The organism is Nocardia arizonensis (genome assembly GCF_001310275.1).
GTDB classification, from domain to species: domain Bacteria; phylum Actinomycetota; class Actinomycetes; order Mycobacteriales; family Mycobacteriaceae; genus Nocardia; species Nocardia arizonensis.
The window spans coordinates 115,344-156,223 of sequence record NZ_LGYZ01000050.1; the positions used below are offsets into that span (position 1 = coordinate 115,344).

The window sequence follows — 40,880 nt, forward strand, 5'->3', positions numbered from 1 at the left end:
CACCGCGGCCGTCGGATCCGACGAACGGGCCTGGCAGGAGGTGCTGGCCCAAGCGGCCGATGCCGAAACTCCAGGAATGCGTGACCAATTCGTCTGTCACTGGGAGTGGGCGCGGCTGGTGGCGCCGAACAAGCCGAGTTGGAATCTCGAGCCGTGGCGTCCCGATGTCGGGTATCAGGCCACGGTCGCGGCCTCCTGCAATCCGGGTGGTCCCGAACGCTGAATTCCGATCGCGCCAACGACAGAAAGGATCGATGGGTGCATATCGTCATAGCAGGCGGCCACGGCAAGATCGCGCTGCTGCTCGCGGAGGCGGCCACTCGACGCGGTGACACCGTCGACAGTCGGGCCAACCGCCCGCCGCGGCGACCGACGAGGTGTGGGCGGCCTACATCGATGCCAAGTCCCAGGCCGAGGAAGATCTGCGCGGGCGCGACCTCGACTGGACCATCCTGCGGCCCGGGCGCCTGGTCGACACCCCCGGCACCGGGGCGGTGACGCTGTCCCGGCCACCGGTCGCCCGCGGGGCGGTCCCGCGTGCGGATGTGGCCGCGGTCGTGGCCGAACTTCTGCACACTCCCGCGACCGCGGGCGCCACCCTCGAACTCGTCGGCGGCGGCGCACCGCTGGTCGACGCGGTGGCCCAGATTGTTAGCTAATAGATTGCCAATGACGGTGTCGCGCGATGCGAATCCCTTGCGCGACATCGCATGGAGCACAACGGCCGTCACGGTCGCGCTGATGCGCAATCAGCACCCCGAACGAGCCGGTAGCCGCCGACACGCCGGTTCGACCGGGCCAACTCCTCAGCGAGTCGCGTCTGGTCACCCCGGGATGCCTCGCCGGTCGCCCACCGGACCGCACGACCGACGACGATCGCTTCGCCGGGAAATCAACAGCTCACGGGCGTATTCGCAATCAACGCACGAATGGCGGGCCGATATGGCGACTCGACGCTGCCACATCGTTGCCCGTACCGCGCCGTGCGGCGACCGGGTACGCACCTGAGCGAACCGCCCGGTCGGAACACTGCGCGGAGCGGCTCCGATGCGTGAAAAATGGTCCGTGCGAATGCAAATCGATCGCACAGATGTACTTGCATCTGAAAGGGCGGCGGACCTAGACTCAGTCGCGCAGCGCTAGACAGGGGATAACCAGGGGAGGCCGCGTGGGCAAGCCGACGGCCATGTCGCCAAGGGTTTGCTGCCGTTACATGTCAGGGGAGTTCCAATGGATCAATCACTGTCCGGCGGCCGGCTCGGGTACGCCGATGCCGCACTGGCCCACCAGCCACGGAACGGTATGACAACTATGAGTGCAACATCGGCCTTCAACGGCCACCGGAATATCGCGTACTCGCGGGAGACCGCGGTCGCCTTCGTCATCGATGCGGTCGAATCCACCGGCGCCGCAACCAGGAACGACTTCGACATCGACCGGATCGTCACCACCGCGCACGCGATGGCCGACGACTGGGATATGAAGGCGCTGCAACCTGCCACCTTCTGGCGCATCGCATCCAGTTTCATCAAGCAGTAGCGGCGCACGCCGACAACCTCCCGCCGCCGCGCGGCGGATCGGGGTGGGCGGATGACATTCGGCCGGGCGCCGCCTCGCTGTCATGGACCGGTACGGGAATTCGCGGCGGCCCGTTTCCGATCATGCGGATCCGCGCTGTTCCTTCGACACCCCTGTCGGATCCGAATGCGCGACATGCTCGCGCCATCACGGACCTATCACACGAATATCGGGTGCGCGCCGACATCCTCGGCACGCACCCGATATTCGTTGTGTGGTTTCTACAGCCCGGCCGCGTAATCGGCCAGCATATCGACCGACTTCTCCGGCGGAAGCGCCTGGACGCTGAGGCGGTCCATCACCGAGAGATACTGGGCGAGATCCTGTCTGCGATCCAGGTACAGCGCGCTCGTCAGATGCTCGAGGTAGACGATGTCCGGCAGCTCGGGCTCGGCGAAACGCAGAATGCTGAAAGAACTGCCCGCCGCGGCGTGTTCGCCCGCGGAGTAGGGCAGCACCTGGATGGTGACTCTCGGAATATCGGCCAGCTCGATGAGATGTTCCATCTGCTCACGGTGCACTTTCGCGCCGCCGACCGGACGGTGCAGTGCCGCTTCGTCGATCACGGCCCAAACGACCGGACCGTCCTCGCGATGCAGCAGTTCCTGTCGCCGCTGGCGCACGGCGACGCGCCGATCGGTGTCGGCGTCACTCGTGCCGAGTGAGAGTACGGCCTTGGAATAGTCGGCCGTCTGCAACAGGCCGGGCACCAGATGCGCTTCATAGGTGCGGATCTTGCGCGCGGCCTGTTCCAGCCCGAGGTAGGTGCCGAACCAGGAGGGCAGCAAATCGCTGTAGCGATACCACCATCCGGGCTCGTTCGCTCGACGTGCCAAGTCGAGGAACGCCTCTTGCTCCTTGACATCGGACACGCCGTACAAGGTCAGCAGATCGCGGATGTCGCGTTCCTTGAAGCCGGTGCGACCCAACTCGAGGCGGCTGATCTTGGCGTGGGAACCACGAATCGCCTCACCCGCGGCCTCCCGGGTGATATTCCTGCTCTCTCGGAGTATTCGTAGCTGGCCACCGAGAGCGATCCGAAGCACGGTCGGACCACGTTCCGCGACAACCGATTTCTCACGACCGTCGTCATCGGGTTCTGCGATCATGGAGTTCGTCTCCGATACTCGAAGTTACCCACCAGTGTGTCACACGACTACGACCGTGAGACACACCGCGTCGACGGCAATGTTACCTTTCAGCTAGTCAAATCGTCGAATTCCCCGGCTTTCGCTCCGCGAACGAAGGCATCGATCTCCGGCCGGGTGTAGAAAAGGACTCCTCCTTCTGGATTCTTCGAGTCGCGCACGGCGATCAGACCGCCGGACGCCTCGGCGACCTCGACGCAGTTACCACCGTTCGGACCGCTGAACGAGCTCTTGCGCCAGGCGCTTTCGATCTTGTGCAGGGATGTATCGGACATTTGCCACTCCTCGGTCACACCAATGTCAGAGAGGGAGAGTGTGTTCGCCGGTTTTGCAGATGCACGCTCAAACGTTCTTGCATTTGCACCGACGCGAGGACGATAGCACGAAGTTCACCACCGCGTGCGTTTTAATTCGTACCTACCGGTCTGGTTTCGTCCGAAACCGGAACCGCGCCCGGGATTCCCGAGTTCAGGTCATGATCCCCCCGGATTCGTCCCCCCGAATCTTGTACTGTCACAGTGCACATCGGATGTGTACCGGCCATTCGCGACACCCCGCCCGGCGTGCCGCCGAACACGCTTGCTGAGGAGCTCACCCCATGCCCGAAGACAACGCACCACTGATCCGAACCGACATTCCGCATTCGGCCCGCATCTGGAACTACTGGATGGGCGGCAAGGATTACTACGAAATCGATCGCATCGCGGGCGATGCGGGTATCGAGGTCGATCCCGAGATCACCACGATGGCGGTGCAGTCACGGCAGTTCCTCATCCGCGCGGTGCGCTACCTGACCGCAGAGGTCGGCCTGCGCCAGTTCCTCGACATCGGCACGGGTCTGCCGACCATGCAGAACACCCACGAGGTCGCACAGGCCATCGCACCGGAGTCGAAGATCGTCTATGTCGACAACGACCCGCTGGTGCTCACCCACGCCAGAGCGCTGCTGACCAGCACGACGCCGGAAGGCGTTACCACTTACGTGGATTCGGACTACCACGACCCCGAACAGATCATCGCCGACGCCAAGAACGTCCTGAACTTCAACCTGCCCATCGGCGTGATGTTCATGGGCGTGCTCGGCCACGCGAAGTCCTACGAGGATCTGCGGCGCATCGTCGACACGGTGCTCGACGCGGTGCCATCGGGCAGCCACCTTGTGATGTGGGACGGCACCGACGACAGCCAGGACTACGTGACCCTGTGCGAGAACTACACCGGAACCGGTGGCACGCCTTATGTTCCACGGCCGCAGGACCAGATCCGGGCGGTCTTCGACGGTTTGGAACTGGTCGACCCCGGCTTCGTCTCGATCACCCAGTGGCGCACCGCCGCCGCCGATGTCGGGGAGATCCGCCCGATCTCGGCCTATGGCGCGGTGGCGCGCAAACCCTGATACGTCACGTCTGCGAATTCCGAGCGGCACACGGCGATTTCCGACCGGTAGGTCGGAAATCGCCATTTCCGTACCTGATGGTTTTTTTCGAAAACTGTTGGTCGTTCGTGCAGATGTACTTGCATCTGCAAGCTACGGAGTCATAAACTCGGTGCAGTAAAACCGGGGAGGTGACGCGAGGAGTGCCCTCCGGCGTCGCCACACTTCTGCCTCCCCAGAGCCACACTCGAGGGGCGGTCGACATGAATCAGGCATATCGCACTTCCCGTCTGACCGTTTTCGCGGGCACCGGCAGTGATACGGCACGATCGCGCACCACATCCGATCGATGCGCCACCGACTGCGGCAGCGAACCGGGCGGACTCACGTATCGTCGCGCCCGCGAGATACTGCATCTCCACGAGGTCCACGGACCGCAGTGCCGCCAGTGGCTCGCCGCGGCCGCCTACCTCTCCGCCGGACTCGACGACGAGTAACGGCGACGGCGGGCGAACCCGATCAGCGCGCCGCCCTCGTCGTGGACGCACCGTATGTCGTGGACCACTGTTGTGGACCACTGTCATGAACCACCGAGTGTTCGTACGAATGTTCTTGCATCTGTAGCGTACACGCCCCTAGACTCGTCGGTGTTAGATCACGGGAGTACGCACCCGGGAGCCGTGTCAGCGTCGCCAAGCGGATTTCGGTGCGCCAGAGTCCAGAGGCACCACGTGGACCGACCACCATATCGATCACGCCGACTAGGCATCGCCGATATCGCCGCCGTATACGGCACCGAGGCGCTGCACAACCGCATCGCTCAGTTGCGCGCCAGCGGGCAGCATTACGCGGCCGTCGCCATCGAGCACGAGATCCGCACCGTCGGTTTCGGGGACCGCAATCCCGGCTAGCGCAATGCCTTTCACGCACACCCGGCACACGCGGACGCCGACGCGCACCACGAGCCGCTGACCGCGCTCTCCGGGGCCGCCCGTTACACCTGGTCGCTGGCGCCTACCGTTCTGCCGAGGTGCGCCACCCGGCCCGGCGCGATCCGGCCACCCGCCGCATCGCCATCCCGGGACCCGCCCGGAACTTAACCGAGACCCGCGCCCACCTCGGCGACGGCGGCCGACCGCGCGGGCGCTACGCGCATCCCGATCCCCTCGACTACCCGCTGCCCACAGCCCGCATTCTCCGGCCACTCGGTCGGGCTCGGCGGCATCCGTCCCGCGATCTCGACCGGACGTACGCGGACGCTCTGACCTGGCGATTCGGAATCGATACTGGTCATCGCGGCCGAAACGAGAGATCCTTGAACCCCGTGTCCTGGATGGTGACCTATGCGAATCGCAGAGATTTTACGGCGAAAGGGTAGCGACGTCACGACCGTCACACCCGAGACGACGGTACGCGGTCTGCTCGCAACCCTCGCCGAACGCAATATCGGCGCCGTCGTCGTCTCCCCCGACGGCGTCGCCATCGTCGGAATCGTCTCCGAACGGGATGTGGTGCGTCACCTGCACCGGCGCGGTGCCGCGCTGCTCGACGCCGCGGTATCGACGATCATGACCACAGACGTGCGCGTGTGCGCACCGGAGGATCGGGTCGAGGGGCTGCGGCACATCATGACCGAGCATCGCATCCGGCATCTGCCGGTGGTCTCCGGCGGCCGACTCGTCGGCATCGTCAGCATCGGCGACGTGGTCAAGAGCGCGCTGTCGGAGTTGACCACCGAACGTCAGCAGCTGGTCGACTACGTGCAGGGTCGCTACTGAGCCTGCCGCTCCCGCGCGTGTCCGGTTGCGCGGCGCGCGCGCGTGAAAGACGTTGTCTGCCTGAAAACTTCGCTGAGCGCGCGGACAAGTGCGTATCGTGGATGTGGTCCAGCGCGTCCTGCGAAGGGAGCGTCACGTTGCGGTCGTCCGCGTCCGGGCCGCGCGCCGTCGTGCGCGAGATGTTTCCCGCACTGGCCGGGTCGAGGGAGGTCTACCTCGACAGCGCCGCCACCACCCAGAAGCCGGGGGCGGTGATCGAGGCGGTGCACGAGTACCACAGCTCGCGCACCGCCAACGCCGATCGCGGCGCCTATCCGTGGGCCACCGGTCTGAGCGCCCGGCTGGCGGGCATCCGCGCCGAGACCGCCCGGTTCATCGGCGCGTCCGGCCCCGACGAGGTGGTCTTCACCTCGGGGGCGACCGCCGCGCTCAATGCCGTCGCGCTGTCCTGGGGGCTGGCCGAACTCGCCGACGGCGACCAAATCCTCTACAACCCGCGCGACCACGCCTCCACCGTGTATCCGTGGCATCATCTGCGCGCGCTGCTGGCCCGCTTCGGCCGCACTCTCGAACTGGTCCCCTATCGCACGACCGCGCTCGGCGAGGCCGACACCGACGACATCGCGGCGAAGGTGACCCCGCGCACCCGGCTCATCGTCACCGAACACGTCCACCACGTCTTCGGCGGGCGCACCACCCTCGAGCAATTGCGCGGCCGTATCGACCCGGCCATTCTGCTGTGCTTCGATTGCAGTCAGAGCGGCGGACACCAGCCGGTGGACGTGAGCGAACTCGGCGCCGACTTCGCGATCTTCGCCGCGCACAAGATGTTCGGCGTTCCTGGTACCGGAATACTGTACTGCCGCCGCCGGATTCACGACCGGCTGCTGCCGTTCCTGCCCGGCGGCAATACCGGCGTGCGCTTGGACGAGTCGGGTCTGCGGCCAACCCGCATGCCCGATCTGCTCGAGGGCGGCACCCACAACATCCCCGGCATCCTCGCGCTCGGGGCGGCGCTGGAGGTGCTCGAGTCCTTCGGTCTCGACGTCATCGCCGCGCACGATCGCGATCTCACGACCCGTCTCGTGGCCGGACTGCGCGGCGTGCCGGGTCTGGATTTCCTGCCCGGCCCCGCGTACGCGCCGCACGGGACAGGGCACGGCATCGTGTCGTTCACGATCTACGGAATCTCCTCCGCCGATGTGGGATTCGTCTCGAGCGAACTCGGATTCCTGGTACGCACCGGACTGCACTGCACCGCCGTCGACGACGACGCGCGGGCGCTGGACTCGGTGCGGGTCAGTACCCATATCTACAACACCGTCGACGAGATCGACCGGTTCGTCCGGTGCCTCACGACGATTGCCGAGGAGGTTTCGTGACCGAGCGCAGCGACAACCCGCGCTACGACCGGCGGGCCGCGTCCCGCGTCCTCGCCGAACTTGCCCGTCCCGGGCTGTTCGGGCGGGTCGACACCGCACCCGGCCCGCGGCGCGTGGAATACACCAGTACCGCGCTGCGAACCGAGCCCAACAGCCATCTGACCTACTCGCAGCGGCTCTACCTCGACCGTTTCATGCGGCCCTGTCAGCCACACCAGGTCACCAGCGCCAGCCACCGCATCAGCTGGGTCGACAGCGACGGCATTCCGAACGCGGGGCACTATCGCGCCGACGGACTCGGGCCGATCGTGCCCATCGCCGCACGCGAGGCGGTGCTCGCGCTGTGGCACGCGCTCACCGCCGACACCGCCTTCACCGCGCGGGTCGCCGCGCTCGGTCCACGCGAGCACACGGTCCTGACCGGGACCACCACCGATCACGACCCGCTCGAGATCTTCCGGGTCGGCATCGAGGCGACCGGCCGGGCGCTGGCGCAGCACGCGCTGCTCGCGCGCCAGACCCCGTATCGCGGTCCGGCCGAATTCGCCGCGGGCATCAACGATTCCGGTATCTTCGCCGCCGTCGCCACCCGCTGGTACTGGGAATTGCAGGCTTCGACCTATCGGCGCGGCATGATCCCGGTGACCCTGGCCGCCCAACCGGACGGCACCGTGCGCTACACCGCGGACACGGTGGCGACGCTGCGCGCCATGAAGGACGCCACCATCACCGAAGCGCACACCGTCATGCGCCGCGCCACCCGGGTCGAGGGGCTCGGAGTCGCCGAGGCCATCGCCAAATACCACGACGAACTCGACCTCATCTCCCGCCAGTACGCGCTGCTGCCCTCCGGCACCCGCCCCGCCTGCCTCGCGGCCATGCCGCATCAGCTCGACGGCGCGCACTACAGCGTGCTGCCGGTGGTGGCGACGCGCTTCGTCGAGGTCTTCGACGATCTCGCGGCCCGCTGCGAGATCGTTGAAGTCGGAACCGCCATCGACGACGAAATCGACGATCTGCCCGCCACCGCGGAGGACCGGGTGTTCTACGTCCCCGATATGAACTGCAAACACTGCGTGCGCACCATCACCGGCGTGCTCGAGTCGATGGATATCGCCGTGGCGGAGATCGATCTGCTCAGCAAGCGCGTGGTGGCCGAATTCCGCAGCCCGCGCAACCGGCTGCGGGCCTTCGAGGCGATCCGCGACGGCGGCTACAATCCGGTGCCCCAGCGGCCGCCCGCCGCACGGACCTCCGAGCCCGCGATATGAGCGCCGCCCATCCGGGGCTGCCCGCGCTGTCGCATCCGCTGGTGCGTGCCTTCCTCGACAGCCGCGCCGACCTCGAGCACGCCGTCACGCGCTTCGGCGCGCCGCTGCACCTGCTGTTCCCGCAGGTCTACGCCCGGAACCTCGCGCGGCTGCGCGCGGTGGCACGGTCGCGCGCGGTCGCCCACCGAATCTGCTACGCGCACAAGGTGAATCGGTCCACCGCCTTCGTGCGCACCGCCGAACGGGCGGGGATCGGCATCGATGTCGCCTCGCCGTGGGAACTGTCGCACGCCGAGCGGGCAGGCTTCGACCCGACCCGGATCGAGGTGACCGGCCCGAAGGGCGAACCCTTCCTGCGTAGGCTGGTCGGGCACGGCGCGACGATCAATGTCGACAATCTGTGGGAGCTGGGGCGCCTCATCGAACTGGCCGCCGACGGGTCACGGGTACCGGTCCTGCTGCGGGTCGCGGATTTCCCGGGCGCGCCCGCGAGCCGATTCGGCATCGCCCTGGCACAGGCCGACCGCGCCTTCTCGCTGCTGTCGGAGCATCACGATCGCATCGACCTGCGCGGATTCGCCTTCCACCTCGATTCCGGCGAGCTCGCCGAACGCGTGCGTGCGGTCGAGGCGTGTCTGGATCTGGTCGAACGGGCTTACGGTCACGGGCACGCGCCCTCGGTGCTGAATATCGGCGGCGGATTCCGGCAGGTCTTCACCGCCGACGCAGGCCGCTTCGACGGATACGTGCGCGCGCTGCGGGCATCGCTGCTCGGGCGCGGGCAGTCGATGAGCTGGGGCGCCAATACCTTCGGTTATCACGTCGACGGCGGCGCGGTGCACGGCGTCCCGGTGTTCCACAAGTACGCCAATACCGTCTCCGCGGCGGACATGCTCGACGGCCTGCTCACCGCGCCACTGGAACGCCACGGCGGGCGCACGGTCGCCGAGGTCGCAGGCGACAATCTGCTCACCCTCTGGCTGGAACCGGGCAAGGCGCTGGTCGACCACGCCGGGATCACGGTGGCCGCGGTGATGTTCACCAAGGAACTCACCGACGACACGGTTCTGGTCACGGTCGACCTGAGCCGCGACGCGGTGACGCCCGCCGATCAGGAGGTCATGGTGGATCCTCTGCTGCTGCCCGGTCCGGCCGCGCCGCCGGAACGCGCGGAACCGATCGGGGTGTACCTCGCGGGCAGGCTGTGTCTGGAGCGGGACATGATCGCCAACCACAAGGTGTGGCTGCCGTGGCGACCGCGGCCCGGCGATCTGCTCGTCTTCCCGAATACCGCCGCCTACCACACGGATCTGTCCGCGGCCTCGGCCTCCATGCATCCGGCGCCCGTCAAGGCGGCGGTGACACGTGACGACGACGGATTCCATATCGTCGCCGATCACGAGCTCGTCCCCGACGATTGCATTCTCGACGAGGTCGGCGACGGCGTGGAGGCCCGCTGATGCGTTACGACGACATCACCGAGCTGATCGGGAATACGCCGCTGCTGCGGCTCGACCCCGCGGTGCACGGACTGCGACGGGTCCAGCTGTACGCGAAACTCGAGTTCTACAACCCGTTCGGTTCGGTCAAGGACCGGGTCGCGTTGGCCATGGTCGGCGAGCAGATCGCGGCGCTCGGCGCGGCCGGGCGCTCGCTCATCGAGGCGTCGAGCGGCAATACCGCCAAAGCGCTGCGGGTGCTCGGGGCGCGGCACGGCGTCGGCCTGCGCGCGGTGACCAACCGGATCAAGGTCGCCGAGGTGCGCGATCTGCTCCGGCTGCTCGACACCGATATCGTCGAACTGCCCGGCCTGTCCGAATGCCCCGATCCCACCACACCCAACGACGTGTACTCGGTTATCGAGTCGACCCTGACCAAGGAGCCCGGCGCGTACCACCATCCGTCGCAGTACACCAACGAGAAGAATATCGATGCCCACTATCGGGGCACCGGTCGCGAGATCCACGAGGATCTGTGCGCCGACGGCGGACCCGGCCGGGTGGACTATCTCATCGGCGGGCTCGGCACCACCGGCTCGACCCGCGGCGCGGCCACCTACCTGCGCGAACACCATCCCGGCCTGCGCACCGTCGCCGTGGTCTCCGAACGTTCCGACTTCATCCCCGGCATCCGCTCGGAGACCGAGATGTGGGACGTCGGCCTGTTCCGCCCCGAATTCTACGACCGCATCGTGAGCGTGGACTCCGCCGCGGCCATCAGGGCGACCCTGCGACTGGCCGCGGGCTACGGCGTCCTGGCCGGTCCGACCAGCGGCGCGGCGTATGCCGCCGCATTGGAAACGCTCGGCGCGGTGCACGTTTCGGACCGCGATGACGACATCGTCGCGGTCGTCATCGTCTGTGACCGGCTGGAACCGTATCTGTCCTACATCCGCAAGCGCCGACCCGACCTGTTCGGCCGCGCCGATCGCCGTCGCGACCCGTCCGCGGCGGAGCTGGCCGCCGTCCCGGAGCTCTCCCCCGCCGCCCTGGCCGAACTCGACCGCGACGCCGACCCGGTGATCGTGGACACCCGCGGCGCGATGGCATACCGCATCGGACATGTGCCGGGTGCCGTCAATATCCGCGACGACCTGCTCGAGGACATGTTCGCCCATGGCATCCCGTTCTCGCGCTCGCGTCCGGTCGTGTTCGTCTGTCCCGTCGGCGAGATCTCCCGCCGTTTCACCGCGCTCGCCCGCGCCGAGGGCTACGACGCGGCCGGTCTGGCGGGCGGGATCATCGCCTGGCGAGACGCGGGTCTGGCACTGGAAAGCGGCGCCTGAGCGGGGTCCCGTCCGCGCCGGCGCCGACCGTGACCGGTCTCGGGCCGTCGCGGGCCATTACTGTGGGACGGTGCGGACAGATCAGGACTCAGACGACGGCCCCCGCATCTGGGGCGGGACCACGCTCACCGAACGGCGCGAAGCGCGTCGCGTCGCGCTGCTCGATGCCGCGCTGAACCTGATCGGGGAAGCCGGCGCCGCAGGCGTCACGATGCGCGCGGTGTGCCGCCGGGCCAACCTCACCGACCGCTACTTCTACGAGAGCTTCACCAGTCGCGACGAACTGCTCGATGTGCTGTATCGGCAGGTCGCCGAGGAATTCCTGGAGCCGATGACCGCCTTCGCCGTCGCCGACGATCCGAGCCGCGACCGCGCGCTGTCGGAGATCCTGGTCGACAAGGTGCTCAAGGACCCGCGCAAATCACGGCTGTTCCTGGTCGAACCGTATTCGAGCACGGGGCTGGGCCAGACCACGATCGCGGTGATGCCCGCCTTCACCCGGCTGATCCAGGACCACCTGTTCTCCCACATCGAGGATCCGGTGCGCAGGCGTCTGGCCGCGGTCACCATGGCCAGCGGCAATGCGGGCATGTTCTCGGCCTGGCTGAGCGGCTCGCTGCGGGCCACCCGCGACCAGATCGTCGACCACTGCGTGGCGACCATCACCGCCTACCGCACGCTCTACCGGTAGGCGCCGTGCGCGCGCACGGCCGGGTCGCCGCGGGCCGCCCGTGCCCTCGCACCGGTGTTCCCGGAGCCGGGCGGCTCAGCGCCCGATTCAGCGCGCCTCGCGCCAGTGGGCGAGAATCTCTCGGGTGAATTCGGCGTCGGGATCGTCGGTTCCGAACGCGCGGATCTGGTCGGCGAGCACCGCCTCCCATTCGGTGACCGCCGCCGCCACCGCGCCGCTCGCCGCCCGCACGTGCGCCAGATTGTTGCGGGCCCGCAAGGTGGTCCGGTGCATCGGTCCGAGGACGAGTGCCAGTCCCGCGCACAGGGTTTCGAATTCGGTGAGCGCGCCCTCGAGGTCGCCGCTCTCGGCCCGCCGTCGCGCGAGCTCGTTGCGGGTGGTCAGCGTGACGGGATGGTCGGGACCGAACAGCCGCAGCCAGGCGGCGAGCAGGATCTCGTATTCGCGTGCCGCGCCTGTCGCGTCGCCGGTCCGGCCGCGGATGCGCGCGAGTTGGTAGCGGGTGTCGAGGGTGGCCGGATGGTCCGGTCCGAGGATGCGCAGCCGGTCGGCGAGCAGGAGTTCGTAATCGGCGAGCGCGGATTCGCCCTTGCGGGTCAGATGGTCGAGCAGCAGCGAGCGGGTGATGAGCACCCCGGGATGGTCCTTGCCGAGCACCTGCTGCTTCTCGGCGATCAGATGCGACAGCCGGTCGGTGATGTCACTCAGGTCGCGGTTGCGCAGTCCGAAGGCGAGCAGATTGTGGCGCGCCTCGAGCACACTGGGATGGACGGGTCCGAGCACCCGGAGCATGTCGACGACCAGGTACTCGAGTTCCCTGATGGCCTCCGCCAGATCGCCGCTCTCTCCGCGATAGAGCGCGACGTTGTTGCGGGTGCTCAGGGTGTTGGGGTGGTCGGGTCCGAGCACACGCAACTGGTCGGCGAGCAGCCGCTCGAATTCTGCGGTGGCGCCGCGCAGGTCGCCGCTGTGCGCGCGGCAGTAGGCTAGATTGTTACGGGTGGCCAGGGTGTCCGGGTGGTCCGGGCCGAGGATGCGCAGCCGGTCCCGCAGCAGCCGTTCGTACTCCGTTCGCGCCCTGACGAAATCGCCGCTGCCGCTGCGCACTCCGGCGAGATTGCCGCGAATCACCAGTGTCGAGGGGTGATCGGGGCCGATGGCGCGCAGCTGATCGGCCAGCAGACGTTCGAATTCGTCGATGGCGGTGGCGTGGTCACCGCTCTCGGCACGGAATACCGCGAGACTACCTCGGGTGCCGAGGGTTTCGGGATGGTCGGCGCCGAGCACCCGGAGCCGGTCGGCGAGCAGTCCGTCCAATTCCGCGATGGCGCCACGGGTGTCGCCCGCCTTGCCGCGGCTGTAGGCGAGGTGGTCGCGGGTCATGAGGGTGTCGGGATGGTCGGGTCCGAGCACGCGCACCTGATCGGAGAGAAGTTGCTGGAATTCCCGCACCGCCCCGCGCAAGTCACCGCTGCGGGCCCGACACCAGGCAAGACAGTCCCGAGTGTCGAGGCTGACCGGATCATCGGGTCCGAGCACGCGGATCAGATCGGCGAGCAGCAGTTCGTAATCGGCGATGGCCCCCGGCAGGTCGCCGCTCTCGGCGCGGAAGGTCGCCAGATTGTTGCGAATACCGAAGGTGTCGGGATGGTCGGAACCCATCGCGGCCAGATGGTCGGTGTGCAGGCGCTCGAATTCGCCGATGGCGCCCGCCAGATCGCCACTGTGGGCGCGGAAGTAGGCGAGATTGTTGCGGGTGCGGAAGATATCGGGATGATCCGGCGGCAGCATGCGCCGCTGATCGGCGAGCAGACGTTCGAATTCGGCCATCGCGGCGCGCAGATCGCCGCCCTCGCCGCGCAACCAGGCGAGATTGTTTCGGGTCGCCAGCGTGATCGCGTCGAGCGGACCGAGCAGCCGATTCGCGTCCGCCAGTAGGGCTTCGGTCTCGGCGATGGCGCCGCCGAGGTCGCCGCTGCGGCCGCGCCAGCGGGCGAGGTTGCCCCTGGCCTGCATGGTGTCGGGATCCTCCGCACCCGCGCCCGCCACGAAGGAGGGCAACCACGCCGCCCACAGGTCACGGTTGTCGGCCGCACGCGGAGTCTCCAATCCGGTGAGGAAGGCTAGCGCCGCACCGGAATCGCCGTGTGCCAGATAGTGTCTGGCGCCGGAGCCGCGAGCGTAGGCGTGCACCCGCGGTGATTCGGTGACCTCGATGGCGCGGCTGATGGCCCAGTGCGCGTCCACCAGGTCCACCCCCATCCGCGCGATCTCGGAGCGCAGGGCGCGCACCAGGGCGCTGTGGGTGATCCCGAGGGTCTCCTGTTCGGTGCCGGGTTTGCTGCGGGTCACCAGGACGCCGAGTCCCACGGTGAGGTCACGGATGCGCGTCGGACCGAGTTCCGCGCCGAGCGCGGACATCGCGGCGTCGAGCAGTTCCAGCGGCAGCACCGGGCCGACCCCCGCCGCGACCAGCACCGCCAGCAGCGGGCCGAGTCCGGCCGCGCCGTCGGCCCCGGCCGCCCGCACCGCCTCCTCCACCCGCAGCGCTACCACGCCGTCCAGACCGAGACCGTCCGCGATACCGGAGGCGCCGATATCGGTGACCACCTCCACGAGCAGCCGCGCCAGCAGCCAGCCGCCCGCCACGGCGCCGTCGGCCTGGACGGAGGTCTCGACCACGAGGTCATCGATCCACCGCGCCGCGGGCAACCGCTCGTCCGTGGCGGCGCCGAAAGCCCCGAGAACCGCGACGATCTCGTCGACCGCCGGTTCGGCCACCTCGATGCGGTGCATATGCGCCAGCGCCGGATCGTTCTCGACGCCCGCGCCCGCGCGGAATCCGATGATGACGTACACATTCCGCAGGGCCGGTCGCGTGGTGAGCTGTGCCACCGCCCGGCAGAGCAGACTCCTCACCCCTTCCTCCGGTTGGTTGAGCCCGTCCAGGACGAGGGTGATGCGCCTGCCGTTCGCGGCGAGTCGGGCCAGCGGCCTGCACACCTCGATATCGAAGCCGTCGAGTTCGGTGGCGCTGACCCGCGCCGCGTGCCGGGTCGCGGCGACCGCCTCGGCGAAGCCGGGCAGACGCGCCGACAACTGCGCCGCCAACTCCCCCGACACCGCGGCGAAGGAGCTGTGCACGGTGAGAAAGACGACGGCGGTGACGTATTCGGGCGCGAACGGCATGGTGTCGAGCAGACTTGGGCGCACCAATGTGGCCAACAGGGTCGACTTGCCGACACCCGGCGGGCCGACGACCGCGCGCAGCCGGTGCTCGCCCGCGGCCATGATGCCGGTGAGGGCTTCGCGCACCGACTCGGTCAGCAGCAGCCGCCGGGTGAGCTGGTCGACGAAACCGGCGGCGGCCCGGCCCGCGTCGGCGTCGCCGCGCAGCGCGACGTTCGGGACCAACCACAGTCCGGGATCGCCGCCGTGTTCGGAGACCGCGCCGGAGGTGAACGACAGGTGCTGTGGCTGCTGGCGGGTACAGGCCGTCGCGATCGGCCCGACCAGATCCGACGGCAGCAGATTCTCACCGCGCGAGGGCAATCCCGCCTCGAAGGTCGTCAGCAGGGTTCGGGTGAAACAGCCCGCGAAGGCCGGGCCGTCGCCGGAGGCGACCAGCAGTTCCATCCGCCCGGAGGATCGGGCCAGCACATCGGTCCAGCGCCGGGCCGCGCCGAGGACGCCCTGTTCGGGCTCGCACGCGTCGACCAGTACCACCAATCCGTCCAGCGTCCAACGGTCGAGCCGTTCGCGGATCTCCTGGATCAGGTGGAAGGCCGTGTGCAGCGTCGGGGTCGGCGGCGAATCGTGGCCGAGCAGATAGTAATCGGACTCCCCGACGGCCACCCCGTGGCCGATGAAGGCCAGCAGCAGTGTCGCCTGCTGCGCGTCGGCGGCCTGGAATGCCTCGTCCACCGCCGAGAACAGTTGCGCCGCGGTCGGATCGAGCAGCGGTCCGGTCGCGGATAGCGCGGGACGCCAGCCGCCGGCCGCCGTCAGACTCGCGTCCAATTCGCCCGCCAGCTCGGAGACGAAACCCAATTCCCCCAGCGCGGCACATTCCGCGCCCACGACGAGCGCCAGCCGTCCTGCCATGTCAGAACGATACGTGAGCCCCCGCGCACCTTTCGCGCCACCGTCGCCCGCGCCGTGCGAGTAGCCTGACATCGTCAGGGGAGCCATGATCATCGGAAGCGGGGAGCGCGATGGCGGCGATCGTCTTGGTGCACGGTATCGCTCAGGAGCAGTACGGCGCCGATGTGCTGGAGGCGCAATGGCTTCCGGCGCTGGCGAGCGGGGTGCGCGAGGCCGGCCACGCGGATGTCGCTGACCGGTTGTGGCGCGCGGGCGCCCCCGGAGCGCTGGAAGCGCGCATGGCCTACTACGGCTCGGCCTTCCTCGATCCCGAGGCGCAGGGGTCGGGTGCGGCCGAGGTCGCGCGGACCGACCTGGCCGAGGAACTCGCCACCGCCTGGCTGGCGGCCGCCGCCGAATGCGCCGCGCACCCGCAGGATCGGGCGCAGGCGCGCCGCTATCTCGACAATGCCGCGCTCGGCGACGAGGGCGCCCAGGGCGCGGGGCGTCTGCTTCGCCCCGCGGCGCAGGCGCTGACCCGGCTGAAGTGGTTCGCGCCCTTCGGCTTCGGTCTCGCCGCGCGTTTCGTCAACCGCGCGCTCGGCCAGGTCACCCGCTACCTCGAGGAGCCGGATGTGCGCGAACACGCGCTCGGCCGCGTCCTCGACCTCATCGGACCCGAAACCCGCGTGGTCATCGGGCATTCCCTCGGTTCCGTCGTCGCCTACGAGGCGATGCACCGCAGCGCCCACCCCGCGACCCTGATCACCCTTGGTTCACCGCTGGCGCTGCAATCGGTCATCTACCCGCGGCTACGCCCGCAGCCGCCGCGGGTGCCCGCCGCGGTCACCCGCTGGGAGAACCTCGCCGATCGCGACGACATCGTCGCCTCACACCTGGATCTGGCACCCTATTTCCCGCCAACCGACGGCGCCGCGGTCACGCCGATCACCCACGCGGGTCTGGACAATGGCGCGGGCGCCCACGACGCGACGCACTATCTCGCCAAGCGGTCGGTGGGCCGTATCGTCGCCGAATCGTTCATCGCGTAGTCCGCCGCCGTTGCGCTCCCGGAAGTAGGCTGGGTGAGTTCCGGCGATCGAACCAGGAGTGTGCACCACGATGACCGATCCCGTCACGGGATTGACCGGTACGATCACCTCGCCGATTCGCGGCGCCGGAACCCTCGGGGAAGTTCTGGTGGCAATTCGCGGGGGTACCGAACTGTACATCGCGCGGGCGCGGGAGCCGATCGAAGCGGGGGTCAGCGTACTGATCATCGCCGTGCATCCCGGACGCATCGTCGACGTGGTGCCGTGGGTTCCGCTGACGTCGCCGGACCTGATGGAAGATATCTGAGAGGAGTTCGACGTTGCTGGGGTACCACGTACCTGATCCGGACGAGGCGATGCTGGTCAGCGGCGCCAAGGCGAAGGACAACGCGCCGTTCAAGGTCGTCATCGGACGCGGAGCCTGGGTCGTACCGCTGTTCCGCAAGGTCCGCTATCTGTCGCTGGCCATGTTCGAGGCCGAGATCAAGGAACGCTGCGTCACCAAACAGGCCATTCAGCTCGATGTGCGGGCGGTCATCGCGTTCAAGGTCGCCAACGACACCGTGTCCATCGTCAATGCCGCGCAACGCTTCCTGTCCGAACAGGAGCGGGAGATGTCGGTGCTGACCGGTCGCATCTTCTCCGGCCATCTGCGCTCCATCGTCGGTTCCATGACGGTGGAGGAGATCATCCGCGAGCGCCAGAAGTTGGCCGACGAGGTTCTGGTCGCCTCCAAGGTCGAGATGAGCAATATCGGACTGTGGGTGGATTCGTTCCAGATCCAGTCCATCGATGACGGCAATCTGGGTTACATCAACGCACTGGCCGCTCCGCACAATGCCGCGGTGCAGCGCGATGCGCAGATCGCCCAGGCGCAGGCCGCGCAGAAGGCCGCCGAGGCCGAACAGGAATCGCTGCGCCGTCAGGCCGAGTACCAGCGCGAGACGTCGATTCTCAAGGCCCAGTATCAGCGCGATATCGACAAGGCCAATGCCGAGGCCGCGCAGGCGGGCCCGCTGGCCGAGGCCATCGCCCTCCAAGAGGTGCTCACCGCGCAGGCCGAGCAGGCGCGCAAGGAGGCCCAGCTGCGCGAACAGCAGTTGCAGGCCGAGGTCGTCAAGCCCGCGCAGGCCGAGGCCGAGCGGGTGCGCATCCTCGCCGAGGCGGAGGCCGACCGCACCCGGATCCAGGCCGAGGCCGCCGCCTCGAACAATCGCATCGCCCTCGATCAGCTGCTGATCAACCAGCTGCCCGAAATCGTGAAACAGGCCGCGACCGGACTGTCGAACGCCAATCTCACCGTCCTCAACGGACCGGACGGCGTCGGGGAATTGGTGAACGGAATGGTCGGACAGGGCCTGACGGTGTTCAATTCCCTACAAAAGGCGCTTTCGAACGACGACGGCGAGAAAGCGGGCTAGAGTAACCGGCGTAGAGACGGCGGCGCGAGGAGTGGGTGTTGGTGTCCATTGGGAAATTGGTGTCGTTCGACAGTTCCCGGGGGTTCGGGTTCATCCGGCCGGAGGACGGTGGGCCGGACGTGTTCGTACACGTGAACGACATCGGGCTGGACGAGGACGAACTCCGGCAGGGGCGCGTGTTCGAGTTCGACGTCACCGAGGGTGATCGGGGTCCGAAAGCGATCAATCTGAGTGCGGTGGGCGGTGCACCCGCACCCGCGCCAGCGACCGCGCGCGGCAAGAAGGAGAAGTCCGTGGGCGGTATCTCGGCCGCGGAGCACACGCGGTTGATCACCGAACTGCTCCTCGACGCGAGTCCCGCACTCACCGCGGGCGAGATACTGACCATACGCGAACGTCTCACCGCCTTCGCCGAACAGCACGGCTGGCTCGACGCGTGATCGGGCGACCCTCGGGTCGCCCGATCGTTCACGGAGTCACGATCGGGAAATAGGGGTCCGGGGTGTCGAGCAGCCCCGCCAGGGTGGCGAGCACCTGCGGGTCGCCCTGGACCTCCACGCCCTCGAGCCCGTTGCCGCCGAGTACGCCGGACAATTGCGGTTTGGTCAGCGTCAGCGTGAGGTCGGCCGCACCGGTCAGCGGCGCGTGCTCGGTCGCGGCGCGGTGGGTGAGCGCGCCGTTGGACAGGGTCAGACGCAGGGTGCGGTCCTCGTCGGTCAGCCGCCAGTCCATGGTGAACGCGCAGCCCGCGGCCTTGGGGCCGTCGATGCGCACGGCCAGTGCGTCGGCGAGCATATCCGCGGTCAGCGCCGCCACCATTTCCGCACCGGTCAGATCCACCACCTTACGGATCACCCCCTCGCGCAATTCCATCGCGCCGGTGAGATAGAAATTGCGCCACGTGCCGTTCTCCGCCCCCTGACCGAGGCGCTCGTAGACGTTCGCCAGCACCTCCTTGGCCTCGGCGTGGGTCGGGTCGGCGAACACCGCGTGGTTGAGCAGGGTCGCGGCGAACCGCAGATCGTCCAGGTCGGCGTATTCGCGCGCCCGCGCCACCACCGCGTCGGCGCCGCCGTAGTCGGCGACATAGCGTTTGGCCGTCTCGACCGGCGGATGCTCCCACAGATGCGCCGGATTGCCGTCGAACCACCCCATGTACCGCTGATAGACCGCCTTGACGTTGTGACTCAGCGATCCGTAGTAGCCGCGATTGGCCCACACCGCGTCCAGCGCGGGCGGCAGTTCCAGTCGTTCGGCGATCTCCGTGCCCGTCAGTCCGCGATTGAGCAGACGCACGGTCTGGTCGTGGAGATAGGCGTACATATCGCGTTGGGCGCTCAGCAGGGCGAGGAAACGTTCGCGCCCCCACACCGGCCAGTGGTGCGAGGCGAAGGCCACGTCGATCCGGTCGGCGAACAACGCCATCGCCTCGTCCAGATAACGCGCCCAGATCCGGGAGTCGCGCACGAGCGCGCCCCGCAGGGTCAGCACGTTGTGCATATTGTGGGTGGCGTTCTCGGCCAGGCACAGCGCGCGCCTGTCGGGGAACAGGAAGTTCATCTCCGCGGGCGCCTCGGTGCCCGGCGTCATCTGGAAGACGATGCGCACCCCGTCGATCGTCTCCTCCTGGCCGGTGCGGGTGATGTCGAGCGTCGGCGCGATCAACGAAACGGTGCCCGCCGACACGGTCATGCCGAGTCCGCAGCCGATCTGGCCGTCAGGCGCCTTGGGCAGATCGGCGCCGTACATGTACACCGCGCGGCGGGTCATGGCGTTGCCCGCGTAGACGTTCTCGCTCACCGCGTGTTCAAGGAAACCCTCGGGCGCGAGAATCGGAACCGACTCGTGTCCGTGCGGCAGCACGCCGCGCGCGCCGCCGAAGTGGTCGCCGTGCGAATGGGTGTAGATGAGCCCCGTCACCGGTCGCGGGCCACGGTGCGCCCGGTACAGTTCCAGTGCGGCGGCGGCGGTTTCGACACTGATCAGGGGATCGATCACGATCACCCCGCGCTCTCCCTCGACCAGCGTCATATTCGACAGGTCCAGATTCCGCACCTGGTAGATGCCCTCGGTGACCTCGAACAGGCCCTGCTTGTTGCACAGTCGGCCCTGCCGCCACAGGCTGGGATGCGCGGTCGGCGGACATTCCTCGGTGAGGAACGCATAGGATGCGCCGTCCCAGACGACGGCGCCCTTCGCGTCGCGGATCACCGGCGGTTCGAGCGCGGCGACGAATCCCCGGTCGGCGTCGTCGAAATCGGAGCGGTCCTGGTAGTCGAGACTCATGGCGGTCATTCCTTCCGTATTCGAAACGACAGGACCGTGCGACGATCAGGCCAACGCCACCAGGCCGCGTCCGGTGAACAGCAGGCCGAAACCGACGAAGACGCAGACGGCCAGCAGCCGATCGTGGACTACCATCCAGCGTTTGACCACGTCGAGCACGGCCCTGGCGCGCACGCCGAGCAGGATGTACATGCCGATGGGAATCAGGAAATCCAATGCGGCGCAGAACAACAGCAGCGCGGTGGCCCCGATCGCCCCGCCGACCCCGACACCCGAACCTGCGATGACGCTGACGCCCGACAGCATGATGAGCAGGTTCGGATTCAGTACCGCGAGCACCAGTCCGACCGCGAAAGCCTTTCGGGTCACGGCGGATCCGAGTTCACCCGCCCATCCGGGCGGCCGGCCGCCGCGCACCGGGCGCCGCAGCAGCAGCCACGCGCCGATGGCGAGGAAAAGCAGCCCGACCAGCAACCCCACCCAGTGCGCGACCGCGGGCGAGGCCGCGTGCGGCTCGCCCGCGCCGCCGAGCAGCCCCGCGACGCCGATCTGCGAGTACACCAACAGGAACGCCGCACCGAAAATGTAGGCGTTGCGCACGGCGTTGCCGGATTGCAGCAGCAGCACGCACCCCACGACAGCGGCCGGAGTGACCAGCAGGCCGATCATCTCCGGCAACAGTTGCCAGAACAGTTCGCCCATCGCCGCCGCCCGCCTTTCACATCGGAGATCGCCGCGCGCACGGTCGGACACACCGGCGGTTCGCGTCCGATACCGCGAAGGCCATCGTCTGCCACCTTCATCCCGGCGAGATCCGGGCCTGCCGGTGTGCCGAGGCCGGCCGCCGCCTCGAATCTCGCACGGGTCCGGTCCCACCTGCCTCACCCGTTACGGGTGAGCGATCGCGGGCGCGGACCGGCCGGGAGCGCGACGCGCCGTTCGCCGAGTCGCTGTCGGTGCGGACGCCTACGATCGAGCGCGACGCCGTACCGATGAGTTCTCTTCCCCGGCGTCGTCTGCACGGTTGTCCGACGACCCGAGGAGCAGCGCGTGGACCTACCGGTCATGCCACCCGTTCGCCCGATGCTGGCGAAGACGACGCCGTCCGTGCCGCGCGAGGCGGGATTCAGCTACGAACCGAAATGGGACGGATTCCGCTGCATCGTCTTCCGCGACGGTGACGAGGTGGAACTCGGTTCCCGCAACGACCGCCCGCTCACCCGCTACTTTCCCGAGGTCGCCGAACTCCTGAAGCGGGCATTGCCGGACAAGTGCGTGATCGACGGGGAGATCGTGGTGGTCACCGATCAGGGACTGGATTTCGACACGCTTCAGAACAGGCTGCACCCGGCCGCGTCACGGGTGGCCAAACTGTCGGTCGAGACGCCCGCCGGCTTCGTCGCCTTCGATCTGCTCGCCCTCGGCGACCGCGATCTCACCGCCGAACCGTTCGCCGAACGCAGGCGAATACTCGAAACGATTCTGGACACCGCGCTCGCGCGCGTGCACCTGACGCCCATCACCGGCGATCCCGATGTGGCCCAGGACTGGTTCACCCGGTTCGAGGGCGCGGGGTTCGACGGCGTCATCGCCAAGTCCGACGAGCTGGCCTACCTCCAGGACAAGCGGGTCATGCTCAAGATCAAGCACGAGCGCACCGCCGACTGCGTGGTAGCCGGATTCCGCTGGCACAAGGACGGCGCGGGGGTCGGGTCGCTGCTGCTCGGCCTGTTCGACGACGAGGGCCACCTGCACCACGTCGGGGTCGCGAGCAGTTTCACCGCCGCGCGCCGCAAGGAACTGGTCGAGGAGCTCGAACCGCTGCGCGAGAACGCACTCGAAGACCATCCGTGGCGGCAGTGGGCCGACGCCGCGGCGCAGGCAGGCGCCGACGGCAAGATGCCCGGCGGCATCAGCCGCTGGACCGGTGGCAAGGATCTGTCCTGGGAGCCGTTGCGACCCGAACTCGTCGCCGAGGTCCGCTACGAACACGTGCAATCCGGCCGGCTGCGCCACGGCGGGCGACTGGTCCGCTTCCGCGCCGACCGCACCCCGCGATCGTGTACTTACGCCCAACTCGACGAGGTCGCCCCCGCCGAACTGCGCACCATCTTCGAGGAAGCCGCCCGCCGATGAGCGCGTCGATCGAGATCGAGACCGACGGCAGGACCGTCACCATCAGCAATCCCGACAAGGTCTACTTCAGCAAACGCGGCGAGACCAAACTCGACCTCGTCCGCTACTACCAGGCGGTGGCCGAACCGCTGCTCGGTGTGATCGGCAATCGGCCGCTGCTGCTCGAACGCCATCCCGACGGCGCGTCGGGCAAATCCTGGTTCCAGAAGCGGGTCCCGAAATCCGCGCCGGACTGGCTGCACACCGTCGAGGTGTCCACGCCCAACGGCACCACCAGCGACGCACTGGTTGCCCACGATCTCGCCCACATCCTGTGGGCGGTCAACCAGGGCTGCCTCGGCTTCCACGTCTGGCCCAATCGCGTCGACGATCTCGACATCGCCGACGAACTCCGCATCGATCTCGATCCCTCTCCCGGCACCGGCTTCGATGATCTGAAGCGGGCGGCGGTGCGCACCCGGGAGTTGCTCACCGAACTCGGGATCGAATCGGCGGTCAAGACCTCGGGATCACGCGGGCTGCACATCTACGTCGCGCTGGAACCGACATGGGACGGATATCAGGTGCGCGCCGCGGCGGTGGCGCTGGCGCGGGAATTGGAGCGGCGGTACTCGGAGGAGATCACCGCCCAGTGGTGGAAGGAGCAGCGCGGTCACCGCGTTTTCGTCGACTTCAACCAGAACGCCCCGCACAAGACCGTGTTCGGCGCGTGGTGCGTGCGGCCGAAGGTGGGCGCGCAGGTGTCGACGCCGATCTCCTGGTCGGAGCTGGACACTGTCGTACCCGACGATCTGACCATCGCCACCGTGCCCGCGCTGCTGGCCGAACGCGGTGATCCCTGGGCCGCCCGTGCGCCGCAATCCATCGAAGCGCTGCTGGAGATGTCGGAGCGGGATATGGCCGCCGGGCTCATGGACGCGCCGTGGCCGCCGCAGTATCCGAAGATGCCCAACGAGCCGCCGCGGGTCCAGCCGAGCAGGGCCAGGACACAGGGCTGAGTGGCGCGGACTACTCGATCCAGCGAACCCAGGTGCCAGTGCGGCCGCTGCCCTCGCACACCAGCGCGCGACCGTCGGTGGTGCGCCCGGTCTTCGACACCGTCGGATCGCACGTGGTGCCCGCCTCGAATTGACCGGTGCCCACGTTGTAGGGCCCGGCCCACTGGTAGTCGCCGTTGGCCTTCAGGCACAGCAGAGTGCCGCCGTCGGAGCCGAGACCGATCGCGCCGACCTGCGCCGCCGTGCACGACCCGCCCTTGCGCGCGGTGACCTGGGTTGTCGCCGCGGTGGTCACGGTGGGCAGCGCCGCCGTGGTCGGCGCGGCGGTCGTGGCGGGCGCGGCGGTGGCGGGGGCCACGGTCTGCGCCGCCACCGACTGGTCGGTGCGTGGCAGCGAATCGGTGAGCGAACTGCCGTTCAGAACGATGAACGCCACCACGGCCGCCGCCTCCACCGCGCCGAGCAGCAGGGCGAAGGTCGCCATGCCGCGCCCCTTCGGATAGCCGAACGCGATCAGCCCGAACACCAGGGCGACCGGGAACAGCAGCAACAGCGCGGCGACGAGTGCCACGATCGCGTAGGGGTTGACGATCGGAAGCATTTCCTCGGCGGGTTCCTCGCCTCGCTGCGGCCAGCGTTGCTCTCCGCGCGCATCGAGCCTGCGCTCCTCCTCCGGCTCCCGCCAGCGGTCGCGCTCCTCCCACTGTTGCATCCGTGCCATTCACAGTCCCTCTCGCATACACAATTCGCGCAGGAACCTCGGGCTGCCCGAACCCCGCCCCGATAACGACACAGGATAGGGGCAGAAAGCGACCATATGGCTCGAAATGTTCGTTCTCACACGTTTTGCAGCGGATCTGCTCCAGAAATCGTGTCGGTTGCGCGAGAGAACACCTGCGGGAACAGCAACACGGTCTGCTCCGATCGGAGTATCGAGCGAGGAAACACGCATCGGCTTGCCGCGCGCACCCGGCACCGGCCGGCAATCCGGCCCGACGATGAACTCATGCTCGCCGCCGATAGCGCGACGCCAATATTGTGACTTCCACCACTCCAGCCGATAGATCGGGGCATCGGAGAACACCTCACGCCCACCCCGCCCCATCGACCACGGGAGAGTTTCGATGCCTCTTCGATCAGAAATCGAGGCGGCCCGGATACTTCTCGACCGGATGGCATCTCGCCGCATGACCGCCCGCCTGCCGCGAGTTTCTGCGCGGGCCGCTGCAGACCGCTTCCTCGACACAGCACGACATCATGTCTCAGCCGAATGTGCGAGCGGTCGTTGCCGAGCGCGGGACCTGCCGCTCGACCCGCGCGCTGCCAGGAACCCGCGCCGGGTACGGGTAGGTCACCCGTAGGCGATTCTCTCCAGCAGATCCAGTGCTTCGTCCACCTTGTGCAGCTCGCTGGATGGCAAGCTTTCCGACAAGATCTGCGCGAGAGCGTTGTTCAGTGGCGCCTGCTGCCCGCGCACCCAAGCGCGGCCTTCGTCGGTGAGCATCAGGTTCACGCGGCGTCCGTCGATTGGGTCCCGCAAGCCGACGATCAGCCCCTGATCTCGTAACCCGTCGACGACGTTGCGCATCGTCTGTGGACGCACCATCTCCAGGCGAGCCAGATCGACGGCGGCCATCGCTCCGCGTCGATTCAGGCGTCCCAGCACCGCCCATTGCGTCGCGGACAATTGACGCTCGTCGGGATCCCTCCGGGAGCGGCGCAAAATCACGGTCAGCGCAATGCGCAGGCGCGCCGCCGTGACGGACAGTGCTGCGGCGTCCGCGGTATCAACGCTCACGTACAACTCCTATTTTCCTGACCGGGAACGATCCATAGGCGGCCAGGCCGCGGAAAGCCTATTTAGCAGGCCCGATCTTTGCGTCAGTGACGACGAAATTGCGAAGTTCCACTTCCGGATTCCATCTCCGGGGCCCTTATGGCAGGTTATGGAACACGAAGTAGACAACTGCGGGCGGCGGCGACTCCGTACCGGGAAGCGCGGAGTCGTGCGGACCGTGAACGGTGTCGCCACCGCCCGCGTGCACCTGGCTAGCCGTTTACAGGCAGAAGCTCAGCTCGACAGGGCCGACAGGGATGGGGAGGCATACTTCCACCGAACCCATGACGGGGGTGGCCGCGGACGCGTCCGCCGATGCCGTGCCGACACCGAGGGCGGTGGCGGACAGCGCGAATGCGACGACGGCGAGCGGGCGGATAATTCTCGAGTTCATACAGTCATCCTCAGTCGTGTTATGCGAAAAGCCCCAGGCCCGAGACGGCTCCATCAGATCACGGTCCTGGCGACCGCTGCACGTTGTTTTCGAGAATTCGGATCCGAGACCAATTGTTTGCGAAGCCATCGTGAACAATCACAATAATTAATGGCATTCACATTTAACTGTGTCGTGAATACACATGATAATTCGCCCGGTTGGTTGTGATCTTTCGGTGAAATCCCCTGGGCGGACAGCGCTGAAACCTACTCCGCTATCCGCGCGAGGGTTTCGAGATCGCGTCCATCGTCATTGTCGAGACTGTGGTTGCGGCGGAATGAGTTTGGTCCAGAAGTCGTGGCGTACCGCGTCCCACAACTTGCTCATTTCCGGAAGGAGCTCTCGTGCTCGTGCGAGATCGGGAAAGCCCTCGGGGCCGAAGGATACGATCGGCGTGGCGCCGGATTCCTCGTGGACGGCGACGATGGATATCAGATAGTCCTGAAACGGCCGCCATGTGGCTCGTAATCCGTCGGCTTCGGTTCTTCGCATGTCATCCATATGTTGTTTCCAACTCGTCGACTTTGTTCTGAAGCGTTCTCGGCCGTTGTGAACGTCTACCGGAAACAGCCGGTGGCACCGTCCGGCACGGGCGCCGCCGTGCTGCGGCGGGACGGCGGATGCTGATCGACCGGAGTAATCACGCGCCCGCTCGACCGCACTCCGCTAGCTGCGGTAAGTGTGGGCAATCAATGCCGAACGCAGGTGCCACAGCCCGCTCGCCGTCGTGGGATCGAACCCCGTCAGATGACCGATCCGCTTGAGCCGGTAGTCCACGGTGTTGGTGTGTACATGTAGTAGCCGCGCCGTGCGCTGGCGGTTCAGATTGTGCGCGATATGGACCTGCAGAGTCTCCAGCAGTTCCGGATGCTCGTCGAGTGGGTCGAGCAGCGACCCGAGATGTTCGCGGGCCGGGCCGGGGCGGGTGATCTGGTATTCCAGGGCAAGATCGTCGAAGTGGTATAGGCCCGGCGCCGAACGCAACCGGGTGACCATGTCGAGTAGTTGGTGGGCGCGATCGGCAGCGGTGGGCACGGTGTCGGCGGGGGCGGTGACCGTCGCGGCGGTGATGGGCACGCGGGCCGCCTGCGACAGCTGCCCGATCAGCTCGTTCAGGGCGCCCTCGGCGATGTGATCGGCGGGGATGAGCAGGGTGCCGCCGTCGATCGACAGCAGCGAAAGCACGGTGTCGTCGCAGCGGGTGGCCAGTTCCGCCTGCACGCGCCGGAGTTTGCGGCGGGCAACGACTTTCGCGTCCAGCATCGGGTTGGACTCGTCCGGGTGAGACGGAATGGCGAGGGCTATCACGCGATAGCGGTCGGAGATGTCGATACCGCACTCGCGGGCCATGGTGGATGTGGGGTGGCCCCCGAGCAGCGCCGAGGTGAGCGTGTGCACCGCGGTGTGGTGCTCCGACACGACCGCACGCAGTTCGCGCACATAGGCCACCGAAACCGCCGTTGTCATGGTGTCGAGCATTTCGACGACGAGTTTGGCGCCGTCGAGGATGCTTTGGTAGTCGGCCATGCTGGGAGGGAGCATCGGCTCGGCGTCGGCCGAGCCGGAGGCACGCTGCTGGACCAAGCCGGGGGACACCACCAAGTCGAAACCGATCTTGAAACCCTCGTGGATAGCGTGGTGGATGGTACCGATGGGCACGCCTTCGCGCGCCCATTGGGCCGCGGCGTCCTCGAGCTGCTCGGTCTTCTCCGGAATGTTGCTGCCGTCCAGCATGCTGACTGCCAGTTCCAAGCACATACGGGTGATGACGGTGATGTCGCCGTGGATCGCGTCACCGGGCAAGGTACCGCAGGGGGCAACGGTTTCGACGAAATGCCCGACCATCTGCCGCGACAAGGCCCGCACGTCTTTCAACGGCAACGACATGGGCCGGCCGGAAACAGTGAGTCCTTGCCGACGCGGAGCGGTGAGAGGCATGGTCGAACTTCCTTCCATCTCCGTTAACTGCACTATTGCACCAGCGTAACCAGAACAAGACTCGTGAGAACGGCTTACTCCGAGTAACGTGAATTCCGGGAGGACCGGTCGGTAAGCGATAGTGATATTTCACAATGACGGTCGCCGCACTGCCACCGACCTGCCGAGATGTCGGAGAACAGCGAATCGGGCACGACCCGGGAAGTCGCCGGAACGAGCGCAATCCGCGTGATCGACGGCGCGGATCCACACCTCTCGGATGCGCATCCGTATCGTCTCGGCGGCCGGTGCCGTGTATCCAAATCGCCGCATGGAGAAACTTGTCGAATCACTCGGTGTGACAAAGCTTTCCAGATCCCCGGTGTCGATCATGGGCGGACCGGACAGGATCACACGGCAATCACCCCGATACACCGTGCGCGGTGATCTCCGTCGGTAACGAAGTGGCGAACGGCCCTGCCGAATTCGAATGCGGAGGTTCATGCTGGTCAGAAGGCTGATTCCGCATTTCATCCACTTATCATCGGGAGGTCCCATGTTCGGTAGCGCCGATTCGACGAGGGACTCGCGGCGCGGTTGGCACGCGCAGGCGGGCGACCTGCTCGGCGACGACTACAACGTGCCCGGCATCGTCGCGTGCGGGTTCGGCATCGTCGCCCTCGCGTGCACGCTCACCGCGGCCGGTTACGGATTCGTCGGCTGGGCGCAGGTCGGGGCGGTCGTCACCGCGCTGCTGTGGCTGACCGGAATCGGGGCGTTGGTCATCGAACATCGCCGCGAACAGGCGATCGAACGCGAATACGGACGACGTGGACACGCGCCGGGCCACCGGGCCCCGCTGCGCTACGGCGCCATGACGCGCGCCACCGATACCGCCACCCCCGAGACCGCGCCCTGAGCGCCGTATCTCGTTCGCGCGTGCGGGGGACGCATCGCCGCACGCACTGCCCGCCGGGGCTCACTGTCCGAGTTCGATCCTGGGCATGGTCTCGGTGACAAGGGTGGTGAGCATGTCCACGAGCAGGGCATGGACCTGTTCGCGACGCAGTGTGCCGCGCACGATCCACTCCCGACCCGCCACTTTCACCAGGCCGCCGTACGCGCGCACCAGTGCGCGCAACTGTGCACCGTGCGCCGAATCGGCCATGCCGACCATGATCAGCATCCGTTCGGCCGCCGCGTCGTCGGCCTCGTCGAGGATCTGTTGCACCTCGGGATCGTTGCCGACACCTTCGTGGCTGGTCACCTTGACCCAGGTGTTGCCGTGCTCGGCGATGGTCTCCAGCAGCCAGCGCACGCTGGCCTCGACACGCTCGCGGTGGCTGCCGCTCGGCACCACCATGTCATCGATCCGCGGCAGGGTGACCATGCGGCGCACCACCGCCAGGTACAGGTCCCGTTTGTTGCCGAAATAGTGATTGATCAGTCCCCGGGCCACACCGGCGCGCTGGGCCAGCTCCGCGGTCGAGACCGCCGAGTAGGGCCGTTCGCCGAACATGTCGATGGCGCAGGCCAGAATCTGCGCGCGGCGTTCGTCGGGTTCGAGGCGTCGGCGGCGCGGCGCGTCCTCGACGGCGCCGTCGGCAGGCGCCGCGGGCGCGACGTCGGTCCGACGGCGGTCGGATTCAGAGAGACCGGGCAATGAGATCCTTCATCACCTCGTTGCTGCCCGCGAGGATGCGCAGCACGCGGGCGCCGGTGTAGAGCTGGGAAATCGGATACTCCGTCATGTAGCCGTAGCCGCCGAACAGTTGCAGGCAGCGATCGACAACGATACCGAGTTGGTCGGTCAGCCAGTACTTGGACATGGCGGCGGTGGGAATGTCGAGTTCGCCTGCGACGTGTTTGACGATGCAGTCGTCGAGGAAGGTCCGGCCGACCTTGGCGATGGTCGCGCATTCGGCGAGTTCGAATTTGGTGTTCTGCATGGCGTAGAGCGGTTTGCCGAACGCCTCGCGGCCCTTGGTGTACTCGACGGTCAGCGCGACCGCCTTCTCCATCATGGCGACCGCGATGATGGCGGTGACCAGCCGCTCCTGGGCCAGCATCTGCATCATCTGGTAGAAGCCCTGACCTTCGGCCTCGCCGAGCAGGTTGCTCGCGGGCACCCGCAGTCCGTCGAAGAACAGTTCGGCGGTGTCCTGCGCCTTGCCGCCCATCTTGTCGAGGATGCGGCCGCGTTCGAAGCCGGGGGTGTCGTCGGAGACCTCGGCGAAGATGAGCGAGACGCCCGCGGCGCCCTTGGTGGGGTCGGTCTTGGCGGCGATGATGATGCCGTCGCAGAGCCAGCCGTTGGTGATGAAGATCTTCGAGCCGGTGATGACGTATTCGTCACCCTCGCGCACGGCCCTGGTCTTGATGTTCTGTAGATCCGAGCCGGTGCCCGGTTCGGTCATGCCGATGGAGAGCACCATCTCACCGCTCGCGGCCCTCGGCAGCACTCGCCGCTTGAGTTCCTCGGTGGCGAAGTGCTGGAGGTAGGGCGCGATGATCGTGCTGTGCACGGGCAGGCCCATCGAGCCGTCGCCCGCGAACGCCTGCTCCTCGATGATGGCCGCCTCGTGGGCGAAGGTGCCGCCACCGCCGCCGTATTCCGCGGGCACCGACGGGCACAGCAGGCCGAGTTCACCGGCCCGGTTGTAGAGCGCACGGTCGGGATGGCCCTGTTCGACGTACTTCTCCTCGTGCGGGACGACTTCCTTCTCGAAGAATGTCCGCGCGAGTTGCCGTACCGCCTCGACCTCGTCGTCACTCCACGCCGCACGTGCCATTGCCGATCCTTCGTCTCGATGCTCGCGTGCGACGTGCAGGCCGCACGTCAATAGCGTTCCACCACTATTGACGCCCTGTCAACAAAACGGACCGGACAGGGGCCGCAACGGCGGTCGTGTCCGCTCAGCCCGCGGAGCGCCGACCTCGGTCGACAGCGGCCAGAGTGGTGAAGATCGGGGTGTCGGGATCGGCGGAGATGCCCTGGCGGCGCAGGTAGCCGTCGATCAGACCCCACACGAATTCGGCGGACTGGTCGACGAATTCGGCGGTGCGCTCGGGCCCCGGGCGACCGGCGTCGCCGAGCCAGAGATCGGTGGTCGCCACCACGACGCCGACCACCGCCCTGGACAGATAGTCGATCCCGGAGGGATCGATCGGCAGCGGCTCGGCGATCGCGCGGGCCTGCGCGGCGACCCGGCCCGCGGCCGCGCGGCCGAGGTCGAATTGCAGGACCGATCCGTCGTCCTGCTGCGTCGACTGGGCCTGGCCGAGGAAGCGGAAGACATTGGGATGGCGCAGGATCGAATCGGCGTAACCCGCCAGCACCCGCCGCAGCGCGACCCGGGGCGGTTGCAGCATCAGCGTCAGGTCGGCGCCCGCCGACGCGGCGGCCGAGCGGGCCATGCGGTCGCCGATCTCGGTGTAGAGGTCGGCCTTGTCGACGAATCGGCGGTAGAGCCTCGGTTTGGTGATGTGTGCCTCGCGCGCGATGTCGTCCATGCTCGGACGCGGTCCTTCGCGATCGATCACCCGTATGGCCGCGTCGACGATCTCCTCGCGCGAGATCGTCCGCGGCGCGGAGCGGGATTTCGCGCGTGGCACGGCAGCGAGCTTACACGTACCGCCGGTACGGACGCGCCGCCCCGATCGCGCGCAACCGATCGCCCCTTCGACGGCACGCGGTCCCGCCGCGGCGGGATCGCCGCCTTCGCGGTGCGCCGAGCGGGTCCGGCTATTTGCCAGTGTCATGCCGCTAAGTGACCTACGTCACCACCCGGCGCCCTCCCGCGGATTGCGGACCGCGCAGCCGTACTGACAGTATCGAGCAACGTACCGATGGTACGTTCGGGCGCTCGGCGCCCGGCCGCGACAGCCCATCGGCCGCGATGGCCCATCGAGCGAGGCAGCCCAGATGAACCGACCGTCCGACAGCACCGATCCGCGGGGCACCCACCGACCGGTCCGCACCTCGACCGTCCGCGGCGCGGGCGTCGACCTGGCCGTCTTCGAATGGGGTTCGCCCGGCGGTGACCCGCTGGTGCTCGTGCACGGACTCTCCGACACCCACCTCGTGTGGACCGATGTCGCGGTCCTGCTCGCCGACGGGTTCCGCGTCATCACCTACGACGTGCGCGGCCACGGCGGTTCCGGCGGTCCGTATACGGCCGCGGACTACCGACTCGAGCGGCTCGCCGCCGACTTCTTCGCCCTCGTCGACCGCCTCAGCCCGAACCGGCCGGTGCACGTGTGCGGACACGGCTGGGGCGCGGTGCAGATCTGGGAAGCGGTGTGCGACCCGCGCGCCAACACCAGGATCGCCTCCTTCACCGCCATCGCCGGACCCAACCTCGATCACGTCGGCTCCACCGTGCGCGACCTGCTGCGCCACCCCCGGGAGGTGACGCGCGCGGTCGCCGACCGCAGGTTCTGGTGCGGCGGCGGCCGTTCGCCGCAGACCGCCGCGCAGCGGATCCTGTTCCCGCCCCGGGTGCGGAGCTTGGTCGTCGAACGGCTCGGCGGCATCGCAAGGGCGAACGCCCCGCTCGCGCCCACCTGGCGTGCGGACCTGCTCGCGGGCGCGCGGATCGCGGGCGCCAACCTGCCCCGCCACCTGCTGCGACCGCGGCGCAGGCACACCGCGGTGCCCGTGCAGATGGTGGTCGACACCACCGACATCCTGGTTCCGCCGTTCCTGTACTACGGCAGCGCCCGCTGGGTCGACCGATTGTGGCGGAGTTCGATTCCGGCCGACCATTGGCTGCCGGTGACCGAACCGCTGCTCGTCGCCGAGGCCATCGCCAATTTCGTCGACGACCTGTCGACGGCGAACGCGCCGTATCCGGGCACCGGCGCCGCGGAACGCTGAACCGACCGCCCGGAGCCCTCGGGCCGGGCACGCAGGGCGAATGCGACAATGAGGGCCGACAACGCCTGTCCACAACGCCCCCGTTCACGAAGGATCGCCCCGCATCACGATGGCCGCACACACCCCGTCGCCGACCACGACCCAACCGGCCATCGACCCCGACGATCTGGCCACCTGCCTGCGCGTGCTCGATCAAGCGGGCGCGCTCGACAAGGACGATCCGTCTTCGATCGCCGTGCAGCGGGCCGTCGGCCACATGTTCAAGAAGCTCAAGCAACGCAGGCGCAGCGAGGCCAGGGCCGCGGTCTCGGAGGCCGATCGCGCGGTCGTGGCGGCCACGGCCACCGGTTCGCCGAATCGCATCGATGACGAGACCGCGGGTATTCCGATCAGCGCGTCCACCTCCGGCGCGAGCGCGGGCATGCTGATCCGGCCGCGGCCCTGCTATATCTGCAAACAGCGCTACACCCGGGTCGACGCGTTCTACCACCAGTTGTGTCCCGAATGCGCCGCAGACAGCCACGCCCGCCGCGACGCCCGCACCGATCTCACCGGCCGCCGCGCCCTGCTCACCGGCGGTCGCGCCAAGATCGGCATGTACATCGCGCTGCGGCTGCTGCGCGATGGCGCGCACACGACCGTCACCACTCGTTTCCCCAACGACGCGATCCGCCGCTTCACCGCCATGGAGGACAGCGCCGACTGGTTGCACCGGCTGCGCATCGTCGGCATCGACCTGCGCGATCCGGCCCAGGTGGTGGCGCTGGCCGACGACGTGGCGGCACAGGGTCCGCTCGACATCCTCATCAATAACGCCGCCCAGACCGTGCGCCGCTCCCCCGGCGCCTACAGCGCACTCGTCGAGGCCGAATCCGGTCCGCTGCCCGCGGGCGCGCTGCCGGATGTCGTGACCTTCGGCAAGACCATGCAGGCCCATCCCACGGCGCTGACCGCCTCGCTCGCACCCGCGCTCACCGCGGCCGAGGTCGCGGAACTGGCGCTGGTCGCCGGATCGGCCACGCCCGAGCGCATCGCCCGCGGCATCGCCATCGACGCGGGCGGCCTGGTGCCGGATCTCGCGCACACCAACAGCTGGGTGCAGACGGTCGCCGAGGTGGACCCCACCGAACTGCTCGAGGTACAACTCTGCAACTCGGTCGCCCCGTTCATCCTCATCTCCCGACTGCGCCCCGTCATGGCCGCCGCGGCGGCGCGCCGCAAGTACGTGGTGAACGTCTCGGCCATGGAGGGCCAGTTCTCCCGCGCCTACAAGGGGCCGGGCCACCCGCACACGAATATGGCAAAGGCCGCGCTGAACATGCTGACCCGCACCAGCGCGGGCGAGATGTTCGAACGCGATTCGATCCTCATGACCGCGGTCGACACCGGCTGGATCACCGACGAACGCCCGCACTACACGAAGCTGCGCCTGGCCGAGGAAGGTTTCCACGCGCCGCTGGATCTGGTCGACGGCGCCGCACGCGTCTACGACCCGATCGTCCGCGGCGAGAACGGCACCGACATCTACGGCTGCTTCCTCAAGGACTATCGCCCTTCTCCCTGGTGATCCCGTCTCGAAACCACGCGCGGTCCCGACGCCCGCGATCGCGCCGCCGCGGTTTCGGCGCCCTATCCTTGAACCATGCTGTATCGGCTTCTTGCCGATGCCACCGCGGTCGCGCACTTCGCCTTCCTGGCCTATGTGGTGGTCGGAGGCTTCCTGACGTGGCGGTGGCCGCGGACTATCTGGCTGCATCTGTTCGCGTGCGGGTGGGGGTTCTCGACAGTCCTGTTCGGGTTCGACTGCCCGCTGACCTATCTGGAGGACTGGGCGCGGCGGCGGGCGGGTGAGAGCGGCCTGCCGTCCAGCGGATTCATCGATCACTATCTGACGGGGGTGATCTATCCGGCGAACGCGGTGGGGCTGGTGCGGGTGCTGGTCGCGGTGTGCGTGGTGGTGTCGTGGGCAGGCTACGCGGTGCTACGGCGGCGGGCGGACCGCGCGCACGGCGATCGGACACCCACGGATTCGGCACGGCACTGAGGAAGGCGGCCGATGTCGGTGCGCCACGGTCGGTTACGCGCGGGTTCGGCTCGCGGACCCGTGACGGTGGCCGCGGCGGGCGGGCGCATTGCGTGGCGGTTGCCGGGTCGGGCGGCGCGACTTCGACACAACGTCGGCCGCCCGGAACTATTACTGTCGTTCTGGTGAACGATCACGCACGGCTGGTCCACGATTACGAAATCGGCATCGGTGTTCCCACCTCCGCCATCGATCCGGCACCGGACCCCGGCGGCAATCTCGCTGCCACACTGCCGGTCTGGGCACTGGCCGCGGGATCGATCGCAGCGTTGACGACGGCCGCGAACCGACTGCGCGACGCACACGGACTGGCACCGGTGGCCCACCGTATCGACCCGGCCCGGATCGCGGCGTCGTTCTCCAGCGAGCGACTGCTCCGTGCCGACGGCAGGCCGCCCGCCGTCTTCGCCGACCTGTCCGGCTTCTTCCCGACCTTCGACGGCTGGGTGCGCACCCACGCCAACTATCCGCACCACCGCGCCCGACTGCTGGCTTGCCTCGGCCTGCCCGACAACGCGCCGCTGGATCTCGCGGTGGCGCAGTTGGCCATGAGCCGGGCCTGCGATGTCGAGGAGGCGGCCGCCGCCTGCGGCGCCGTCGCGGTGCGGGTGCGCGACGAGCAGGAGTGGGCGGGCACGCCGGAGGCCGTCGCCGCCGCCTCCGGTCCGCTGGTGGCGCTCGCCGATCGCGCCGATCGCGCGGGCACCCAGTTCCGTTCCGACGCCACCCCGTTCCAACCGCTGCGCGGCGTGCGCGTCCTCGATCTGACCCGGGTCATCGCCGGTCCGGTCGCGACCCGCACCCTGGCGCTGCTCGGCGCCGAGGTGCTGCGGGTGGATCCGCCGTTCCTGCCCGAGATCTCCTGGCAGTACCTCGACACCTGTCAGGGCAAGTTCTCCACCCGCCTCGACCTGCGCGAACCGGCCTTCGCCGACCTGCTGGCCGCCGCCGACGTCCTGGTGACCGGCTACCGCCCGGGGGCGCTGGAATACGCGGGGCTCGACATCTCGCTGCGCCCCGGTCTGGTGCACGGCCGGGTGTGCGCGTGGGGCGAGTCCGGTCCGTGGGGCGCCCGCCGTGGTTTCGACAGCATCGTGCAGGCCGCCACCGGTATCTCCATCATCGAGGGGGCGCCGTCGGTACCGGGCGCGCTTCCCGCCCAGGCCCTCGACCACGCCACCGGCTATCTGCTGGCCGCGGGTGTGATCGACGCGCTCGCGGCGCGCACCTACGACGGTGTCGGGCGCGATGTCCTGGTGTCGTTGGCGCGCACCGCCTCCTGGTTGCTGAATGCCCCGGACCGCACCCTCCATCACCCGCAGGCGACGCCGCCGCATCCCGATGCGGCCGTGGCGCACGGCGGTCTGGTGACCGCCGCGCCCGCGCTGGCGGAGTATCCCGACTACGCCTGGCCCGCTCCCGGATACGGCAGCAACTATCCGGCCTGGCCGGTGCGCACCCGCTAGGTGTCGCCTTCCGCGCCCGCCACGGCAAGGCAGGCGATGGCGAACTGTTCGCCGCGGGGCAGCGTGGCGTCCGGGGCGAGCATCCACAGCACCGAGAACCCTTGGGTGATGGTGAAATACAGTTCCGCGACGGCGTGCGCGCCGGCCTCGGTCAGGCGCGGATGCGTTTCGCGCAGCGCGGCGGCGAGGTCGGCGTACGCGCCCGCGAGCCCTTCGCCGACGAAGGTGGGCTGTTCCGGTGTGCGTGCCACCCGCAGCATGTTCTCGACGCTGGCGAGCATGCTCTCGCGGTTCTCGGCGAACAGCGCGGGCAGGCCGTCCACCATGACGGCGAGCGCGGCGGGCAGCGGCATGTCCCGGGTCGACCGGATCAGCGCTTCCATCCCGTCGCCGATGCCGGTGCCGAGCGCTTCGGCGAGCGCCTCGGCGATCAGCCGCTCCTTGGAGCCGAAGTGGTAGCCGATGGCGGCCAGGCTGACGCCCGCGGCGGTGGCGATGTCACGGGCGGTGGTCTTGGCGACGCCGCGCTCCATGATCGCCTTGCGCGCACCCGCCAGCAGGTCTTCCCGGTTTCCCATGCGGCCAGCCTACAATACCGTCTGAGACATATGTACCAGACATTCGTGCCGGCCACGCGCGGACCCATGCGCCCCGGCTCCGGCGCGATCGCTACGCTCGTGCTGTGCCGCAGCCGATCATCATGGACGTCGATACCGGCATCGACGACTCCCTGGCCCTGCTGTATCTGCTGGCCTCGCCCGAGGCCGAGATCATCGGTATCGCCGCCACCGCGGGCAACGTCACCGCACCGCAGGTTGCGGTGAATACGCTGGCCTGGCTTGACGTGTGCCGGGCGCCGGATATCGAGGTCGCCCTCGGCGCGGCCGAACCGCTGGCGATACCGCTGCGCACCACCGAGGACACCCACGGTCCCCAAGGCATCGGTTACGCCGAACTACCCGTCCCGGTCCGGCCGCTCTCGCAGCGCTCGGCCACCCGCATGTGGGTGGAGCGAGCACGCGAGCGGCCCGGCGAGATCATCGGACTGTGCACGGGCCCGCTCACCAATCTGGCGCTGGCGCTGCGAATGGAACCCGGACTGCCGACCCTGTTGCGGCGGTTGGTGATCATGGGCGGCGCGTTCAACCATCCGGGCAACACCACCCCCACCAACGAGTGGAACGTGCACGTCGACCCGGAAGCCGCCAAGGAGGTCTTCGACGCCTTCTCCGCGGCGCCCGCCGATCGACGGCCGATCGTGTGCGCCCTCGACGTCACCGAGACCATCGAGATGCGGCCCGACCATCTGCGACGGCTGGCCGAGCGCGCGGGCTGTCCCCCGCGCGAGCCGGCCTCCGCGGACGATCCCGAGGGACTGCGCTCCACCGCGCCGAATCCGGTGATCCGTCATGTCGAGGACGCGGTGCGGTTCTATTTCGAATTCCACCGCCGCTACGACCAGGGCTATCTGGCGCATATGCACGACCCCTTCGCCGCCGCGGTGGTCCTCGATCCCGGACTCGCGCGCACCCGACCGGCCACGGTCGACGTGGAGCTCACGGGCACGATCACCCGCGCGACCACGGTCGCGGACTGGGCAGGCATGTGGGGCCGCCGACCCAACGCCGACATCGTGACCGGCACCGATCCCGCCGTCTTCTTCGACCGGCTCGTCGCGCGCGTCGGCGATTTCGCCAAGGCGCTGTATCCGCAGCAGCTGCCCCAGGAGGTTTCGTGATCGATCGGGAGCACCCGTGAACGACGTCGAGTATCTGTTGGGGCTGCGCGCGCGACTCGGCCTGCCCGGATTCCTCGACGTGCACACCCATTTCATGCCCGAGCAGGTCATGCGCAAGGTGTGGGCCTATTTCGACGCCGCGGGGCCGATGACCGGGCGCGCGTGGCCGATCACCTATCGCACGGACGAACAGGAGCGGTTGAAGGTGTTGCGCGAGTTCGGGGTTCGCGCTTTCACGGCACTGGTATACCCGCACAAACCGGATATGGCGGCCTGGCTCAACGAGTGGACCGCCGAATTCGCCGCGCGCACTCCGGATTGTCTGCACACCGCCACCTTCTATCCCGAACCCGGCGTCGACTCCTATGTCGAGGCGGCGCTCGACGCGGGCGCACGGGTGTTCAAGGTGCATGTGCAGGTCGGGGACTTCCATCCGGGCGATCCGCTGCTGCATCCGGTCTGGGGCATGTTGGAGGACAGCGGTGTGCCCGCGCTCGTGCACTGCGGGTCGGGTCCGGTGCCCGGCACCTACACCGGACCCGCGCCGATCGCCGACATCCTGCGTCGCCATCCGCGGCTACGGCTGATCGTCGCCCATATGGGCACCCCCGAATATTCCGCATTCCTTGACCTGGCACAGCGATACGAGGGCGTCCACCTCGACACCACGATGGTGTGGACCGATTTCACCGAGGCCGACGCCCCCTTTCCGACCGCGGAACACCCCCGCCTGCGCGCGATGGGCGAGCGCATCCTGTTCGGCAGCGACTTCCCGAACATCCCCTATTCGTACGGGCATTCACTGCTCGCCCTGGAACGGCTCGAGCTCGGCGACGACTGGTTGCGCGCGGTCTGCTACGGTAATGCCGCGCGTATGTTCGACCTCGACTGAGCCCGGTCAGGTCGTGGCGGCGCCCCGCCTGGACAGGCCGCTGGCGCGCAGTACCCGGCGACCGATGGCGGCGCGAACGGACTCCTCGGCCCCGATGACGCGCACATGACGGCGCGCCCTGGTGATGGCGGTATAGAGCAGCTCCCTGGTGAGCAGCGTGGATTCGGGTTCGGGCAGCACCACCGACACGGTGTCGTACTGACTGCCTTGACTGCGGTGGATGGTCATGGCGAAAACCGTGACCACGGCGGGGAATTGCGTGGGATGCACCAGATACGGCGCGCTGCCGCGTTGCAGCGCGGCGCGCAGCGAGCCGTCCGGCAACCGCACGATGACGCCGGTGTCGCCGTTGTAGATGCGGGCCTCGTGGTCATTGGCGGTCACCAGCAGCGGCTGGCCGGGATACCAGGGCACATGGGCCGATTCCGGTCCCGCTCCGCCGGCCGCGGCCCAGTCCGCGGCCATGCGGTCCCAGCGCTCCACACCGAACCGACCCTGGCGGTGCGCGCACAGCAGCCGGTGCGATTCCAGCGCCGCCAGCGCGCCCGCCGCGTCGCCCTCGAGCGCCGCCGCGGTGACCGCGCGGGCCGCCTCGACCACATCGGCACGCACCCCGGCGGTGGTCTCCGGCGCGCACAGCGACACCTCCGCACCGCCCGCGCGCAACAGCTCCAGCGCGGTGTCGGCATCGCCCGCGCGCACCGCGACCGCGAGTTCGGCGATCCTGCCGCCGAAGCGGCGACCGCGGGTCAACCGGACGATGCCGCCGCGCATCCGGGTGTGTTCCAGCGCCGACAGCGCCTCCGTATGCCGTCGCGGCACGGACGATTCCGAATGCCGTTCGCCCAGTATGCGGTCCAGCACCGGATTCGGGGCGCCGATCACCGGCCCCGCGACCAGATCCGCCAGGACCGCGCCCGCGTCGACCGACGCCAACTGGTCGGGATCGCCGACCAGCACCAGCCGGGTGTCGGGCCGCAACGCCGCGAGCAGACTGCTCATCATGGTCAGCGACACCATCGAGGTCTCGTCCACCACGATCACGTCATAGGGCAGTCGATTGAATTCGTGATGGCGAAAGCGGGTGCCACGACCGCGCTGCCAGCCGAGTAACCGGTGCAGGGTGGCGGCGGTCAGTTCCGGCAGGCCGAGTTCGTCCGCCTGTTCGCGCACGGCCTCCTGGAGGCGGGCCGCCGCCTTGCCGGTGGGCGCGGCCAGCGCGATACGCAGCGCGGGCGATTTGGGTTCGGCCCTGCGGTGCGCGTCGAGCAGGGCCAGTACCCGGGCGATGGTGTGCGTCTTGCCGGTTCCGGGTCCGCCCGCGATGACGGTGGTCCAGTGGGTGGCGGCCAGCGCGGCGGCCAGCCGCTGGCGGTCGGGGACAGCGCCGTGCGCGCCGTCTGCGGATTCGAACAGCCGATCCAGTTCGCGTCGCACGATATCCGGGTCGACCTTCGGGTGGCCCGCGGCCCGTTCGGTGAGCACGCGCCGAATCGTCTGCTCCTGGCGGAAATACCGATCCAGGTACAGCAGCGGTCCGGCCGGGTCACCGGGTTCGGCCTCCACCAGCCGCAGCGGGGTCAGCGGCCCGGCCTCGCCGCCGCGCACCAGCGGACTCACCCGCAGGGCCGCGGTCACCGCGCCGATA

40 protein-coding genes and 1 pseudogene (1 of these 41 only partly in view) are annotated in these 40,880 nt (G+C 68.2%); 25 read left to right on the forward strand and 16 right to left on the reverse strand.

The features are described 5' to 3' along the window. From APZ21_RS09260 to APZ21_RS09270, 3 genes and pseudogenes are all read left to right on the forward strand, one after another. A protein-coding gene (locus APZ21_RS09260; RefSeq protein WP_239476553.1) for a DUF2599 domain-containing protein crosses the window boundary here: on the forward strand, positions 1 to 223 show its 3' portion. It extends 317 nt beyond the left edge of the window; 223 of the gene's 540 nt are visible here — the last part of the coding sequence; its start codon lies off the left edge, out of view; its stop codon occupies positions 221 to 223. A gap of 121 nt (positions 224 to 344) precedes the next feature. After that, positions 345 to 659: pseudogene (locus APZ21_RS09265) on the forward strand (NAD(P)-binding oxidoreductase); the annotation flags it as partial. 652 nt (positions 660 to 1,311) lie between these two features. After that, positions 1,312 to 1,539, forward strand: a complete 228-nt coding sequence (locus APZ21_RS09270) for a hypothetical protein (RefSeq protein ID WP_054812882.1) — start codon at positions 1,312 to 1,314, stop codon at positions 1,537 to 1,539. Between the two features lie 260 nt (positions 1,540 to 1,799). Here APZ21_RS09270 and APZ21_RS09275 read toward each other — a convergent pair whose 3' ends face one another. Both APZ21_RS09275 and APZ21_RS09280 read right to left on the reverse strand, forming a co-directional pair. Next, positions 1,800 to 2,687, reverse strand: a complete 888-nt coding sequence (locus tag APZ21_RS09275) for a helix-turn-helix domain-containing protein (RefSeq protein ID WP_054812844.1) — start codon at positions 2,685 to 2,687, stop codon at positions 1,800 to 1,802. An 89-nt stretch (positions 2,688 to 2,776) separates the two neighbouring features. After that, positions 2,777 to 3,001, reverse strand: a complete 225-nt coding sequence (locus tag APZ21_RS09280) for a DUF397 domain-containing protein (RefSeq protein WP_054812845.1) — start codon at positions 2,999 to 3,001, stop codon at positions 2,777 to 2,779. A gap of 323 nt (positions 3,002 to 3,324) precedes the next feature. Here APZ21_RS09280 and APZ21_RS09285 point away from each other — a divergent pair, with 323 nt between their 5' ends. The 9 genes from APZ21_RS09285 (at position 3,325) to APZ21_RS09330 (ending at position 12,008) form a co-directional block, all read left to right on the forward strand. Further along, on the forward strand, positions 3,325 to 4,122 hold the full coding sequence (locus APZ21_RS09285) for an SAM-dependent methyltransferase (protein WP_054812846.1): 798 nt from the start codon (positions 3,325 to 3,327) through the stop codon (positions 4,120 to 4,122). Between the two features lie 242 nt (positions 4,123 to 4,364). After that, on the forward strand, positions 4,365 to 4,598 hold the full coding sequence (locus APZ21_RS09290; protein ID WP_054812847.1) for a hypothetical protein: 234 nt from the start codon (positions 4,365 to 4,367) through the stop codon (positions 4,596 to 4,598). Positions 4,599 to 4,832: 234 nt separating this feature from the next. Then, positions 4,833 to 5,012 (forward strand): hypothetical protein, encoded by a 180-nt coding sequence (locus tag APZ21_RS09295; RefSeq protein ID WP_054812848.1) that lies wholly within the window; start codon positions 4,833 to 4,835, stop codon positions 5,010 to 5,012. Between the two features lie 432 nt (positions 5,013 to 5,444). Then, complete coding sequence (locus APZ21_RS09305; protein WP_054812850.1) at positions 5,445 to 5,879, forward strand: CBS domain-containing protein; 435 nt, start codon at positions 5,445 to 5,447, stop codon at positions 5,877 to 5,879. A gap of 137 nt (positions 5,880 to 6,016) precedes the next feature. After that, a complete protein-coding gene (locus APZ21_RS09310) occupies positions 6,017 to 7,261 on the forward strand; it encodes an aminotransferase class V-fold PLP-dependent enzyme (protein ID WP_239476554.1) in 1,245 nt (414 codons plus the stop codon). Further along, entirely contained in the window at positions 7,258 to 8,532 is a 1,275-nt protein-coding gene (locus APZ21_RS09315) for a heavy-metal-associated domain-containing protein (protein WP_054812851.1), read from the forward strand. The genes APZ21_RS09310 and APZ21_RS09315 overlap by 4 nt, the downstream gene beginning before the upstream one ends. Continuing rightward, positions 8,529 to 9,992, forward strand: a complete 1,464-nt coding sequence (locus tag APZ21_RS09320; RefSeq protein ID WP_054812852.1) for a type III PLP-dependent enzyme domain-containing protein — start codon at positions 8,529 to 8,531, stop codon at positions 9,990 to 9,992. Before APZ21_RS09315 ends, APZ21_RS09320 begins: the two co-directional genes overlap by 4 nt. Further along, positions 9,992 to 11,317 (forward strand): pyridoxal-phosphate dependent enzyme, encoded by a 1,326-nt coding sequence (locus APZ21_RS09325; protein ID WP_054812853.1) that lies wholly within the window; start codon positions 9,992 to 9,994, stop codon positions 11,315 to 11,317. Before APZ21_RS09320 ends, APZ21_RS09325 begins: the two co-directional genes overlap by 1 nt. Before the next feature lie 70 nt (positions 11,318 to 11,387). Continuing rightward, positions 11,388 to 12,008, forward strand: coding sequence for a TetR/AcrR family transcriptional regulator (locus APZ21_RS09330; RefSeq protein ID WP_054812854.1), 621 nt, complete (start codon positions 11,388 to 11,390; stop codon positions 12,006 to 12,008). Positions 12,009 to 12,095: 87 nt separating this feature from the next. Here the strand turns inward: APZ21_RS09330 and APZ21_RS09335 are convergent, their stop codons facing one another. After that, entirely contained in the window at positions 12,096 to 16,112 is a 4,017-nt protein-coding gene (locus APZ21_RS09335) for a tetratricopeptide repeat protein (RefSeq protein ID WP_054812855.1), read from the reverse strand. Positions 16,113 to 16,222: 110 nt separating this feature from the next. On the opposite strand from APZ21_RS09335, the gene APZ21_RS09340 reads away from it, so the two are divergent. From APZ21_RS09340 to APZ21_RS09355, 4 genes are all read left to right on the forward strand, one after another. Next, the gene (locus tag APZ21_RS09340; RefSeq protein WP_054812856.1) at positions 16,223 to 17,143 is read left to right on the forward strand and encodes an alpha/beta hydrolase family protein; all 921 of its coding nucleotides are present in this window, start codon (positions 16,223 to 16,225) and stop codon (positions 17,141 to 17,143) included. Positions 17,144 to 17,213: 70 nt separating this feature from the next. Further along, positions 17,214 to 17,450: a hypothetical protein gene (locus APZ21_RS09345; protein WP_054812857.1), complete on the forward strand. Its 237-nt coding sequence runs from the start codon at positions 17,214 to 17,216 to the stop codon at positions 17,448 to 17,450. Positions 17,451 to 17,463: 13 nt separating this feature from the next. Further along, positions 17,464 to 18,564, forward strand: coding sequence for an SPFH domain-containing protein (locus APZ21_RS09350; protein WP_054812858.1), 1,101 nt, complete (start codon positions 17,464 to 17,466; stop codon positions 18,562 to 18,564). A 35-nt stretch (positions 18,565 to 18,599) separates the two neighbouring features. Beyond that, positions 18,600 to 19,004 carry a cold shock domain-containing protein gene (locus APZ21_RS09355; RefSeq protein ID WP_054812859.1) on the forward strand — a complete coding sequence of 135 codons (405 nt, stop codon included), beginning with the start codon at positions 18,600 to 18,602 and terminating at the stop codon, positions 19,002 to 19,004. Positions 19,005 to 19,032: 28 nt separating this feature from the next. On the opposite strand, the gene APZ21_RS09360 is transcribed toward APZ21_RS09355, so the two are convergent. After that, positions 19,033 to 20,850, reverse strand: coding sequence for an alkyl/aryl-sulfatase (locus tag APZ21_RS09360; RefSeq protein WP_204249071.1), 1,818 nt, complete (start codon positions 20,848 to 20,850; stop codon positions 19,033 to 19,035). A 45-nt stretch (positions 20,851 to 20,895) separates the two neighbouring features. Further along, positions 20,896 to 21,552, reverse strand: a complete 657-nt coding sequence (locus tag APZ21_RS09365) for a GAP family protein (protein WP_054812861.1) — start codon at positions 21,550 to 21,552, stop codon at positions 20,896 to 20,898. 348 nt (positions 21,553 to 21,900) lie between these two features. On the opposite strand from APZ21_RS09365, the gene APZ21_RS09370 reads away from it, so the two are divergent. Together APZ21_RS09370 and ligD are read left to right on the forward strand one after the other, a co-directional pair. Then, entirely contained in the window at positions 21,901 to 22,986 is a 1,086-nt protein-coding gene (locus APZ21_RS09370) for an ATP-dependent DNA ligase (RefSeq protein WP_204249072.1), read from the forward strand. Then, the gene (gene ligD / locus APZ21_RS09375; RefSeq protein ID WP_054812862.1) at positions 22,983 to 23,984 is read left to right on the forward strand and encodes a non-homologous end-joining DNA ligase; all 1,002 of its coding nucleotides are present in this window, start codon (positions 22,983 to 22,985) and stop codon (positions 23,982 to 23,984) included. Before APZ21_RS09370 ends, ligD begins: the two co-directional genes overlap by 4 nt. 10 nt (positions 23,985 to 23,994) lie before the next feature. On the opposite strand, the gene APZ21_RS09380 is transcribed toward ligD, so the two are convergent. The 6 genes from APZ21_RS09380 to APZ21_RS09395 form a co-directional block, all read right to left on the reverse strand. After that, positions 23,995 to 24,705 (reverse strand): hypothetical protein, encoded by a 711-nt coding sequence (locus APZ21_RS09380; RefSeq protein WP_156370913.1) that lies wholly within the window; start codon positions 24,703 to 24,705, stop codon positions 23,995 to 23,997. Then, positions 24,706 to 25,068: a hypothetical protein gene (locus tag APZ21_RS33885; protein ID WP_156370915.1), complete on the reverse strand. Its 363-nt coding sequence runs from the start codon at positions 25,066 to 25,068 to the stop codon at positions 24,706 to 24,708. Between the two features lie 267 nt (positions 25,069 to 25,335). Beyond that, complete coding sequence (locus tag APZ21_RS09385; RefSeq protein ID WP_054812864.1) at positions 25,336 to 25,782, reverse strand: MarR family winged helix-turn-helix transcriptional regulator; 447 nt, start codon at positions 25,780 to 25,782, stop codon at positions 25,336 to 25,338. A gap of 259 nt (positions 25,783 to 26,041) precedes the next feature. After that, entirely contained in the window at positions 26,042 to 26,215 is a 174-nt protein-coding gene (locus APZ21_RS35050; protein WP_169812069.1) for a hypothetical protein, read from the reverse strand. A 291-nt stretch (positions 26,216 to 26,506) separates the two neighbouring features. After that, positions 26,507 to 26,758: a hypothetical protein gene (locus APZ21_RS09390; protein WP_054812865.1), complete on the reverse strand. Its 252-nt coding sequence runs from the start codon at positions 26,756 to 26,758 to the stop codon at positions 26,507 to 26,509. A gap of 165 nt (positions 26,759 to 26,923) precedes the next feature. After that, a complete protein-coding gene (locus tag APZ21_RS09395) occupies positions 26,924 to 28,144 on the reverse strand; it encodes a PucR family transcriptional regulator (RefSeq protein WP_156370917.1) in 1,221 nt (406 codons plus the stop codon). Between the two features lie 586 nt (positions 28,145 to 28,730). Between APZ21_RS09395 and APZ21_RS09405 the strand changes: the two genes are divergently transcribed. Then, positions 28,731 to 29,093 carry a hypothetical protein gene (locus tag APZ21_RS09405; RefSeq protein WP_054812868.1) on the forward strand — a complete coding sequence of 121 codons (363 nt, stop codon included), beginning with the start codon at positions 28,731 to 28,733 and terminating at the stop codon, positions 29,091 to 29,093. Between the two features lie 60 nt (positions 29,094 to 29,153). On the opposite strand, the gene APZ21_RS09410 is transcribed toward APZ21_RS09405, so the two are convergent. The 3 genes from APZ21_RS09410 to APZ21_RS09420 form a co-directional block, all read right to left on the reverse strand. Then, the gene (locus tag APZ21_RS09410) at positions 29,154 to 29,837 is read right to left on the reverse strand and encodes a TetR/AcrR family transcriptional regulator (RefSeq protein WP_082392956.1); all 684 of its coding nucleotides are present in this window, start codon (positions 29,835 to 29,837) and stop codon (positions 29,154 to 29,156) included. Beyond that, positions 29,821 to 30,966: an acyl-CoA dehydrogenase family protein gene (locus APZ21_RS09415; protein ID WP_054812869.1), complete on the reverse strand. Its 1,146-nt coding sequence runs from the start codon at positions 30,964 to 30,966 to the stop codon at positions 29,821 to 29,823. The genes APZ21_RS09410 and APZ21_RS09415 overlap by 17 nt, the downstream gene beginning before the upstream one ends. A 124-nt stretch (positions 30,967 to 31,090) precedes the next feature. Next, positions 31,091 to 31,789 (reverse strand): TetR/AcrR family transcriptional regulator, encoded by a 699-nt coding sequence (locus tag APZ21_RS09420; RefSeq protein WP_239476555.1) that lies wholly within the window; start codon positions 31,787 to 31,789, stop codon positions 31,091 to 31,093. A 310-nt stretch (positions 31,790 to 32,099) separates the two neighbouring features. On the opposite strand from APZ21_RS09420, the gene APZ21_RS09425 reads away from it, so the two are divergent. From APZ21_RS09425 to APZ21_RS09440, 4 genes are all read left to right on the forward strand, one after another. Beyond that, the gene (locus APZ21_RS09425) at positions 32,100 to 33,053 is read left to right on the forward strand and encodes an alpha/beta fold hydrolase (RefSeq protein WP_054812870.1); all 954 of its coding nucleotides are present in this window, start codon (positions 32,100 to 32,102) and stop codon (positions 33,051 to 33,053) included. Between the two features lie 109 nt (positions 33,054 to 33,162). Then, complete coding sequence (locus tag APZ21_RS09430) at positions 33,163 to 34,620, forward strand: SDR family NAD(P)-dependent oxidoreductase (RefSeq protein ID WP_054812871.1); 1,458 nt, start codon at positions 33,163 to 33,165, stop codon at positions 34,618 to 34,620. 75 nt (positions 34,621 to 34,695) lie between these two features. Then, positions 34,696 to 35,097, forward strand: a complete 402-nt coding sequence (locus tag APZ21_RS09435; RefSeq protein WP_054812872.1) for a DUF2784 domain-containing protein — start codon at positions 34,696 to 34,698, stop codon at positions 35,095 to 35,097. A gap of 164 nt (positions 35,098 to 35,261) precedes the next feature. Beyond that, a complete protein-coding gene (locus APZ21_RS09440; protein WP_082392958.1) occupies positions 35,262 to 36,602 on the forward strand; it encodes a CoA transferase in 1,341 nt (446 codons plus the stop codon). Here the strand turns inward: APZ21_RS09440 and APZ21_RS09445 are convergent. Then, positions 36,599 to 37,180 carry a TetR family transcriptional regulator gene (locus tag APZ21_RS09445; protein ID WP_054812873.1) on the reverse strand — a complete coding sequence of 194 codons (582 nt, stop codon included), beginning with the start codon at positions 37,178 to 37,180 and terminating at the stop codon, positions 36,599 to 36,601. The genes APZ21_RS09440 and APZ21_RS09445 overlap by 4 nt on opposite strands. 122 nt (positions 37,181 to 37,302) lie before the next feature. Here APZ21_RS09445 and APZ21_RS09450 point away from each other — a divergent pair, with 122 nt between their 5' ends. Next, complete coding sequence (locus APZ21_RS09450) at positions 37,303 to 38,340, forward strand: nucleoside hydrolase (protein WP_054812888.1); 1,038 nt, start codon at positions 37,303 to 37,305, stop codon at positions 38,338 to 38,340. A 16-nt stretch (positions 38,341 to 38,356) separates the two neighbouring features. Continuing rightward, positions 38,357 to 39,232: an amidohydrolase family protein gene (locus tag APZ21_RS09455; protein ID WP_054812874.1), complete on the forward strand. Its 876-nt coding sequence runs from the start codon at positions 38,357 to 38,359 to the stop codon at positions 39,230 to 39,232. A gap of 6 nt (positions 39,233 to 39,238) precedes the next feature. Here the strand turns inward: APZ21_RS09455 and recD are convergent. Then, positions 39,239 to 40,880 (reverse strand): exodeoxyribonuclease V subunit alpha (gene recD, locus APZ21_RS09460; protein ID WP_054812875.1); only part of this gene is annotated, 1,642 nt, incomplete at its 5' end.

What these genes read in the sequence shown, in the direction of transcription:
- APZ21_RS09270 (WP_054812882.1), top strand. Translation starts at nt 1,312, where the DNA reads ATGAGTGCAACATCGGCCTTCAACGGCCACCGGAATATCGCGTACTCG.
- APZ21_RS09275 (WP_054812844.1), bottom strand. Translation starts at nt 2,687, where the DNA reads ATGATCGCAGAACCCGATGACGACGGTCGTGAGAAATCGGTTGTCGCG.
- APZ21_RS09280 (WP_054812845.1), bottom strand. Translation starts at nt 3,001, where the DNA reads ATGTCCGATACATCCCTGCACAAGATCGAAAGCGCCTGGCGCAAGAGC.
- APZ21_RS09285 (WP_054812846.1), top strand. Translation starts at nt 3,325, where the DNA reads ATGCCCGAAGACAACGCACCACTGATCCGAACCGACATTCCGCATTCG.
- APZ21_RS09290 (WP_054812847.1), top strand. Translation starts at nt 4,365, where the DNA reads ATGAATCAGGCATATCGCACTTCCCGTCTGACCGTTTTCGCGGGCACC.
- APZ21_RS09305 (WP_054812850.1), top strand. Translation starts at nt 5,445, where the DNA reads ATGCGAATCGCAGAGATTTTACGGCGAAAGGGTAGCGACGTCACGACC.
- APZ21_RS09320 (WP_054812852.1), top strand. Translation starts at nt 8,529, where the DNA reads ATGAGCGCCGCCCATCCGGGGCTGCCCGCGCTGTCGCATCCGCTGGTG.
- APZ21_RS09325 (WP_054812853.1), top strand. Translation starts at nt 9,992, where the DNA reads ATGCGTTACGACGACATCACCGAGCTGATCGGGAATACGCCGCTGCTG.
- APZ21_RS09335 (WP_054812855.1), bottom strand. Translation starts at nt 16,112, where the DNA reads ATGGCAGGACGGCTGGCGCTCGTCGTGGGCGCGGAATGTGCCGCGCTG.
- APZ21_RS09340 (WP_054812856.1), top strand. Translation starts at nt 16,223, where the DNA reads ATGGCGGCGATCGTCTTGGTGCACGGTATCGCTCAGGAGCAGTACGGC.
- APZ21_RS09345 (WP_054812857.1), top strand. Translation starts at nt 17,214, where the DNA reads ATGACCGATCCCGTCACGGGATTGACCGGTACGATCACCTCGCCGATT.
- APZ21_RS09360 (WP_204249071.1), bottom strand. Translation starts at nt 20,850, where the DNA reads ATGAGTCTCGACTACCAGGACCGCTCCGATTTCGACGACGCCGACCGG.
- APZ21_RS09365 (WP_054812861.1), bottom strand. Translation starts at nt 21,552, where the DNA reads ATGGGCGAACTGTTCTGGCAACTGTTGCCGGAGATGATCGGCCTGCTG.
- ligD (WP_054812862.1), top strand. Translation starts at nt 22,983, where the DNA reads ATGAGCGCGTCGATCGAGATCGAGACCGACGGCAGGACCGTCACCATC.
- APZ21_RS09380 (WP_156370913.1), bottom strand. Translation starts at nt 24,705, where the DNA reads ATGGCACGGATGCAACAGTGGGAGGAGCGCGACCGCTGGCGGGAGCCG.
- APZ21_RS35050 (WP_169812069.1), bottom strand. Translation starts at nt 26,215, where the DNA reads ATGAACTCGAGAATTATCCGCCCGCTCGCCGTCGTCGCATTCGCGCTG.
- APZ21_RS09390 (WP_054812865.1), bottom strand. Translation starts at nt 26,758, where the DNA reads ATGGATGACATGCGAAGAACCGAAGCCGACGGATTACGAGCCACATGG.
- APZ21_RS09395 (WP_156370917.1), bottom strand. Translation starts at nt 28,144, where the DNA reads ATGTCGTTGCCGTTGAAAGACGTGCGGGCCTTGTCGCGGCAGATGGTC.
- APZ21_RS09405 (WP_054812868.1), top strand. Translation starts at nt 28,731, where the DNA reads ATGTTCGGTAGCGCCGATTCGACGAGGGACTCGCGGCGCGGTTGGCAC.
- APZ21_RS09415 (WP_054812869.1), bottom strand. Translation starts at nt 30,966, where the DNA reads ATGGCACGTGCGGCGTGGAGTGACGACGAGGTCGAGGCGGTACGGCAA.
- APZ21_RS09425 (WP_054812870.1), top strand. Translation starts at nt 32,100, where the DNA reads ATGAACCGACCGTCCGACAGCACCGATCCGCGGGGCACCCACCGACCG.
- APZ21_RS09430 (WP_054812871.1), top strand. Translation starts at nt 33,163, where the DNA reads ATGGCCGCACACACCCCGTCGCCGACCACGACCCAACCGGCCATCGAC.
- APZ21_RS09435 (WP_054812872.1), top strand. Translation starts at nt 34,696, where the DNA reads ATGCTGTATCGGCTTCTTGCCGATGCCACCGCGGTCGCGCACTTCGCC.
- APZ21_RS09445 (WP_054812873.1), bottom strand. Translation starts at nt 37,180, where the DNA reads ATGGGAAACCGGGAAGACCTGCTGGCGGGTGCGCGCAAGGCGATCATG.
- APZ21_RS09450 (WP_054812888.1), top strand. Translation starts at nt 37,303, where the DNA reads ATGGACGTCGATACCGGCATCGACGACTCCCTGGCCCTGCTGTATCTG.